At 64.7% G+C, this 55,225-nt stretch carries 55 protein-coding genes and 1 pseudogene; 22 read left to right on the top strand and 34 right to left on the bottom strand.

Annotated features, from left to right (window positions below):
• Positions 1–22 precede the first annotated feature (22 nt).
• The 3 genes from ACTJLD_RS38875 to ACTJLD_RS38865 are packed head-to-tail and all read right to left on the bottom strand — an operon-like array spanning position 23 to position 1,945.
• Positions 23–961, bottom strand: coding sequence for a GGDEF domain-containing protein (locus tag ACTJLD_RS38875; protein WP_060174097.1), 939 nt, complete (start codon positions 959–961; stop codon positions 23–25).
• The gene (locus tag ACTJLD_RS38870; protein ID WP_021161391.1) at positions 958–1,584 is read right to left on the bottom strand and encodes a chemotaxis protein CheC; all 627 of its coding nucleotides are present in this window, start codon (positions 1,582–1,584) and stop codon (positions 958–960) included. The genes ACTJLD_RS38875 and ACTJLD_RS38870 overlap by 4 nt, the downstream gene beginning before the upstream one ends.
• Complete coding sequence (locus ACTJLD_RS38865; RefSeq protein WP_021161390.1) at positions 1,577–1,945, bottom strand: response regulator; 369 nt, start codon at positions 1,943–1,945, stop codon at positions 1,577–1,579. The genes ACTJLD_RS38870 and ACTJLD_RS38865 overlap by 8 nt, the downstream gene beginning before the upstream one ends.
• Positions 1,946–2,426: 481 nt before the next feature.
• Between ACTJLD_RS38865 and ACTJLD_RS38860 the strand changes: the two genes are divergently transcribed.
• Positions 2,427–4,685, top strand: coding sequence for a hybrid sensor histidine kinase/response regulator (locus ACTJLD_RS38860; protein WP_059693255.1), 2,259 nt, complete (start codon positions 2,427–2,429; stop codon positions 4,683–4,685).
• A 45-nt stretch (positions 4,686–4,730) separates the two neighbouring features.
• On the opposite strand, the gene ACTJLD_RS38855 is transcribed toward ACTJLD_RS38860, so the two are convergent.
• Positions 4,731–5,285, bottom strand: coding sequence for an NADPH-dependent FMN reductase (locus ACTJLD_RS38855; protein WP_011353625.1), 555 nt, complete (start codon positions 5,283–5,285; stop codon positions 4,731–4,733).
• Positions 5,286–5,650: 365 nt separating this feature from the next.
• Here ACTJLD_RS38855 and ACTJLD_RS38850 point away from each other — a divergent pair, with 365 nt between their 5' ends.
• Positions 5,651–6,250, top strand: coding sequence for an RNA polymerase factor sigma-70 (locus ACTJLD_RS38850; RefSeq protein ID WP_027790201.1), 600 nt, complete (start codon positions 5,651–5,653; stop codon positions 6,248–6,250).
• On the top strand, positions 6,228–6,443 hold the full coding sequence (locus ACTJLD_RS38845) for a zf-HC2 domain-containing protein (RefSeq protein ID WP_059495285.1): 216 nt from the start codon (positions 6,228–6,230) through the stop codon (positions 6,441–6,443). The genes ACTJLD_RS38850 and ACTJLD_RS38845 overlap by 23 nt, the downstream gene beginning before the upstream one ends.
• Before the next feature lie 122 nt (positions 6,444–6,565).
• On the opposite strand, the gene arsC is transcribed toward ACTJLD_RS38845, so the two are convergent.
• Complete coding sequence (gene arsC / locus ACTJLD_RS38840; protein WP_059523093.1) at positions 6,566–6,925, bottom strand: arsenate reductase (glutaredoxin); 360 nt, start codon at positions 6,923–6,925, stop codon at positions 6,566–6,568.
• Between the two features lie 464 nt (positions 6,926–7,389).
• Here arsC and ACTJLD_RS38835 point away from each other — a divergent pair, with 464 nt between their 5' ends.
• The 3 genes from ACTJLD_RS38835 (at position 7,390) to ACTJLD_RS38825 (ending at position 9,720) form a co-directional block, all read left to right on the top strand.
• Positions 7,390–7,518, top strand: coding sequence for a hypothetical protein (locus ACTJLD_RS38835; RefSeq protein WP_279609057.1), 129 nt, complete (start codon positions 7,390–7,392; stop codon positions 7,516–7,518).
• 454 nt (positions 7,519–7,972) lie between these two features.
• Positions 7,973–8,635, top strand: coding sequence for a ParA family partition ATPase (parA, locus tag ACTJLD_RS38830; RefSeq protein WP_027790199.1), 663 nt, complete (start codon positions 7,973–7,975; stop codon positions 8,633–8,635).
• Between the two features lie 23 nt (positions 8,636–8,658).
• Positions 8,659–9,720, top strand: a complete 1,062-nt coding sequence (locus tag ACTJLD_RS38825; RefSeq protein WP_021163724.1) for a ParB/RepB/Spo0J family partition protein — start codon at positions 8,659–8,661, stop codon at positions 9,718–9,720.
• Between the two features lie 90 nt (positions 9,721–9,810).
• Here the strand turns inward: ACTJLD_RS38825 and ACTJLD_RS38820 are convergent, their stop codons facing one another.
• Positions 9,811–11,178 (bottom strand): replication initiation protein, encoded by a 1,368-nt coding sequence (locus ACTJLD_RS38820; RefSeq protein ID WP_021163723.1) that lies wholly within the window; start codon positions 11,176–11,178, stop codon positions 9,811–9,813.
• 1,822 nt (positions 11,179–13,000) lie between these two features.
• Here ACTJLD_RS38820 and ACTJLD_RS38815 point away from each other — a divergent pair.
• A complete protein-coding gene (locus ACTJLD_RS38815) occupies positions 13,001–14,182 on the top strand; it encodes a DNA-binding protein (RefSeq protein WP_060083907.1) in 1,182 nt (393 codons plus the stop codon).
• 136 nt (positions 14,183–14,318) lie between these two features.
• Here the strand turns inward: ACTJLD_RS38815 and ACTJLD_RS38810 are convergent, their stop codons facing one another.
• The 3 genes from ACTJLD_RS38810 to ACTJLD_RS38800 form a co-directional block, all read right to left on the bottom strand.
• Positions 14,319–15,344 carry a tyrosine-type recombinase/integrase gene (locus ACTJLD_RS38810; protein WP_060083908.1) on the bottom strand — a complete coding sequence of 342 codons (1,026 nt, stop codon included), beginning with the start codon at positions 15,342–15,344 and terminating at the stop codon, positions 14,319–14,321.
• Between the two features lie 109 nt (positions 15,345–15,453).
• Positions 15,454–15,831, bottom strand: coding sequence for a DUF2471 family protein (locus ACTJLD_RS38805; protein WP_021163720.1), 378 nt, complete (start codon positions 15,829–15,831; stop codon positions 15,454–15,456).
• 140 nt (positions 15,832–15,971) lie between these two features.
• Positions 15,972–16,583 carry a helix-turn-helix domain-containing protein gene (locus ACTJLD_RS38800; RefSeq protein ID WP_021163719.1) on the bottom strand — a complete coding sequence of 204 codons (612 nt, stop codon included), beginning with the start codon at positions 16,581–16,583 and terminating at the stop codon, positions 15,972–15,974.
• Between the two features lie 161 nt (positions 16,584–16,744).
• On the opposite strand from ACTJLD_RS38800, the gene ACTJLD_RS38795 reads away from it, so the two are divergent.
• Both ACTJLD_RS38795 and tdh read left to right on the top strand, forming a co-directional pair.
• Complete coding sequence (locus ACTJLD_RS38795; RefSeq protein WP_440661430.1) at positions 16,745–17,944, top strand: glycine C-acetyltransferase; 1,200 nt, start codon at positions 16,745–16,747, stop codon at positions 17,942–17,944.
• 13 nt (positions 17,945–17,957) lie between these two features.
• Positions 17,958–18,986 carry an L-threonine 3-dehydrogenase gene (tdh, locus tag ACTJLD_RS38790; protein WP_021163717.1) on the top strand — a complete coding sequence of 343 codons (1,029 nt, stop codon included), beginning with the start codon at positions 17,958–17,960 and terminating at the stop codon, positions 18,984–18,986.
• 397 nt (positions 18,987–19,383) lie between these two features.
• Here tdh and ACTJLD_RS38785 read toward each other — a convergent pair whose 3' ends face one another.
• Positions 19,384–19,800: a hypothetical protein gene (locus ACTJLD_RS38785; RefSeq protein WP_027790195.1), complete on the bottom strand. Its 417-nt coding sequence runs from the start codon at positions 19,798–19,800 to the stop codon at positions 19,384–19,386.
• The gene (locus tag ACTJLD_RS38780; protein ID WP_059693266.1) at positions 19,797–20,435 is read right to left on the bottom strand and encodes a GNAT family N-acetyltransferase; all 639 of its coding nucleotides are present in this window, start codon (positions 20,433–20,435) and stop codon (positions 19,797–19,799) included. Before ACTJLD_RS38780 ends, ACTJLD_RS38785 begins: the two co-directional genes overlap by 4 nt.
• A 183-nt stretch (positions 20,436–20,618) precedes the next feature.
• On the opposite strand from ACTJLD_RS38780, the gene ACTJLD_RS38775 reads away from it, so the two are divergent.
• Positions 20,619–21,224, top strand: a complete 606-nt coding sequence (locus ACTJLD_RS38775; RefSeq protein WP_059708685.1) for a TetR/AcrR family transcriptional regulator — start codon at positions 20,619–20,621, stop codon at positions 21,222–21,224.
• Between the two features lie 63 nt (positions 21,225–21,287).
• Positions 21,288–21,767 carry a nuclear transport factor 2 family protein gene (locus ACTJLD_RS38770; protein ID WP_440661427.1) on the top strand — a complete coding sequence of 160 codons (480 nt, stop codon included), beginning with the start codon at positions 21,288–21,290 and terminating at the stop codon, positions 21,765–21,767.
• A 497-nt stretch (positions 21,768–22,264) separates the two neighbouring features.
• Here ACTJLD_RS38770 and ACTJLD_RS38765 read toward each other — a convergent pair whose 3' ends face one another.
• Complete coding sequence (locus ACTJLD_RS38765; protein ID WP_440661425.1) at positions 22,265–23,350, bottom strand: tartrate dehydrogenase; 1,086 nt, start codon at positions 23,348–23,350, stop codon at positions 22,265–22,267.
• Positions 23,351–23,467: 117 nt separating this feature from the next.
• Here ACTJLD_RS38765 and ACTJLD_RS38760 point away from each other — a divergent pair, with 117 nt between their 5' ends.
• Complete coding sequence (locus ACTJLD_RS38760) at positions 23,468–24,391, top strand: LysR substrate-binding domain-containing protein (RefSeq protein WP_059688150.1); 924 nt, start codon at positions 23,468–23,470, stop codon at positions 24,389–24,391.
• A gap of 158 nt (positions 24,392–24,549) precedes the next feature.
• Here ACTJLD_RS38760 and argC read toward each other — a convergent pair whose 3' ends face one another.
• On the bottom strand, positions 24,550–25,497 hold the full coding sequence (argC, locus tag ACTJLD_RS38755; RefSeq protein ID WP_060359459.1) for an N-acetyl-gamma-glutamyl-phosphate reductase: 948 nt from the start codon (positions 25,495–25,497) through the stop codon (positions 24,550–24,552).
• A gap of 120 nt (positions 25,498–25,617) precedes the next feature.
• Between argC and ACTJLD_RS38750 the strand changes: the two genes are divergently transcribed.
• Positions 25,618–26,502, top strand: a complete 885-nt coding sequence (locus ACTJLD_RS38750) for a LysR family transcriptional regulator (RefSeq protein WP_059693277.1) — start codon at positions 25,618–25,620, stop codon at positions 26,500–26,502.
• A gap of 75 nt (positions 26,503–26,577) precedes the next feature.
• On the opposite strand, the gene ACTJLD_RS38745 is transcribed toward ACTJLD_RS38750, so the two are convergent.
• Genes ACTJLD_RS38745 through ACTJLD_RS38730 form a run of 4 tightly spaced genes read right to left on the bottom strand, consistent with a single transcriptional unit; the run spans position 26,578 to position 29,895 of the window.
• Positions 26,578–27,042: a hypothetical protein gene (locus tag ACTJLD_RS38745; protein ID WP_060073287.1), complete on the bottom strand. Its 465-nt coding sequence runs from the start codon at positions 27,040–27,042 to the stop codon at positions 26,578–26,580.
• A 60-nt stretch (positions 27,043–27,102) separates the two neighbouring features.
• On the bottom strand, positions 27,103–28,320 hold the full coding sequence (locus ACTJLD_RS38740; RefSeq protein ID WP_027790186.1) for a patatin-like phospholipase family protein: 1,218 nt from the start codon (positions 28,318–28,320) through the stop codon (positions 27,103–27,105).
• Positions 28,317–29,102, bottom strand: a complete 786-nt coding sequence (locus tag ACTJLD_RS38735) for a 3-hydroxybutyrate dehydrogenase (protein WP_048021178.1) — start codon at positions 29,100–29,102, stop codon at positions 28,317–28,319. The genes ACTJLD_RS38740 and ACTJLD_RS38735 overlap by 4 nt, the downstream gene beginning before the upstream one ends.
• A 52-nt stretch (positions 29,103–29,154) precedes the next feature.
• Positions 29,155–29,895 (bottom strand): acetoacetate decarboxylase, encoded by a 741-nt coding sequence (locus ACTJLD_RS38730; RefSeq protein WP_021157498.1) that lies wholly within the window; start codon positions 29,893–29,895, stop codon positions 29,155–29,157.
• Between the two features lie 443 nt (positions 29,896–30,338).
• Here ACTJLD_RS38730 and ACTJLD_RS38725 point away from each other — a divergent pair, with 443 nt between their 5' ends.
• Positions 30,339–30,920 carry an undecaprenyl-diphosphatase gene (locus tag ACTJLD_RS38725; protein WP_059684729.1) on the top strand — a complete coding sequence of 194 codons (582 nt, stop codon included), beginning with the start codon at positions 30,339–30,341 and terminating at the stop codon, positions 30,918–30,920.
• A 24-nt stretch (positions 30,921–30,944) separates the two neighbouring features.
• Here ACTJLD_RS38725 and ACTJLD_RS38720 read toward each other — a convergent pair whose 3' ends face one another.
• The 6 genes from ACTJLD_RS38720 to ACTJLD_RS38695 all read right to left on the bottom strand — a co-directional run bounded on the left by ACTJLD_RS38720 (position 30,945) and on the right by ACTJLD_RS38695 (position 36,786).
• A complete protein-coding gene (locus tag ACTJLD_RS38720; RefSeq protein WP_059699138.1) occupies positions 30,945–31,169 on the bottom strand; it encodes a hypothetical protein in 225 nt (74 codons plus the stop codon).
• A 167-nt stretch (positions 31,170–31,336) separates the two neighbouring features.
• A complete protein-coding gene (locus tag ACTJLD_RS38715; RefSeq protein WP_176115590.1) occupies positions 31,337–32,158 on the bottom strand; it encodes a siderophore-interacting protein in 822 nt (273 codons plus the stop codon).
• Positions 32,159–32,195: 37 nt separating this feature from the next.
• Positions 32,196–32,909: a PadR family transcriptional regulator gene (locus ACTJLD_RS38710; RefSeq protein ID WP_027790182.1), complete on the bottom strand. Its 714-nt coding sequence runs from the start codon at positions 32,907–32,909 to the stop codon at positions 32,196–32,198.
• Positions 32,910–33,740: 831 nt separating this feature from the next.
• Complete coding sequence (locus ACTJLD_RS38705; protein WP_226150706.1) at positions 33,741–34,949, bottom strand: alpha/beta fold hydrolase; 1,209 nt, start codon at positions 34,947–34,949, stop codon at positions 33,741–33,743.
• 70 nt (positions 34,950–35,019) lie between these two features.
• Positions 35,020–35,622 carry a permease gene (locus ACTJLD_RS38700; RefSeq protein ID WP_136470088.1) on the bottom strand — a complete coding sequence of 201 codons (603 nt, stop codon included), beginning with the start codon at positions 35,620–35,622 and terminating at the stop codon, positions 35,020–35,022.
• A 69-nt stretch (positions 35,623–35,691) separates the two neighbouring features.
• Positions 35,692–36,786 (bottom strand): NmrA family NAD(P)-binding protein, encoded by a 1,095-nt coding sequence (locus ACTJLD_RS38695; RefSeq protein WP_440661420.1) that lies wholly within the window; start codon positions 36,784–36,786, stop codon positions 35,692–35,694.
• A gap of 231 nt (positions 36,787–37,017) precedes the next feature.
• Here ACTJLD_RS38695 and ACTJLD_RS38690 point away from each other — a divergent pair, with 231 nt between their 5' ends.
• The 3 genes from ACTJLD_RS38690 to ACTJLD_RS38680 all read left to right on the top strand — a co-directional run bounded on the left by ACTJLD_RS38690 (position 37,018) and on the right by ACTJLD_RS38680 (position 40,021).
• Complete coding sequence (locus tag ACTJLD_RS38690; RefSeq protein WP_134255904.1) at positions 37,018–37,551, top strand: winged helix-turn-helix transcriptional regulator; 534 nt, start codon at positions 37,018–37,020, stop codon at positions 37,549–37,551.
• Positions 37,552–37,892: 341 nt separating this feature from the next.
• On the top strand, positions 37,893–39,188 hold the full coding sequence (locus tag ACTJLD_RS38685; protein WP_027790157.1) for an MFS transporter: 1,296 nt from the start codon (positions 37,893–37,895) through the stop codon (positions 39,186–39,188).
• 50 nt (positions 39,189–39,238) lie between these two features.
• Entirely contained in the window at positions 39,239–40,021 is a 783-nt protein-coding gene (locus ACTJLD_RS38680; RefSeq protein ID WP_060193189.1) for a substrate-binding domain-containing protein, read from the top strand.
• Positions 40,022–40,045: 24 nt separating this feature from the next.
• Here the strand turns inward: ACTJLD_RS38680 and dctA are convergent, their stop codons facing one another.
• The 11 genes and pseudogenes from dctA to ACTJLD_RS38625 form a co-directional block, all read right to left on the bottom strand.
• A complete protein-coding gene (gene dctA / locus ACTJLD_RS38675) occupies positions 40,046–41,374 on the bottom strand; it encodes a C4-dicarboxylate transporter DctA (protein ID WP_060175051.1) in 1,329 nt (442 codons plus the stop codon).
• Between the two features lie 33 nt (positions 41,375–41,407).
• Positions 41,408–42,331: a LysR family transcriptional regulator gene (locus tag ACTJLD_RS38670; RefSeq protein WP_060083134.1), complete on the bottom strand. Its 924-nt coding sequence runs from the start codon at positions 42,329–42,331 to the stop codon at positions 41,408–41,410.
• A gap of 17 nt (positions 42,332–42,348) precedes the next feature.
• Positions 42,349–42,635: pseudogene (locus tag ACTJLD_RS38665) on the bottom strand (helix-turn-helix domain-containing protein); the annotation flags it as partial.
• Positions 42,636–42,687: 52 nt separating this feature from the next.
• A complete protein-coding gene (locus ACTJLD_RS38660) occupies positions 42,688–43,890 on the bottom strand; it encodes an MFS transporter (protein WP_440661453.1) in 1,203 nt (400 codons plus the stop codon).
• A gap of 144 nt (positions 43,891–44,034) precedes the next feature.
• Positions 44,035–45,462: an MFS transporter gene (locus ACTJLD_RS38655; protein WP_060193113.1), complete on the bottom strand. Its 1,428-nt coding sequence runs from the start codon at positions 45,460–45,462 to the stop codon at positions 44,035–44,037.
• Positions 45,463–45,668: 206 nt separating this feature from the next.
• The gene (aroQ, locus tag ACTJLD_RS38650; protein ID WP_027790151.1) at positions 45,669–46,112 is read right to left on the bottom strand and encodes a type II 3-dehydroquinate dehydratase; all 444 of its coding nucleotides are present in this window, start codon (positions 46,110–46,112) and stop codon (positions 45,669–45,671) included.
• 19 nt (positions 46,113–46,131) lie between these two features.
• A complete protein-coding gene (gene aroE / locus ACTJLD_RS38645; protein ID WP_059685017.1) occupies positions 46,132–46,965 on the bottom strand; it encodes a shikimate dehydrogenase in 834 nt (277 codons plus the stop codon).
• Complete coding sequence (locus ACTJLD_RS38640) at positions 46,965–48,185, bottom strand: CaiB/BaiF CoA transferase family protein (protein WP_021157527.1); 1,221 nt, start codon at positions 48,183–48,185, stop codon at positions 46,965–46,967. Before ACTJLD_RS38640 ends, aroE begins: the two co-directional genes overlap by 1 nt.
• Entirely contained in the window at positions 48,185–48,643 is a 459-nt protein-coding gene (locus ACTJLD_RS38635; RefSeq protein ID WP_021157528.1) for a MaoC family dehydratase, read from the bottom strand. The genes ACTJLD_RS38640 and ACTJLD_RS38635 overlap by 1 nt, the downstream gene beginning before the upstream one ends.
• Before the next feature lie 2 nt (positions 48,644–48,645).
• Entirely contained in the window at positions 48,646–49,038 is a 393-nt protein-coding gene (locus tag ACTJLD_RS38630; RefSeq protein ID WP_059553860.1) for a VOC family protein, read from the bottom strand.
• Positions 49,035–49,985 carry a ketopantoate reductase family protein gene (locus ACTJLD_RS38625; protein ID WP_440661415.1) on the bottom strand — a complete coding sequence of 317 codons (951 nt, stop codon included), beginning with the start codon at positions 49,983–49,985 and terminating at the stop codon, positions 49,035–49,037. Before ACTJLD_RS38625 ends, ACTJLD_RS38630 begins: the two co-directional genes overlap by 4 nt.
• Positions 49,986–50,117: 132 nt before the next feature.
• On the opposite strand from ACTJLD_RS38625, the gene ACTJLD_RS38620 reads away from it, so the two are divergent.
• The 5 genes from ACTJLD_RS38620 to ACTJLD_RS38600 all read left to right on the top strand — a co-directional run bounded on the left by ACTJLD_RS38620 (position 50,118) and on the right by ACTJLD_RS38600 (position 55,127).
• Positions 50,118–51,038 carry a LysR family transcriptional regulator gene (locus ACTJLD_RS38620; protein WP_059699158.1) on the top strand — a complete coding sequence of 307 codons (921 nt, stop codon included), beginning with the start codon at positions 50,118–50,120 and terminating at the stop codon, positions 51,036–51,038.
• Positions 51,039–51,265: 227 nt separating this feature from the next.
• Complete coding sequence (locus ACTJLD_RS38615; protein WP_059699160.1) at positions 51,266–51,946, top strand: hypothetical protein; 681 nt, start codon at positions 51,266–51,268, stop codon at positions 51,944–51,946.
• A gap of 31 nt (positions 51,947–51,977) precedes the next feature.
• Complete coding sequence (locus tag ACTJLD_RS38610; RefSeq protein WP_027790145.1) at positions 51,978–52,469, top strand: Lrp/AsnC family transcriptional regulator; 492 nt, start codon at positions 51,978–51,980, stop codon at positions 52,467–52,469.
• Between the two features lie 151 nt (positions 52,470–52,620).
• The gene (locus ACTJLD_RS38605) at positions 52,621–53,700 is read left to right on the top strand and encodes a homoserine dehydrogenase (protein ID WP_059699273.1); all 1,080 of its coding nucleotides are present in this window, start codon (positions 52,621–52,623) and stop codon (positions 53,698–53,700) included.
• Positions 53,697–55,127, top strand: a complete 1,431-nt coding sequence (locus tag ACTJLD_RS38600; protein ID WP_440661413.1) for an aldehyde dehydrogenase family protein — start codon at positions 53,697–53,699, stop codon at positions 55,125–55,127. Before ACTJLD_RS38605 ends, ACTJLD_RS38600 begins: the two co-directional genes overlap by 4 nt.
• The last annotated feature ends 98 nt before the right edge of the window (positions 55,128–55,225 follow it).

The raw sequence follows: 55,225 nt of genomic DNA, 5'->3' as shown, positions 1-55,225 counted from the left end.
CAGCAGGGCGGTGCGGGTGCGCCTACGCGTAGGCCACCGAGCGGTCCCGCCCGAGCCGCTTCGCGCGATAGAGCGCGGCGTCGGCCTCGTTGACGAGCACGTCGCAAGTCGTCGCGCCCGCCTTTGCACACGCGCCGCCGACACTCGCCGTCACCGGCACGCTGACGCCCTCGGCATCGACCGGCACGCTGCCGATCGCATCGCGCACCTTGTCGGCCACGAGCATCGCCTCGTCGAGATTCGTGCACGGCAGCAGCAGCGCGAATTCCTCGCCACCGAAGCGGCCGAACGTATCCTGCGCACGCACGATCGACGCGACGCGGCGCGCCGTCTCGCGCAGCACGGCGTCGCCGGCCGCATGCCCGAAACGGTCGTTGATCGTCTTGAAGTGGTCGAGGTCGAACAGCAGCACCGACATGTCGCCGCCGTAGCGCTGCCAGCGCGCGAATTCGTCGCCGAGCCGCGCCTCGAAGAAGCGCCGGTTCGCGATGCCGGTCAGGCCGTCTCGATTCGCGTGTTCGCGCAGCTTCGCGACCGCCTCCTCGCGCTCACGCTGCATCACGCTCACGTGCGTGACGTCCGAGATCGTCACGCACACGGCCTCGACGTCGCGGCCGCGCGTGAGCGGCATGAACGTGCAGTCCTGCTGCATGTAGTCGACGCCGCCCGTGATCGGCCGGTCGTGCTCGAAGCGGAACAGGTAGGGCCGCTGCTCCCACGAGCTGAACGCGAAGCTGCCGAGCTGGAACACGCTCTCGAGCTTGCGCGACAGCCACGCGCGCGGCAGGTCGGGAAAACAGTCGAACAGGTTGCGGCCGATCACGTCGGCGGCCGGGATACCGCTGTGGTCCTGCATGAAGCGATTCCACATCAGTACGGTCATCGCGCGGTCGAGCACGAACAGGCCGAAGCCCACCCGCTCGATCACGAGATCGCTCAGCGACGGGGTAGCGGCCGTCATAGCGCGGACAGCAACGCGTCGAGCGCGTCGCCCATCAGCCGGATCGAATCCTCGGCCATCAGCATCACGAAGTGAGCCCGGAACGCGTGGTCCTCGAGCCCGAAGTTCACCTCGAGCAGCAATGCCACGCTCCATGCCAGCTCGGTCGGCTGGAAGACGTCGTCGAACGACACGTTCGCGCCGAGCAGCCCCGGCGGAAAGAACACCGGCTTGCGCCCGAGCTCGTCGAGGATCGATGCGACGCAGGCGCCCATCAGCACGTTCGCGACGTCGAACACGACTTCGTCGGGTGTCGCCATCCCGCCGTACACGCCTTCGCCGAACGTGCGGTCGACGACCGACATGAGCCGCGCGATGCTCGCGGTACGGCACAGCACGATCGCCTCGCCCTTGATGTCGGAACGGAAGCCCTGGCGCACGGCGGTCACGTTGTCGTAGATGCCCGTCATCTCGCGCAGCGCATCGCCCGCGTCGGTCGCTTTCACGACCCGCACGCGCGGCACCGACAGTTCGATGAAGCGCCCGAGCAACAACGCGAGCCGTGCGGCGGCACGGCCCATTGCGAGGTTGGCGATCTCCTGCAACGCGTCGCGTTGCTCCGCCGTGAACACCGAGTCAGGCATACAACCCATACTCCTTGAGAATGGGCAGCAATGCCTCCGACGTCACGGGCTTGGCAACGAATGCGATCGCGCCCAATTCGCGCACGCGTGCTTGCGCCTGCGGCTGGATATCGGCGGATACCACGATCACGAACGTGTTCAGATCTTCGTGGCGCAGTGTCTCCAGCACCTGATATCCGCTCATGTCGGGCATCGTCAGGTCCAGAAACATTACGGAAGCTTTGCCGTCACGATACAGCGCCAAGGCCTCTCGACCATTCGCGGCATACGCGACATCGACGTCCCAGCCTCCCGGCAGCGCCTTTGTCAGAAGTTTGCGAGCGAGCAGCGAATCGTCGGCAATTACAATCGGCAAAGGCATGGGGCGATGCGGTATACGGAATGGTCTCTCTCGCGTTAACGACCGCGCGGCGCACTTCTTGAGGCGCCGATGCGTTCGGGCGCGGGCAGCCGCCTTGCAACCGCGCGCGGGCGCCGCAACGCGGGCGCGCGCGACGCGCCGCGCGGCGAATGCCGGCGGGCGCAGATATCTGTCATAGGGAAAGCAAGGCGCGATTCTCGGAGTAAACCGGAGGCGATGCAACTCGCCATATTCACCATTTCGGACAGAATCGGTCCGAACATGCGCCATTCCGAAAACAGCCGCGACCATTTTCGAGATAAGCACGCAAAATTTTTCCTTGTGTACGTTTGCGCTGCCGGATTCGTCGCGTTTTCAATCTGACGAATTCCCCCTGTCGAAATCGACAGGATTACTTGCGTCCGGGTGCATCCGGGGCCGTTCGGCGGGCCGTTGCAACTCGTTTATGATGGCAGGCACCTTCGCCTCACCCGCTTCCTCGATGACGTCCGACCGGCCCGCCGATTCCCACGCTCCCGCCTCCACGCCCGCCGACGACTGGCAGGACGACGGCAACTATGCGTCCGGTGCGCCCGAGCACGATTTCGCGGTGCGACGCGTGACGCTGATCGTGCTGCTCGTCGCGGCGATCGTGCTGCCCTGCATCTACGTCGTGGTGATGGCGTACAACGACCTGAAGACGCGCGAGGCCGCCGCGAGCGACGTGACGATGCGCACCGTGCGGGTTGCCGAGGAGCACGCGCTCAAGGTGTTCGACCTGAGCGAGACGCTCGATGCGCGCATCGTCGATCTCGTGCAGGACATGGACGATGCGACCGTGCGCAACAGGGAGTCCGACATCCACGAAGCGCTGAACACGATCGGCGGCGGCTATCCGCAGGTGGCGGCCGTGTCGATCTTCGGCGCGAGCGGGATGCTGCTCGCGAACAGCCTCTACTATCCGGCGCCCTATGCGTCGATCGCGAACCGCGACGATTTCGCCGGCATTCGCGACGGCAAGGTGATCGAACACATCTCGCGGCTGATGATGGGGCCGCTCAAGCTCGAGAACATTCCCGTGTTCAACACGGGCGTCGCGCGTCGCCATAGCGACGGTTCGTTCGCCGGAATGGTGTCGATCGCGCTGAAGTCGTCGTATTTCAACGCGTTCTACCGCGACCTGCTCGGCGGCGCCAGCACGCCGATGACGATGGCGCTCGCGCGCTCGGACGGCGCGGTGATCGCGTCGTATCCGCCGCCGCCGGCACTCGCGCACACCGACCGCGCCGTCACGTTCGGCGACGCACGCAACGATCCGCGCGCCGGTGTCGTGCGGGTGCGCCACGACGGCGCGAGCAGCGAGATCGTCGCGTATCGCCAGGTCGGCAGCTATCCCGTCTACGTGACGTGCTCGTATCGCACGTCGGCGATCTGGCGTGAATGGTACGAACACCTGAGCGTGCTGTTCCTCTCGATGTTCGCGCCGTCGGTCGCGCTGTGGTCGGTGATCTGGCTGTCGCTCAAGCGGCTGAAGGCGGAAGAGGAGGCGTGGGACCGCTGGCAGGCCGAAGCGTCGATGCGCCGTTCGATCGAATCGGCGTACCGGCAGTCGCGCAAGATGCAGGCGCTCGGCAATCTCGTCGGCAGCGTCGCGCACGATTTCAACAACCTGCTGATGATCATCTCGAGCAACGTGCAGATCGTGCGGCGGCGCGGGGTCCAGCATCTCGACAAGGAGCTCGGCGCGATCGAACGCGCGCTGAAGAACGGGCAGTCGCTCACGCGCCAGCTCCTCGGCGTCGCACGCAAGCAGCCGCTGCACAACGAGACGATCGACGTCGGGCAATGGGTCGGCACATGCCGCGAACTGCTGAAGACGTCGCTCGGTTCGAAATCGTCGCTGGTCGTCGCGATCGAGCCCGGTGTGTGGCCGATCCGCGTCGACGTCGCCGAGCTCGAACTCGCGGTGATCAACCTCGCGGTCAACGCGCGCGACGCGATGGCGGCCGGCGGCCGCTTCACGGTCGGCGCGCGCAACGTGACGCTGCGTCGCGAGGACGGCTTTCCGCTGACCGGCGATTTCGTGCAGATCTCACTCGACGATACGGGTTCGGGCATGGCACCCGACGTGCTCGCCCGCGCGTTCGAGCCGCTGTTCACGACGAAGGCCCAGGGGATGGGGACGGGGCTCGGCCTGCCGCAGGTATTCGCGTTCTGCGAACGCTCGGGTGGCCTCGCGACGATCGACAGCGCGGTCGGTGCCGGCACGTCGGTACGCCTCTACCTGCCGCGCGCGCGCGCCGAGGATGTCGTCGCACGGCCGCCGGCGGTCGCGCACGACGCGGGCACGGGCGCGCTCGCCGGCCTGCACGTGCTGCTCGTCGAGGACAACAGCGAAGTCGCGGCCGGCACCGAAGCGCTGCTGTCGCTGCTCGGGCACCGCGTGACCTACGCGCCCACCGCCGACGACGCGTTGCGCCTGATCGAAGGCGCGGCTGCGAACGACGCGTTCGACCTCGTGATTTCGGATATCCACATGCCGGGCAGCCTGAACGGCATCGACCTCGCCGAAGCGGTCGAGAAGCGGCCGGAGAAACTGCCCGTGATTCTCGTCACGGGTTACGCGGAGGAACTCGACCGCACGCGCACCGTCAACGTCCGCGTGCTGTCGAAGCCGTTCGACATCGCGCTGCTCGACGAGATCCTGCTGGGCATCCGCGAAGCGCGCGACGCACGGCACGCGCGACACGCCGGCACGTGACCCGCTACGTGCGGGCCGGCGCCGGCGGCATGAACGGGGCGACGCTCAGGCCGACTTCAGCAAGCGCACCCAGCCCGTGTAGCGATCGACGAAACCCTGCAGGAACTTGCGGGTGTCTTCGCTGACGATCTGGCCCTGATCGTCGATGCGTGCCGGATCGTGCTTGATGAACATCTCGGGCTGCCCGAGCGTCTTCACGTCGAGGTACGCGAGCACGTTGCGCAGGTGCTGCTGCGCGAGCGCGGTACCCGTCGCACCCGGCGACGTGCCGAGCACCGCACCCGGCTTGCCCGACCACGAATTGGAACCCCACGGACGCGAGCCCCAGTCGAGCGCATTCTTCAGCACGCCCGGAATCGAGCGGTTGTACTCGGGCGTGAAGAACAGCAGCGCATCGGCGGCTTCGATCGACTGCTTGAAGCGCTTCGCGACTTCCGGGAAATCCGCGTCGTAGTCCTGGCTGTACAGCGGCAGTTCGCCGATCTCGACGAACTCGAACGAGAAATCGGCGGGGGCGAGCGAGATCACGGCGTGCGCGAGCGCGCGGTTCCACGAAGCGCGACGCAGGCTGCCGACGACCACAGCGATGCGATAGGACATGACATTCTCCTTCCGGTGAGTGAGGAATCGGATCGATTGCTTCCGAACGAGCGACAAAGGTCTGTTTATAGGCAAGCCAGCCCGCGAACCGCCCCACGGGGCCGGCCGGCCGACTTTCCACAAGGTTTTCCACAGAAATTGTGGATAACTTGACCGTTATGATCTGACGTTACAAACTGCCCGCCGCGTGTCGAGGTCGACACGCGACACAGGGTTCGGCAAGCATAGCGCAGCGCGTCGACCGGTTTCGTGAATTCGTGACGGAACATGCATTGCAGGCGGGCACCGCGCCCAGTAAGCTGCTCGCACCGCGACGCGCCCGCTTGGTGGCGCACGCGATTGCCTCGAGACACCGCAACCCAGACATGCCGTCCGAATACGACGATCCCGCCTATCTCGCGCAACTGCGGCGCGACCTGCTGCGCTTCGCGCGACTCCAGCTCCGCGATGCCGACGCGGCCGAAGACGCCGTGCAGGAAGCGCTCGCCGCCGCGTGGTCGCACGCGGGCGATTTCGCCGGGCTGTCGGCCCACAAGACCTGGGTGTTCGGCATCCTGCGCAACAAGCTGATCGACGTGCTGCGCGCGCGGCAGCGCACGGTGAGCTTGTCGGCGCTCGATGCCGAGCTCGACGGCGAATCGGCGCTCGATCGCGAGCTGTTCAAGGAAAACGGGCACTGGGCCGCGCATGCGAAGCCGCGACCGTGGCCGCGACCGGAAACGCTGTTGCAGCAGCAGCAGTTCTGGACGCTGTTCCAGACCTGCCTCGACCACCTGCCGGAGCAGATCGGGCGCGTGTTCATGATGCGCGAATTCCTCGACGTCGAGATTACGGACATCTGCAGCGAATTGACGCTGACGACGAATCATTGCAGCGTGCTGCTGTATCGGGCGCGCACGCGCCTGCGAACCTGCCTCAGTGAAAAAGGACTGACGACCGAAGATGCTGCCGGGGAAATGTACTGACGTGACGCGACTGCTGTCGGATGCGCTGGACCGGCATCTGACCCTGCATGAGCGCCTGCAGGTGCGTGTACACCTGCCGACCTGCAGTGGCTGCAGGGCCTATCGCGGTCAGATCGCACTGCTGCGGACAGCCGCGAAAGCGGCGGCGGGGCGGGGGCCGGACGACGACGACGGGTCGTCCGGGGAAGGCTAGGGGCGGCTTGCTTGGTTGCGATCGCCCGGGTGGTGGTCGCATGGTGTCCGGCGATCGGATCGGCTTCGAATGCCGATGTTTGCAGCGGGCCGATGCAATCAGAAAAATACGGCGGGCAAGAATTATTCGAACAGCGCCTGCACCGATTCGGGCGGCCGGCCGATGGCGGCCTTGCCCCGATAAACGACGATGGGCCGCTGCAGCAGAATCGGATGAGCGGCAATCGCCGCGTAGGCTTGTGCGTCGGTTAGATCGGCGCGGGCCAGATTCAGCGTCTTGTACGGTTCCTCTCCGTCGCGCAGCATGTCTCGAACCGGGCGGCCAAGCTGCCGATGCAGTGCTTCCAGTTCCTCTACCGTCGGTGGCGTCTTCAGGTACTCGACGACATTCAGAGGCGCACCGGTGGTATTCAGCGACTCGATCAAAGCAAGCGTCTCGCGCGACTTCGAGCATCGGGGGTTGTGGTAGATCGTGATCATCATTCAAGCCTGGAGGGTAGAGCCCCGTATTGTAGCCAGTCTGCATCGGGTGTCCGGGCCGGGAGGTTGGCGCGGGATCGCGGGATTTCGAGTGGATTTGCTGCTTCGCGGAAGCAGATGGATGAGGTTGTGCGACGGACCATGAGAAGGGAGTGCTGTTCGGGATGCACTTCACGGCGTTGCGTTGATGTGTTTATGCGCATAAAGGTGAGCGGCTTTCTGTCACGGGATGACGGATCGAGGTGCCGCACGCCAGATCAATACGATGGGAGGTTCCGACCGGAAAGGAGGCGGGCGGGTGCGTCGTACGTCGGTTGGTTTATGCGCATAAAGTGGGCGGTTGCCGGGCGAGGCAGCGCTCGATTCGCGGCGTGGTAACAGTGGAAACGTCCTCACGTGGATGCGATTGCTACGTCGACATGCCCGCTGGTCAATCGCCGCGCACTGGATTCCGGAGCAGTCGGGGTGTGATCTTTCGCCGCTCGCCGCTCGCCATCGCCATCGCCATCGCCATCGCCATCGCCATCGCCATCGCCATCGCCATCGCCATCGCCATCGCCATCGCCATCGCCATCGGCCGCAGTTTATGCGCATAAACGAGACGCCCAAAGGCAGCGGGGTGTGCCGACGTACACGGCTTCAGTGGCATGCCTCAACGCGGTGTACCGGGCCAGGACATACCGCTCACACTCCACTCTCAGAGATGCCGCTCCCCCTGGTCACGCGATCGACAGCCTCGGTTTCAGCGGAGTTTATGCGCACAAACTCTCAGCCCCAACCGCCTCATCGAACGAAAGGACAGCGCACCACGATCCCGCGGCAACTCGCTATTCACACCGACGGCGCCACACTTGATGACTCAAGCCCCGCCTCGTTCATCGACGTTACAGACATCCGCTACACCATCCAATCGGGCCACTCGCCATCTCCGGTTCGTTTATGCGCATAAACCGATAGCCCGAATGGCCAATGCGTAGTTGTCGAACGACAATTTCATTGAAATTCAAATATCGTCCTGTAGAATTCCAACGACCAAAATAGGAGTGAAAATTGGCCGCGGAAATCATTGCAGTCACTCAACAAAAAGGTGGCGTCGGCAAAAGCACGATTGCCATGCACCTCGGTGCCGCGTTCCATGAAAAAGGGAAGCGCGTCCTCGTCATCGACGCAGACCGTCAAAACACGCTGGTTCACTGGTCGAGCGCATCCGGCGACAGCGAAAACGGCATCCCGTTTCCGGTCGTCAACCTTGCCGAAGCCGATGGCCAGATCCATCGCGAGATCAAGAAGTTCATCAACGACTACGACATCATCGTCGTGGACTGCCCGCCGTCGATCACCGAGAAAGTGTCGGGTGTCGTCCTGCTGGCCGCATCGATTGCCGTGATTCCGACGTCGTCGTCGCCGGCTGATTACTGGTCGAGCGTTGGGCTGGTCAAACTGATCCAGCAGGCGCAGGTCATGAACGAAGACCTCCGCGCAGTCTTCCTGCTGAACAAGACCGAAGAGAAGCGCATGCTGACCCGCGAGCTCAAGCGCGCGCTCGAGGAACTCGGCTTCCCGTTGCTGAAAACGCAGATCCCGACCCGGGAGGCGTACAAGCAGGCGATGGCGCTCGGTCAGACCGTGCTGCAGATGAACGATCGTGGCGGCAAGCTGGCCGCCACGGAAATTCGCGCATGCGCCGACGAAATCGTCGCCATGCTGCCCTGACTTTATGCGCACAAAGGAGTCACATGAAACCCTCCCAATTTGCCAAAGGATTCCAAGCGCGCCCGGATATCACGACGAGCGAGAAACGCACGGCGCTCGATCGACTCAATGCGATCGACGGCATCGTCAAGTCCGAGACCCCCACCCCGGCGCCGACCAAATCGGCGAAGAAAGACACCGCGCCGCAGCCCGCTCCCGAGCTCACGCTCGATCCGTCGATCGATGAATCGGCGCAATATCGTGCGTGGCGTCTAGAGAACCGCTATGCGCCCGGGCAGGTGATCGAGCTGTCGCTGAAGGCGATCAAGCATAGCCCGTTCAATCCGCGGCACTTCTATCTGAAATCGTCGATTGCCGAACTCGCGGTCAACCTCGCGAAGCAAGGGCAACAGCAGGCGATCCACGTGATTCCGGACTACGACAATCCGGGCACGTATTTCGTCAGCGATGGCGGCCGCCGCGTGCGGGCGCTGAAGGAAGCCAACAAGGAGTCGGTCAAGGCGATCGTGATCGACGTGCCGATCGGCATCCAGAGCTACAAGCTCGGCTACGATCTCAACGTCCAGCGCGATTCGCAGACGGTGTTCGACAACGCCGTCGTATGGCGCCGCTTCCTCGACGACAAGCATTTCCAGAGCCAGAAGGAACTCTCCGAGCACCTCGGCCTCGACGAATCGACGGTGGCCGTCGCCCTGTCGATCGGCAAACTGCCGGAAGCGATCATGCAGGAAATGGTCGCGCGCCCCGATCGCTTCGGTTCAAACATGGCGTATCAGGTCGGCCGCTATCACAATGCGCGCGGCACCGAGGCCACGCTGCGGCTGATCAACAAGATCGTGTCGGACGATCTCAGCACGCGCCAGGTGTCGGACATCGTCAAGGGCCGCGTCGCGGCGCAGGAAACGCCGAAGGCTGCCGGCCGTCAGCGCTATGCGCAGCGTCTCGAGATCAAGCTTGGCGGCAAGTCGGTCGGCGACCTGAAGTCGTATGGCGAAGATCGCATCGAACTGCGCCTGCGCGGCCTCCCGAAGGACAAGCGCGACGCGATCCTCGAGCAGCTCGAGCGGATGCTGTTGTCGGAGTGACGGAAACGGCCGGTTGGGCCTGGTGAAGATGCCGGGCCCGCCAACCGAGGGCGGGGCCGGCGGCGGCCCGTCAGCGGGCCTGAGCGGGCCTCAGGCGGCCCGCGACTGGTTCAGCGTGAACGACAGCAGGTCGCCGTCCGTCGGCTCGCCCCAGGTCTTCTGGGCCAGCCAGTCGAAAAAGGCCGTCTCGGCCAGCTTGGAATCGAGGCCGCGCTTGCGCCAGTCGTCGCGCAGATGGGTGCCCATCGTCGGCAGCGCCTCCGACTCGAACGACTCGCGCGCCACTTCGCGCTCGGCGTCGCCCTGCTCTTCGTACAGCACCTTCGCTTCCTTGCGGCGGAACGCAGCGAACTCGCTCAACAGGCGTGCCTTCAGGTCGTCCGGCTGGGCCGCCGCAATCTTCGCAGGCGGCGTGCCGGCAGGCAGTGCGTCGACCGATTCGACCGGCGGCGCATAACCCTTCTTCAGCGCATCCTTGAACAACGCCGGCGCGCTGCGCACCGGCGGCAGCGTCGTGCTGCGCATCCGCTGCTCGGTCATCTGCAGCGCGGCACGAATGCGGTTTTCCTCGCTGTCCGCATAGAGCGTCTGCGCTTCCTTCAGCGGGATCCCGATCTTCACCATCCGGTCGACCAGCGTGCTGTCGAACACGTTCGGATGTTCGTCGAGCGCGAGCATCGGCTGCTTGCGCTCGGTCACACGGAACTGGATCTCCGCGACCCGACGCCCTTCACGGTGTTCGATCAGCTCGACGAAGATGTTGGTGACCGCGTTGACTTCCGCGATCGCGGGACGCAGATAGTCGCGCTTGAAGTACTTGTACTCGCGCTTCGCTTCGTCGCCGGCTTCCGTGTCGGGCGTGCCCGACAGGATCGGCCGCCACCATTCCCACGGCTCACGCATCGTCAGGTGGCTCGGGTTCGTCAGGTAGCGCACGCAGATTTCGTACAGCGCGAGGCCGGCGCTGCTGCGCAGCTGGCTCTGGAACTGCAGGCTCAGGCGCGCGTACTGGACCGGGTCGAGCAGCTTTTTCTTGATCTTCGGCGCGAACGAGAATTCGACCCACACGCGGCGGGTCGCCGGATCCTCGAGAATTTCGGCGTCGGCGATCAGCGTCGAGATCCCCCACTTGCGTCCCGGCTTCTGGCTCGACGTCCCCGTGCTCCATTCGACCTGCACCGACACCATGCGGCGCAGGTGTTCCTTCACCAGCGCGGTGTCGTTCGAATCGAAGGCGGAGTTGGCGACGATGTCCGAAAGCAGCGCGCGATACGTATCGCCCGAGTCGTCGGCCTGCTGCGCCACGGCCAGCAGGACATTGAACAGCTTGCGAGTGAGGAGCGTGATCTTGCCGCTCTTCGGCTGAATTGCGATCGCCTCGACGGCCTTACGCAATTCGGCTGAACTGGCACTCACCACATCCACATCGGTTTTCTTGGCGCGCTTCGTCGTGGCCATACGTCGGGTCGGAGGAGAAGTTTTCCGGAAGGATAGCGTCTGCGGTGAAGTGCGTCCAGAACGACATGCTCACCATAGCGGGTGAAGTGCGCGCGTAAAACGGCACTCACCCCAGGCGCTCCCGAAAATCCTCACCGGTCCGGATTTGCAGCGTTCCGGACTCGTCCAGACGTGCTGCGGGATGCGCCGATTCACAGAATTTCACCTGTGCCCGGAACGTGCGAAATGCACTCCCGTATCGGCTCACCTTTCGATTTGTCGTAATTTTACGACTGCGCTGCCGTGAGTTCGGCACAGGGTTGCGATCCCACCTCATCGCACTTCCCGATACGACCCGTTCAGGCCTGTATGCATGTACAGGCGCGACTCTCCGGGCGATCGTGATCGGGTTCGCCACCCCGGAATACGCCCGCCAAACCGGCCCGCGGGACCCGAACGAACCTGCTGTGTCGGCCCGGGCGCGCATTGTACAGCGCACAAACCGTATCGGGTCCCGAAAAAACTCACCTTGAGCACAGCATGTTCATTCATCTGACTGCCGACGAATGCCCGGCACGCGCGGGATCCGCCATCAGAGCCTCCCGAAAACGCTCACCTTACCGAAAAATCGCTGTGCCACTTCTGGCACGGAAATGGCTCCCGAAAAACCTCACCGTAACCGACGCGGTATCAAAAACCTCAATGCCTTCCGATACTTATGCACAGAAGGCATTTGGCTGTGCACCGCCGACATCCCCCGAAAAGCCTCACCTTTCGACGAAAATCCTTCATACGACAACGGTATGTCGCCCCCCGAAAAATCTCACCTGTGCCAAAAAGAGGCACAGCAAAAACGAGATTTCTTCCAGTCCTGGCGGGCTTTTCGGCCAATTCGGCCGTCCACGGATCCCGAAAACGCTCACCTTTGACCATTTTTCGGGCAAATTCCATTCCCGGAAAGGCTCACCTGTGGCCCGAATCACAGTCTGTGATCCATGCCCCGAAAAAGCTCACCTCAGCGGGATCCGGGCAGGAAAACCCGGATTCCCCTCCCGAAAAACCTCACCTTTAGTGCATCACAGGCCCACGAGAGCACTTTTGCTGTGCAAAATGGCGTCCCTTTCCCGGAAATCCTCACACCAAACGCCCGCGGAGTCCCGTGAAACCTCACCTTTCACAGAAACTGCCTAAAAGATGGGCAGAATCGGGGCGCAAAGAAGGTCCCGCAAATTCTCACCTATGTCTGCACAGGCAGAAAACTGTGCAGTCAGGCACAGCGCGGGTTCTGTGGCTGTGAGGCCCCGAAAAACCTCACCTTTGGGAAATCTCGTGTTTCACTGTGATCCCGAATCCGCTCACGACCTTTCCCGCAACGGCTCACGCAGCTCCCTGAACCCCATCACTTCAGCTCCCGCAGAAGATCACCTTGGCTCCCGTAAAACTTCACCTTGTCGGCCGGAAAGCCTTGCAGCATAAGGCTGTGCCGTGGCGTTAACGTTTTTAACTAAGGGTTCAAGGGTGTTTACTTCTAATACTCTCAAGACATCCGCTGCAGAGTTTTCCACAGACACCCCAACCCCTGAACACCGACAGGCAACCGGAGCCGTTGTCATGTGAAACAAATGCCGAAATTCGGGATCGACAGAAAAACGCTTGCACGACAAGGACTTGGCTAACTTTCTTCGCTTTGTTTCACGGAATTCTGGACCACAGTCGCCCAGATCGGCTCACAGATCCGATTTCTGTGCAAAGCGACGCAAATTCACAACGTTGAGCCGAAACAAGTATCGATAAGTACGTATTTCGTTATGATTGCCACACTTCAATGTCTGTGAGCACAGCGATGACCCTGGACGAAATACGCCAAACCATTCGGGACGAACTGGAATCGCTGCGTGCAAGAGGTGCGCGACGGCAGGAATTGTCGCTGCATGCATGCAAGCGGTTGTTCTTCGATCTTGGCATCCGGCCGTCGGCTGCCAACGTCCGCGATCTCACCCAGACCGGCAGCGCCAGCGATATCCCGAAAGACATCGACCATTTCTGGGAGCGCATCCGTTCCGCCTCCAAGGTCAGGCTCGACGGTGCCGCAATTCCGAAAGCCGTCGAGGAAAAAGCCGGCGCATTGCTCGGGGCACTCTATGAAGAAGCGTTGAAAGCCGCGCGAGACAGCCTCGATGGCGATCGCGAACAGGTCCGCGCCGGCGTGGCCGACGCCGAACAGCGGTTGCGCGACGCAATCGTCCGCCAGGAGACGCTCGAAGGCGCGCTCGCACGTGGCGAAGCGAAAAACGAGCAATTGCAGGCGCGCGTGACCGAACTCGAAGTCCAGCTTGCATCGCAAACGACGCACGGTTCGGCAAGCGAAGCGACGTTACTCACCACAGTCGCTCGACTGGAGAAGGAGCTGGCTGCGGCGGCCGGCCGTATCGAAGCCGAGCAGGCGCAGAACGCCACGCTGCGCGACCGCATCGATGCGCTTCAAGCCGAACTGCAGCAGCGCACCGAGCACTACGCGCAGCAAATCAAGGACGCGGTGGCCGAAGCCGAACGCCGCGTCAAACCGATGCTGGTCGAGTTGGATTCGTTGCGCAGCACGGCGTCGACCTACCAGAACGGCTTACGCGACGTTCAGCGCAAGGAATTCGATTTCCTGCAGCAATTGAGTGCGGCCAAGGCGCGTGCAGACCGGCTCGAAGAACAGTTGCGCAGCCAGGGAGATGAACTGGAACGCGCGACGCGCGATGTGAGTTTGCTGCGCGCGAGCCGCGGAATGAATCCGGAAATCGCCGCGCTGATCCGCCGCCTGGCTGATGCCGGGCAACTGGATGCGGAGGCGTTTGCCGCGATCGGCACCTCACTGGATCAAGAGACTCCGGTACCGGCCCATTGTCCGCATTGCGACGGTGAGCCCGAGCTGTCACACGGAAAAGAGGGTTTTGAAGTGGCCTGCCCCGAGTGCGAACACGCTTCGGGCGCATGGCCATCCCGATTGGAAGCCGTCGCCCGCTTTGTGCGCACGTGACGCAATGGGCGGCGGCACTGCACAGGTGAGACGATCCGGGGAGCTTGAGGTGAGGTTTTTCGGGAGCGATTGAACGGTGAGGCTGTGCCGCACAAGGCTGCTCACGGATCGCTTGGCGTGAGCAGCTGTTTGAGGATCAGTGAGTTTCGTCGATGCCCGACGCGTCACCGTCGGCATTGTTGTCGGCCAGACCGTCGCGCCAGTTCTTCCATGCGCGATGCAGTCGGTTCGACGAGATCGGTCGCATGAAGCCCAGCCATTTGCCGACTCGTTCGGGCGGCACGTCGTGTTCGAACAGTTCGGCCGCGTAGGTATTACGCAGGGTTTGCGGGCTGGCGCGTGCGGTGCGTGACGACGTGAGCCCGGCGGATTCGACGATCGCGTCGATGGCGCGCAGCATCGTCGCCTTGTGCATCGGCCGCCCGGCATGGGATGCGGGGAACACGAGCTCACCGGGAATCTCCTGGCGCTTGCGTTCGGTGAGCCAGGCTTCGAGCAGGGCGATCGCGAACGACGCTAGATGGGTTTCGCGCGCGAAATCAGGGTGCGTCGACTCGATCTGCAGCGAGGTTCCAGCCGTATTGATGCAACTAATCGTAAGTGCACGAGCTTCGCCGGTTTTAATGCCGGCGCCGAGAAACGCGGCAACGAGCGCGCGGTCGCGCCGCTCTTTCCAGTACGCGGAACCGGATACGCCGATCGGCGAAAACAGGTACGTGAGCAACGTCGCGCGCTCGGCCGGCGTGAGGAAACCGGTAGGTTCGTTGTCGCGAGCCTTGCGCCAGTTCGCTTCGCCATCCTGAGCAATGAACCGGGCCGGGTTGGTCGACGCGTATTCGGTGCGCCGGATATGGTCGAGCACGCGCTCGATCAGCCGCAGATAGCGCATCCGCTGGGTTTTCCGGATCGGGAGTTCGCCGACGAAATTCGCGATGGTTGCCGTATCGACCGTCGCCAGATTCTTCTGGTGCGTACGCAGCCACGTGAGAAACGCGCCCCATTGCGCGCGATAGACGTCGGCCGATGAGCGACGATAGTCCTGCATGGCGAGCCATGCATCGAATGCAGCTTCGGGAGAGAGGATCCAGTCGGACGCGCCGCGGTCGAACAGATCCATTTCTTCCGGGCGTGCCGGTATGTCGGGAGAGGCGGGAAGAGACATGTGATTTATTCCGTTAGTTGCGTGTATGGTAGCCCTTTCCGCAACGTCTCGGGCATCAAGAGGCAAGGGGCAGGACAAGGCCGCCACGCGTGGCGGCCTGGGCGGGCAGTCAGTCGCCCCACGCCTTGGACGGGCGGTGAGCCCGCTCGCGAGGCGCGGTGTCGTTCGAGGTTGACGCGGCTTCGTATGCCAGAACCGCGAACGAAAATACGGCGGGTAGCGCGTTCGAGCGCCCGAAGTCGATCGGATCGTCCGTTTCGGGAAACGTCATGTCCGACGGCCGTTCGAACAATTGACGCATGCCGGCCTCGTGCCGGCTGGCAAAGCCGAGATCGGCAAGCGCCTCGGCTTCGATCGCATGCAGCAGGCGCCACGTCAGCGGGACGCGCTGGCGGATATAACGCCCGGCGATATGGCGAACGATCAGCTCGAGGTCGTGCGCGGCAGCCTTGAAGCTGAGCGCGGCCAAATCTTGTTCTTCTGTCATTGCAGGCTCCTGTCGACCGGGCAGGCGCCTCGGTGCGCCGGCTCCAGCCCATGCATGGCGGAATGTCCGTATACTGTACAAACATACAGTATTTTCCGCAACTGGCCTGCAATCGGCCTTTCGGCCGGCTATCCGCGCCGTCAGCGGTGTATCACGATCAGCAGTGCCCGCGCCTCGGCCTTGCCGGGATTGCGGATCGCGTGCGGCTCGTCGGCCGGGTAGCGCGCTGTGTCGCCTACCTTCAGGCGCCGGCTTGCCGCCGCGGCTTCGATTTCCATCGCGCCCTGCAGCACGGTGAGGTGCTCGCGCGTGCCGGGCTCGTGGGCGTTCGATATCAGTGCGCCGCCGCCCGGCAGCGTCAGCTCGTACCACTCGAACTTGCCCGCGAGGTCGATCGGGCCCCACACGCGCAACTGGTATCGGCCGTCATGGCCGGCGAGTGTCGGAATGTCGTGCGGGCCGTCGACGCGGATAGTCTCGGGCGCCTTCGGTTGCGAGAACAGCTCGTCGAGCGTGATGCCGAGTGCGTTCGTCAGCCGCCACGCCACGGCGATCGTCGGGTTGGCCTTGTCGCGTTCGATCTCGGAGAGCATCGATTTCGATACGCCGGCTGCGCGCGACAGGTCGTCGAGTGTCAGCTTGCGTTCGTTGCGCAGCCGCTGGATCTGCTCGCCGACACGCGGCGGCGTGGCGGCCGGCGGTTGCGGTGCGGCGCTGGCAGGCGTGCGCCGCGAACCGGAGGAACTTGCCATTTGGATTCCGTTCGCTTAGAGTTGTTCGGTATTTCGAATTCTAGTTCGGAATATCGGATAAATGCGGTCAACCGAACGACCGACTATAACAGTAGCAGGCCGTTGCGCCGCCGCCACGAGTGGCGCGTTGCGGAATGCGAAACCCTGTCAGGAGCTTTGCGATGCGTGATGCCTTTCTCGCCCAGGTGCGCGGGACGCTGGACCAGATCCGCGCAGACGGTTTTTACAAGACCGAGCGCGAGATCGCGAGTCCCCAGGCGGCAGCCGTGCGGCTCGCCGGCGGTGCCGGCGTGCTCAATTTCTGCGCGAACAACTACCTGGGCCTGGCGAACGATCCGCGCCTGATCGACGCGGCGAAGGCCGGCCTCGACCAGGACGGCTTCGGCATGGCATCGGTGCGCTTCATCTGCGGCACGCAAACCGTGCACAAGCAACTGGAAAGCGCGCTGGCCGCCTTTCTCGGCACCGAGGACAGCATCCTCTATTCGAGCTGCTTCGATGCGAACGGCGGGCTGTTCGAGACGCTGCTCGACGAGAACGACGCGGTGATCAGCGACGAGCTGAACCACGCGAGCATCATCGACGGCATCCGCCTCTGCAAGGCAAAGCGTTTCCGCTACAAGAACAACGACCTGTCCGATCTCGAGGCGAAGCTGAAGGAAGCCGATGCAGCGGGCGCGCGCCACAAGCTGATCGCGACCGACGGCGTGTTCTCGATGGACGGCATCATCGCCGACCTGAAAGGCATCTGCGATCTCGCCGATCGCTACGGCGCGCTCGTGATGGTCGACGATTCGCATGCGGTCGGCTTCATCGGCACGCACGGCCGCGGCACGCCCGAGCACTGCGGCGTCGAAGGCCGCGTCGACATCATCACGGGTACGCTCGGCAAGGCGCTCGGCGGCGCATCGGGCGGCTATGTCGCCGCGCGTCGCGAAGTCGTCGAGCTGCTGCGCCAGCGCTCGCGCCCGTATCTCTTCTCGAACACGCTTACGCCGAGCATCGCCGCGGCATCGCTGAAGGTGCTGGAACTGCTCGGCAGCGACGAAGGCGGGAAACTGCGCGAGCGCGTGCGCGAGAACGGCGCGCGGTTTCGCAAGCAGATGACCGAAGCCGGTTTCACGCTCGTGCCGGGTGCGCATCCGATCATCCCGGTGATGCTCGGCGATGCGCAGCTCGCGACGAACATGGCCGACAAGCTGCTCGGTGAAGGCGTCTACGTGATCGGTTTCTCGTTCCCCGTCGTGCCGCGCGGCCGCGCCCGCATCCGCACGCAGATGAGCGCCGCGCATACGCCTGAACAGATCGACCAGACGGTCGCCGCGTTCGTGCGCGTCGGCAAGTCGCTCGGCGTGATCTGACGGAGGCGCGACCATGAAAGCACTGGCAAAGCTCGAACGCGGCCCCGGCCTCACGCTCACGCGCGTGAAGCGTCCCGAAGTCGGCCACAACGACGTGCTGATCAAGATCCGCCGCACGGCGATCTGCGGCACCGACATCCATATCTGGAAGTGGGACGACTGGGCGCAGAAGACGATTCCCGTACCGATGCACGTCGGTCACGAATATGTCGGCGAGATCGTCGAGATGGGGCAGGAAGTGCGCGGCTTCGCGATCGGCGATCGCGTGTCCGGCGAAGGCCACATCACGTGCGGCTTCTGCCGCAACTGTCGCGCGGGGCGCCGGCATCTGTGCCGCAACACGGTCGGCGTCGGCGTGAACCGCGAAGGCGCGTTCGCCGAGTATCTGGCGATTCCGGCATTCAACGCGTTCAAGATCCCGCCCGAGATCTCCGACGATCTCGCGTCGATCTTCGATCCGTTCGGCAACGCGACGCATACGGCGCTGTCGTTCAACCTCGTCGGCGAAGACGTGCTGATCACCGGCGCGGGCCCGATCGGCATCATGGCTGTAGCGATCGCGAAGCACGTCGGCGCGCGCAACGTCGTCATCACCGACATCAACGACTACCGGCTGGAACTCGCGCGCAAGATGGGCGCGACGCGTGCAGTCAACGTCGCGCGCGAGTCGTTGCGCGACGTGATGACCGACCTGCACATGACCGAAGGCTTCGACGTCGGCCTCGAAATGTCGGGTGTGCCGAGCGCGTTTACGAGCATGCTCGAGGCGATGAACCACGGCGGCAAGGTCGCGCTGCTCGGCATTCCGCCCGCGCAGACGGCGATCGACTGGAACCAGGTGATCTTCAAGGGGCTCGAGATCAAGGGCATCTACGGCCGCGAGATGTTCGAGACCTGGTACAAGATGGTCGCGATGCTGCAAAGCGGCCTCGACCTGTCGCCGATCATCACGCATCGCTTCGCGGCCGACGATTACGAGAAAGGCTTTGCCGCGATGCTGTCCGGCGAGAGCGGCAAGGTGATTCTCGACTGGACGGCCTGAGTGCCGCGGGGCAGTGCTGCGTGTTCGCCGCCTGCCCCGCTTTCGTTTACGTCTGCGTTTCCGAGGCCGAAACGCACGAATCCGGGCTCAAGGTGAGATTATTCGGGAGCTGTGTTGGCGCGCCGAATCGCGACACGATTGCGCATCGGTGAACTGCAATCGCACGTTCACTTCACCTGACGGAAGCTGCCTCGCTTTCCGCCCTCACGCCGTCTGGCACCTGCTCTCCCCCCTCCAGATACTTCCCTGCTTGCCTTGCCGCGCGATCGCTCGTCATGCAAGCGCATGCGATGTCGTGCCGAACCGTGGCGTCAACCGTGAGCCCGCGCACGTCGTTGCGACTCACTCATGCGTGAAACCATTCGATATCGATCGACGTCGATCGGTGCGCCGACGGCTACTTGATCCGTTCACCGTTCAACCCGCGCGGATCGAGCTGAAGACTCAACACGACGAGCCAGCGTTTCGGACACTGCGGTGCAACGTCGACCGGGCCGCCGTGCACTCCGGGCGCGGTGACGAACCCGTGTTGCGCCGCGTATTGATACGCGCGCAACGCATCCGCTTGCAGCCAGAAGCTGACCAGCGCGCACGTCACGAAACGGAACAGCAGCACCGCTGCGGCATCCGGCGCAAAACCGGCCACGACCAGCAGGCTGTCGAACACGAATGCCAGCACGTGCGCGACCGCGATCGTGACGATCGTCAGCTTCAACACGCCACGCAGCCGCAGTGCAGCGCGCACGCGTGCCTGCCGGACGGCGAGCCGGGTGCGATCGTCGCCGCCTTCGCGCTTCGGCATGTCGTGTTTCACGACGCGGCACCGACAGGTCGTGCAATGTCGATCTGCGTCGTATCACCGGCAACGATGCGACCGCTCGTGACGCAGACCGATTTGCACAGGATCGTGCTGTCGTAGTTGTGCCCCGGAAAGCGCATCACGTCGACCGGTTGAAATCCTTCGCGACGATAGAAATCGATGAGCCGGACCGCCGCGTAAGGTGCGTCGAGCGCCAGGTGCGTCGCGCCGCGCGCGGCGGCCCGCCGTTGCGCGAATGCGAGCAGCGATCGGCCGATGCCGCGGTCCTGCCAGACGGGATCGACGGCCAGCTGGCCGAGCGTCGCGACGTGCCGGCTGCGGTACGGATCGCAGCGGGAATCGGGATCGTGCGAACGCATCGTCATCGTCGCGACCAGGTGCGCGTTGCCGAGCGCAACGAAGCACTCGCCGGTGAGTACGCGTTCGCGTGTCGCCGAGGCCGGCTGATCGACGCACGGGCAGTTGAAGCCCAGTGCGCCGAGCGGTGCGAAGGCGCGATGCAGCAGCGCGGTCAACGTGTCGTACGAATCGTTGCGCGGGTCGAAGCGCCGCACGACGACGCGGCCGTCGAGCCGCTTGGCATAAGCCGCATAGGCGCGCGCGGGGCGCGCGGATTCCGGTCGCTGCATGATGTCCTTTCGCCCAGACAGGGTGACCGAAGTGTAGTGAGCGTCGCGCGTCCGCTTCAAGAAAAAATGTCGTAAACGCGGCGGACTTGCATCGCGCGGCCAGGTTGCGATTCAGCCCTCCCACCAGCAGGGCTTTTTCATCCGGGTGTTGACGGTGGAGAACGATCGTTCTACCGTAAACCCATGAACACACATCACGACCCTTCCGGCGAACCGGGCGTTCGCGACCGGCTGCTCGATGCAGCCGAAGCGCTGATCTACTCGGGCGGCATCCATGCAACCGGTGTCGATGCGATCGTCAAGCGATCCGGCGCGGCGCGAAAGAGCTTTTATTCGCATTTCGAATCGAAAGAGGCGCTGGTGCTGGCCGCGCTCGAACGTCGCGACGAGCGCTGGATGCGCTGGTTCGTCGACGCGACGCTGGCGCGCGGCAAGGCACCGCGCGTTCAGTTGCTCGGCATGTTCGACGTGCTGCGCGACTGGTTCGGGCAACCCGACTTTCACGGCTGCGCGTTCCTCAACGCATCGGGCGAGATTCCCGATGCCGACGATCCGGTGCGCGTCGTCGCACGCGCGCACAAGGCACGCTTGCTGGCGTTCGTGCGTGAGCGGTTCGATGCGTATGCCGATGAAACCGGCATCGAGCGCCGTGGGCTCGCGCGCATCGCGCGTCAGTGGCTCGTGCTGATCGACGGCGCAATCGGCGTGGCGCTCGTCAGTGGTGATGCAAACGCCGCGCGCGATGCGCGCGCGACGGCCGAACTGCTGCTCGACGCGGTATCACGATAGTCGAAGCAGCGAATCCGAACCGGCCGCGGTCGTCCGTGGCCAGAACCTGAACAGGAGCAACCCATGTCCGTTTCCCTCGAAGTTCGTCCGCCCGTTCCGCCCTTCACGCTCGAAACGGCGCGCCAGAAAGTGCGCGCCGCCGAGGACGCGTGGAACACGCGCGACCCGCAGCGCGTGTCGCTCGCCTATACGCCGCAAAGCCGATGGCGCAATCGCGCGGAATTCGTGACCGGCCGCGACGAGATCGTCGGGCTGCTGCAGCGCAAGTGGGCGCGCGAGCTCGACTACCGGCTGATCAAGGAGCTGTGGGCAGTCGACGGCAATCGCATCGCGGTGCGCTTTGCGTACGAATGGCATGACGATGCCGGCAACTGGTTCCGTTCGTACGGCAACGAAAACTGGGAGTTCGACGAAAACGGGCTGATGGCGCATCGTCACGCGAGTATCAACGACCTGCCGATTCGCGAGCAGGATCGTCTCTATCACTGGCCGCTCGGTCGTCGTCCGGACGATCATCCCGGGCTGTCCGATCTCGGCCTGTGACGCGCGTGTCGACTCGACGGACCGACGAACGCATCACCGGGCTTCAACGGTGAGGAAATTCGGGAGTCGATGCGCTGAAGGTGAGGTTTTTCGGGACGAGGGGAAATGTCGCGTCGGACTGTGTGTTTCGAGCCGTTCGACGCGGCATCGTCCCGGGCAAAGCGGACATGCCATGCACGTCGCGATCTCGTGATGCGCGTATCGGTATGCAACGGTGTGCTTCACCACGTGATGCATCTCACCGATCGATCGGGGCCGGTAGCGGTTTGACGATCGGTGTGCACGCGTGTGGCGTGCAACTCACCGATCGTATCGACGTCGACGACGGATGGCGCGTGCAGTGCGCGTTGCGGTGCGACGTTGCTCACCGCTCGACTTCACCAGGCAGGCGCAGGAATTCGCACACGTGCGCAAACGCATGGCGTGCAACTCACCGCATATCGATTCGTGCAGCCTTTGCCCGGCGCGTGTGATTGCGATTGCGCCGGGCCTGATCGTCAGCCCGCGATGCGCGCGGCGATCGCCTCGCCCACTTCCTGTGTCCTCGCGTTGCCGCCGAGATCGCGCGTATGCGGCCCCGTGCGCAGCACGTCCTCGATCGCGGCGACGATCGCATCGTGCGCTTCGCGTTCGCGGCCTGCGCCGTTGCCGAGGAAGTCGAGCATCAGGGCCGCCGACCAGATCATCGCGACCGGGTTCGCGATGTATTGCCCCGTGATGTCGGGCGCGGAGCCGTGCACGGGTTCGAACAGCGACGGAAACGTGCGGTCGGGGTTCAGGTTCGCGGACGGCGCGATGCCGATCGTGCCCGTACACGCGGGCCCGAGATCCGACAGGATGTCGCCGAACAGGTTCGACGCGACGACGACGTCGAAGCGGCCCGGCTGCAGCACGAAACGCGCGCACAGGATGTCGATGTGCTGCTTGTCGACGGCGATGTCGGGATAGCGTTCGGCCATCTCGGCCGTGCGCGCGTCCCACCACGGCATGCTGATCGCGATGCCGTTGCTCTTCGTCGCGACGGTGAGGCGCTTCGCGCGCCGCTGCGCGAGTTCGAACGCGAATTTCAGCACGCGCTCGGTGCCGTGACGCGTGAAGATCGCCTGCTGCATCACGATCTCGCGATCGGTGCCTTCGAACATCGTGCCGCCGACCGACGAATACTCGCCCTCGGTGTTCTCGCGCACGATCATGAAGTCGATGTCGCCCGCGCGGCGGCCGGCGAGCGGCGACGGCACGCCGTCGAACAGGCGCGCGGGCCGCAGGTTGATGTACTGGTCGAATTCGCGGCGGAATTTCAGCAGCGAGCCCCACAGCGAAACGTGATCGGGTACCGTCGCGGGCCAGCCGACCGCGCCGAACAGGATTGCGTCCATGCCCGAGAGCTGTGCCTTCCAGTCGTCCGGCATCATCTTGCCGTGCTGTGCGTAGTAGTCGCAGCTCGCCCAGTCGATCTGGACGAAGTCGAAGCGGATGCCGAAGCGCGCGGTCACGGCGTCGAGTGCGCGCAGGCCCTCGGGCATCACTTCACGGCCGATGCCGTCGCCGGGGATCACGGCAATTCTGTAGGTCCTGTCGGTCATGCAAAGCTCCTTGGCTGGTGGGCTGGCCGCGGGGAGAGGTAGCGGCGCGTCACGTCATTCTATTTATTTCCATCTGGATTAAAATCGCGCGAAAGGTTAATCGACTTTCCACGAATCGTGAACAAATCGCCGAATCTCGACGACCTGCGCGTGTTCAGCCTGGTCGTCCGCCTGACCAGCTTCAGCGCGGCCGCCGAGCAGCTCGCGGTGTCGCCGGCCTATGTCAGCAAGCGCATCGCGTTGCTCGAGGCGCAGCTCGGCACGCGCCTGCTGCATCGCTCGACGCGCCGCGTGACGGTCACGGAAGCAGGCGAGCGCGTGTTCGCGCGCGCCGAGAAGATTCTTGACGACGTCGATCATCTCGTCGAGGACGTGTCGACCACGCGCACGGTGCCGCGCGGCACGCTGCGCATTTCGAGCAGCTTCGGCTTCGGCCGGCACGTCGTCGCGCCGGCGCTGCTCGACTTCTCGGCACGCTATCCGCAACTGAACGTGCGGCTCGATCTGTTCGACCGGCTCGTCGACGTCGCGGGCGAAGGCTACGACCTCGACGTGCGCATCGGCGACGAGATCGCCGATCACCTGATCGCGCGCCGCCTTGCCGCGAACTACCGCGTGTTGTGTGCGTCGCCCGACTATCTCGCCCGGCGCGGTACACCGCGCTCGCTCGCGGATCTTGCATCGCACGACTGTCTTGCCATCAAGGAGCGCGATCACCCGTTCGGCGTGTGGCGGCTGAACGTGCGCGGTGAAACGGCCACGGTGAAGGTTGGCGGCGCGCTGTCGACGAACCATGGCGAGGTCGCCGTGCAATGGGCGCTGGCCGGGCGCGGCATCGTGCTGCGTTCGATCTGGGAAGCCGCGCCGCTGATCGAACGCGGTGCACTGTGTCGCGTGCTGCCGGACGCAATCCAGCCCGCGAACATCTGGGCCGTGTATCCGGAGCGCGTCGCGGCGTCGGCGAAAGTGCGCGTGTGCGTGGATTTTCTGATGGAGACGCTGGCCGGTTTGAATGCCGCGGCGGGTGACGATACGGCCTGAAACCGGCTAAAGGTGAGCTTTTACGGGGGCATGTGCGCAGCATCGGCAGGCCCCGTTTCCGGCTCGCAACCGCGTCGCGAGCCGGTCGCGTCGAACGGGTATCAACACATCGCGGTCGCGAGGTGCCCGGCCTGCCGACGCTGGTGCCCGCACACGGCTTACGCCGCTTTTGCCGCGCCTGCCGCCCCGAGCATCAGGTCGAGATTCTGCACGGCTGCGCCGGATGCGCCTTTGCCGAGATTGTCGAACACGGCGGACAGCAGCACCTGGCCGTGCTCGGCATTGACGAACACGCCGAGCCGCATGTCATTGGTGCCGTTCAGCGCTTGCGGATCGAGATGCGTGATCGCATGCGTGTCCGCGAGCGGCGTGACGTCGACGTGGCGCGACTCGGCGTAATGGTGCGCGAGACATGCATGCAGTTGCTCACCGGTCACACCGGCAGGGAGCAGCCGCAACTCGATCGGCACGGTGAGCACGATGCCTTGCCGATAGGCACCGTAAGCCGGCACGAACAACGGACGGTTCGCCAGACCGGCATGCAGCTGGATCTCGGGCGGATGCTTGTGCGCGAGGGCGAGGCCGTAGACCTGGAGCGGTTTCGCGCGTGAAGCGTCGTCCGACTCGAATGCGTCGACGGCCGCTCGCCCGCCACCCGAGTATCCGGACACGGCATGGATGCTCACCGGGTAGTCGCGCGGCAGCAGCCCGGCCTGTAGCAGCGGCCGCAGCAGCCCGACCGCGCCGGTCGGGTAGCAGCCCGGATTGGTGACACGCCGTGCGTGTGCAATTGCCCGTGCCTGCCCGTCGGCCATCTCGGGAAAGCCGTAGACCCATTCCGGCTGCGTGCGATGGGCCGAACTCGCGTCGATCACGCGTACCGCCGGATTCCGGATGAAGCCGACCGCTTCGCGTGCGGCCGCGTCGGGCAGGCACAGGATCGCGATGTCGGCCGCGTTGATCGCTTCGGCGCGCCGCACGGGATCCTTGCGCTCGGCCTCCGGCAGCGCGACGAGCCGCAGGTCGGTGCGTCCGCGCAGGCGCTCGTGGATCTGCAATCCGGTCGTCCCTTGATCGCCGTCGATGTAGACAGTGGGCTGGCTCATGGTGGTCGCGTTCCTTCGGTTCGGTCGTCGGGAAAGCCGTATCGTCCACCGAGCGCCTAGAATAGGAAAAGTTGAATTTACTGACCATCAGATTCAGTTTTCTTGAACGAGAGGTGGAGAATGCGGGAGATCAGCCTGGACCGCCTGCGCACGCTGGTCGCCATCGCGGACCAAGGGTCCTTTGTCGCCGCGGCGCAACTGCTTCACCTCGCGCCGCCGACCGTCAGCCTTCACATTGCCGAACTGGAGAACCGCATCGGCGCGCCGTTGCTGTCCCGCACGCGTGGAAACGTGCGGCCGTCGCCTATCGGTGAAGTGCTGGTGGAGCGTGCGCGCCGCCTGCTGGCCGAGGTCGAATCCACGCTGGACGATGTGCAGCGACAGGTGCAGGGGTTGACCGGACGCGTACGCCTCGGCGCATCGACCGGGGCGATCGCGCACCTGCTGCCGCAGGCGGTGGCCCGCTTGCGCGAGCAGCATCCGGATATCGATGTCCAGATCGCGGTGCTCACGTCGCACGACACGCTGGCGCGCATCGCACAGGGCACGCTCGATGTCGGGCTGGTGGCGCTGCCGCAGACGGCGGTCGCGGGGCTGTCGATCCGCGCGTGGCGGCGCGATCCGGTGATGGCGTTTCTGCCGGCGGACTGGCCGCTTCCGGCGCGCGTGACGCCCGGCTATCTGGCCGCCCGCCCGCTGATTCTCAACGATGCGACCACCCGCCTGTCACGGCTGACGACGGAATGGTTCGCGCTCGGCGGCCACCGGCCGGAGCCGCGGATCGAACTCAACTACAACGATGCGATCAAGAGCCTGGTCGCCGCAGGTTACGGCGCGACGCTGCTGCCGCACGAGGCGGGCGCCCCGCTACCCGATGCGCGCATCGTCATGCGGGCGTTGCGCCCGGCGTTGTGGCGTGAATTGGGTATCGCCCATCGGGCGGGGCCGGTCGAGCGGGCGACACAGCATGTACTCGATGCGTTGTGGGCGCTCGGCGCGCGATAGCGCACCGGCATGCGGGCCAGGCGGCGCGGCGGTTCATGCGTGCATGCCGTGCCCGTGCATTCACGGCATGCCGTCTCAAAGTCGGTTGTCCTTCGCGAGCGTCAGCACGCGCGCCCAGCGTTGCGCGTCGCGCTTGTCCATCATCGGCAGCTTCCATTCGCTGCGCACGCCATCGCGCACGTGCACGACGAGGTGCCAGCGGCCGCCGATCGGCGCGGCCTGGCAGCCGTCGAGCTGCGACAGCGTATAGCGGCCGTCCGCGCCGTCGTGCGACAGCCACAGCAGCCCCTGCGTCGCGGACACGCGCAGCTCGCCCCACGCGCGGTGCACGACGTGGGTCCAGCCTTCTTCCTTCGTATTCGGTGCGATGTCGCGGTGGCGCTTGATCCACCAGGCGACCAGCGCGATCAGGATCGCGGCGGCGAGCACGGCGGCCGCGATCGCGACCGGCTGGCCGAACTGCGCGGCGATGACGTGAAACAGGTGAACCGCGCCCCATCCGGCAGCGATGAGCGCGAACAGTGCAATGAAGATCGGCATGTCTGATCGGAGAAGAGGACGGACCGGCGCATGCAACGCGCCGATCCGTCGCGCACGGCATTACCGTTTGCGGTGAATGTCGTGCGTCACGAAGCCCGCGTCGTTGTTGGGCAGCGCGAGGCCGTCCTTGACTGCGAGCGTCTTGCGGATGTCGTCGAGACCCGCGGACCAGTGGTCACGCATCGTCGACAGACCGAACTGATAGTCCTTGTAGTGATGCTCGTACGCCTTCTGCTGGTAGATCAGGTGCTGGATGTTGTACTTCTTGCTGGACGACATCGCATCGGCCTCGACGCACCAGGGATCCGCCTTGCGCTGCTCTTCCGGCACCTGCTCGAGCACGTGGCGCAGCACGTTGCGGTAGCGCTGTTCGCGCTGCAGCGTGTCGGTCACGAAGCGCGTGCGGCTCGAGTACTGCACGTCCTTCGTGCGCTCGGCGACGTCGGCCATCGTGCGCGGCAGCGGCCCGCGCGCGCTCCACAGGTCGACCTGGAACGCGAGCGTGTCGCGGCGCGGCCGTGCGCGGAGCACTTCCATCAGCGGCGTGTTCGACACGACACCGCCGTCCCAGTAGTACTCGCCGTCGATCTCGACCGGCGGGAACGCGGGCGGCAGCGCGCCGGACGCCATGAAATGCTCGGGTGCCAGACGGATGCGCGAGTTGTCGAAGTACACGAAGTTGCCGGTGCCGACGTTGACCGCGCCGACCGACACGCGCGTTTCGCCCGAATTGATCCGGTCGAAATCGCACAGCTTCAGCAGCGTCGCGCGCAATTGCGACGTGTCGTACCAGCTGATCTTCTCCGGATGATCCGACACGCCCGGCAGCGGCGGCGGAAAGCGCGGCACGAAGAAGCCCTGCTGGCCCTGCATCATCGCGCTCGCGGCCTGCGACGCGGTGAAGAACGTACGAACCTGGTCGATGCTGTTGAACAGCGCGAACTCGAATGCGGCCGGAACCGTCGGGAAGAACGCCGGCTTGCAGATCGTTTCCCAGAACTCGCGCAGCCGCTCGACGCGATGCTCGGGCGCATTGCCCGCGATCAGCGCGGTGTTGAGCGCGCCGATCGAGATGCCCGCGATCCAGTCGAGCGGAATGCCCGCCTCGTGCAGCCCTTCGAACACGCCGGCCTGGTACGCGCCGAGCGCGCCGCCGCCTTGCAGCACGAGCGCGATCGTTTCGTACGGCAGCGTGCGCGCGGCGGCCGGTGCGCCGGCCTCGTGATGCAGGTCCGCCGCATCGACGGCCTGCTTTTCGGTGCGGGCGTGCGGCTTCATTGCATGAACCAGCCGTGGCTGACGATGAACGACTGGCCCGTGAGCGCGGCGCTCGGGAACGCCGACAGGAACAGCACCGTCTGCGCGACGTCCTGCACCGTCGTGAACACGCCGTCGACCGTATTGCCGAGCATCACCTTCTTCACCACTTCCTCTTCGCTGATCCCGAGCTCCTTCGCCTGTTCCGGAATCTGCTTGTCGACCAGCGGCGTGCGCACGAAGCCCGGACACACGACGTGCGAGCGCACGTTGTGCTTCGCGCCTTCCTTCGCCAGCACGCGGGCCAGGCCGAGCAGCCCGTGCTTGGCCGTCACGTACGCCGACTTCAGCGGCGACGCTTCGTGCGAGTGCACCGAACCCATGTAGATCACGACACCGCCGCGATCGTCCTTGTACATGTGCTTGAGCGCGGCCTTGGTCGTCAGGAATGCGCCGTCGACGTGGATCGCCTGCATCTTCTTCCAGTCGGAGAACGAGTAGTTCTCGATCGGGTTGACGATCTGGATGCCCGCGTTCGACACGAGGATGTCGACCGAGCCGAACGTTTCGGCCACCTTGTCGATACCGCTGTTCACGGCTTCCTCGTTCGTCACGTCCATCGCGACGCCGATCGCCTTGCCGCCCGCCTTGACGATCTCGTCGGCAACGGCGTTCGCACCGTCCTGGTTCAGGTCGGCGATCGCGACGGCCGCGCCCGCTTTCGCGAGCTCGAGTGCGATTTCCTTGCCGATGCCGCTCGCGGCGCCCGTGACGACTGCGGTCTTGCCATTCAGGTTGCTCATGTTCGAATTCCCGTGGTGAAAGGTTTGACAGGGAGAAAGGACTGCGGACGTGTTACTGAGCCAGGTAATCGTAGACGACTTCGCCGAGGCCCAGTGTCAAATCCGCGACGATGTGCCGGGCTTCGACGATTTCGAGCACGGGCAGGTCGGCGACCGGCGCGAGCGCGTGCGGCGCCAGCTCGAGCGATGCGGGGCCCGTCCACGCGCCTTTCATCTTGATGTCCTGCATGTAGTAGCGGACCAGTTCGCAGACGCGCGCGGTGCCGTCGACGTGCGGGATGATCTTCAGCAGGAAATTGGGGCCGGCAAGACGCTTCGTCTGCTCGTCGATGTCGAGTTCCTTGTGCTTGTAGCCCATCGTGCCGGTCGCGACGCGCACCTTGCCGTAGTCGAGCGTGCCGAGGAGGTGGTCGGTGTTCACGTGCAGCGTGGGCGATGCGAGTTTCTTCGGGAAGCCCCACAGTTCGCGGCCGCCGGCGATCGGCGGGTGATCGTCGAGATACATCGCGAGCGTATAGCCGCCCGGCTGGCCGTTGTACTCGACGGGAATGACCTGGCCGCTTTCGGTGTAATCGCCGAAGCCGGTCGAATCGGCCATGCGGATGAATTCGTAATGCACGAGCGGCTCGGTGACCTGCAGCGGCTCGGGGACGATTTCGCGGAGACGGTCCGGATCGGTGCGATACGTGATGATCAGGAACTCACGATCGACGAAACGGTAAGGGCCCATCGGGAAGGCAGGGCTGGTCAACGGCATCGCAAACGCTTTCGATCGGACATCGCTGGGTTTCATGCGGACTCCTTGTTGTTGATCGCTTCGTGGATGAGTGCTCGTAAGCTCGTAATCCTATGCCTGTGCGTTGCCGTTGTGCGATGCCGCATCTGGAATTAATTGTTGCCGATTTCGTAGAATTCGACGCGTAAATATTGAGATGAATGATGCAAACGGCCTGGACGGCACCCGGCGTCCCGATGTTCGCATGCATCGATGACGTCACGATGTGAAAAAGGTGAGTCTTTACGGGACGGCAGGTGAGCCTTTCCGGGAGGCGGTCGCGCGGGAATGTGACAATTGTGTGAACTTGTGCTGCAGTGCAAGCTCTAAGTGCGTTCGCCGCGGCGGGCTTCGTCGCGTGCGTCCGCCCCATTAAGCATCGCTTAAGCGGGAGCGCCCTAGCATCGTTCGTATCAGGCCGGGCAACCGGCCGAGTTTTTACGCCTCACGCAACCGGATTCATGCAGACCCTCAATCTCACCCTTTTTTCCGCCATCAACGCCGGGGTTGCGCCGCAGCCGGGCGTTGCCCGCCTCGCCATCTTCGCCGCCGACTGGCTCGTCTATGCGCTGCCCGCGATGCTGCTGCTGACCTGGATCTTCGGCGCGCGCACGACGCGGCGCCAGGCGATCGAAGCCGGCGTCGGCGTGTGCGTGGCGATCGCGCTCGCGCAGGTCATCGGACATTTCTGGTTCTCCCCGCGTCCGTTCATGGCCGGCGTCGGCACGCAACTGATTCCGCATGCGCCGGACAGCTCGTTTCCGAGCGACCACATGACGTTCGCGTGGAGCATGGCAGTCGGGTTGATGCTCGGCGGCACGACCCGGCTCACCGGGTTCGCGATGGCCGTGTTGGCCGCGGCGATTGCATGGGGGCGTATCTATGCGGGCGTGCACTGGCCGTTCGACATGGCGGGCGGCGTGCTGGTCGGCACGGCCGGCGCGCTGGCCGCGCATCTGTACGGACAACGCGCGACCGCGCTGCTCGAACGGCTCGGCGATTCGGTGCATGCAGTCGTGATGGGGCGCCGACACGCGCCGTAAGCGGGGGGATCGGGCCGGACGCCGTCAGCCGGGTGTCCTGGCCGATTCAGCCGATGCGGATGGCCCGCCGCCCGCATCGTGCAGTTCGGACGTATCGGCCGGATGTTGCGCGGCGTCGCGGTCGAGCGCGCTTTCCTTCAGGATCGCGCACATCGCGACGAACAGCGCGAGTACCACCGCGGCAAGGCCGCAATAGCCGGCGATCTTCAGGTTGCGAAGGAAAGGCGAAGCGGGGCTTTCTTTTGTCATGACCGGACGCTCCTGGGCGGGCTGCGACGGCTGTCGCCCGACAGCGGCGTCGCACACACAGATATATACCAGTCGCGATAGCAGTGCCAAGCCCGCTGGTGCGCCGACGCGACGATTGTGTCATCCGCCGGTCAGCCGGGTACGCCTTTGACGGCTACCCGCATCCGTCAGTCTTCCAGGGTTTCGTGCACGGCCGCCGCGCCGCGCTTCCAGTAGGCCGCCGCGCGGATGCGCGATTTGTCGACGCCGCGCTCGCCGGTCAGGTGCTGGCGTACCGCGCGTATCGACAGCGCTTCGCCTGCCGCCCACACGTAGCCGTCGCCGGACGGCGGCAGCGGCAGGTCGCGCACGGCATTCAGCAGCACGTCGCCGTTCGCGGCGTCGGCTTCGGCGCGGAAGCGCCAGATTTCATGCACGTCGGCGCGCGTGTCGAACGCGATCTGCGCGGTGCGATCCGCGACTTCCATCACGACGGCCGCGCGCACACCGGCCGGCAATTCCTCGAGGCGCCGCGCGACCGCCGGCAGCGCCGTATCGTCGCCGATCAGCAGGTGCCAGTCGAAACCGGTCGGGACGACGAACGAACCGCGCGGGCCGCCGATACCGAGCCATTGGCCGACGCGTGCCTGTGCGGCCCACTGCGACGCAGGGCCCGGGTGGTTCAGCACGAATTCCAGATCGAGTTCGCGGGCGGCGCGGTCGAAGCGGCGCGGCGTGAAGTCGCGCGCGACCGGCCTCGGTTCGCCTTCCGGAAACTCCGGACCGTTCGCGCCGAGCGTCGGCATCGCAGGCCGTTCGGCGCCGGGCGGCGGGAAAAATACCTTCACGTGATCGTCGAACGACGCGGATTCGAAATCCGCGAGATCGGGGCCGCCGAGCGTGACGCGCAGCAGGTGCGGCGTCACGGCGTGCACGCGCAGGACCTGCAGCAAGCGGAACTTGAGGGTGTGGCGCACGCGGGTCACGGTGCGCTCGGATGTGTTCTGCATCAATCCGTTCTCCTGAGGTTTGACGGGACGGCGCGGATCACGCGCCGGTGCCGCCTTCGATTTCGGCCGTCGCACGGCGCAAGATGGCCGCGACGCGGCGCTGTTCATCCGGGCCGGCTGCGCTCTTGTGCAGCAACGCGCGCTTGAGTGCGAGGCGCGCCTCGACGAACTCCGGCAGCCAGCCTGCTTGCGTTTCGTCCTGCGTTTCGTTGCCCGCCGATTCCCCGGCGAACGCACGGCGCATGAATTCCATCTTGCGCGCGAGGTGCGTGAGGCGTGCGAACAGCGTATCGACCCGTTCGCGCTGGGCGTCGAGATGGGTGCGGCCGGCGTCGGTCAGTGCATAACGCTTGCGGTTGCCTTCCGCCTGCGACGCGACGAAGCCGACTTCTTCGAGATACGTGAGCGCCGGATACACCATGCCGGGGCTCGGGCTGTAGAAACCGTTCGAACGCGTGTCGAGCGCCTTGATCAGCTCGTAGCCGTGGCTCGGTTGCTCGGCGACGAGCGCAAGCAACAGTAACTGGAGATCGTCGGAGCTGAACTGGCGGCCGCGTGGCATGCCGTCGTCGCCGAAATCGCCAAAGCCGCCGCGTCCGCCACGGCCGCCGAACGGGCCGCCGCCACCGAACGGATCGTGGCCGCGGCGGTGGCGGCCGATCGCGTACCAGAGACCGGTGAACCAGTCAGGGCGGGCATGCGCACCATGACCGTCGCTTCGGGCATGGCCGCGGGAAGGGTTGTGTCGCATGATCGTGTCCTATATGTCGGAAAACATATCTAAAGATATATATCGAAAGATAGGCCGTCAAGGGGATTTATTGGGGGATGGATGGCGGTGACTGGCGAAAAGGTGACCACGCTTGTTGGAGCAACCGCCGAGCAGGAGGGGCGAAGATTGTGTTCCAGCGATGTAACAAATGGGGCACCAACTGGGCGGGCACTGTACGAGCGTTGCGCATCGAGCGCCGCAGGTGTGGCGCGGCTCGAAACTTGTGGTGTTTTCTGGGTAGCGAAAATTCAACGCTCTTGAATTTCAGTGACGGTTCGCCGATAACGCCGCACTCTTTGTCGAGTGCCTGCATGACGGCATATGCGATATCGATCGACTGCATCCGGATATGGGGCTGCCGCCCGGGCACCACGTGAACCAGGTACTCGCGCCCAGCGGATATGCGATCGAACCGCCCGACCTGATCGTCGGGCTTATGGGTTCGGTCGCTGCTGTGCCCGAAAATGTGCCGTCCCTCGATACCCAGGCCAACGAACCGATCCAGCGCTCGCTGGCCCAGTCGGGAGATCTGCTCAATTCATGCAAGCGGTGTAGCGGGAGTGCTCTGTCCTCGGCGATGAAGTCATCAAGACATTCGGGACGCAACGTTAGTTGCTTGCGGTCCTCACCTTCGACAAAACGCCCGATCGTCGCCTCTCATCGGAACGGATTGCTCCAGTCCAGGTGATCGAACGCGTTTCTACACAGTCTCGGCCAGTGGCTGCCACTGGCCGATCCTTCAATAGACCGCTCAATTGCCTCATCGAGATTCAGAAGAGGTCGCCGCGGCCCCATCTCTCGTAGAACACATCATGAGCCGGCTGAAACCGGAATCGGCCAGATATCGCCAAGACTCGCTTGCGAGGGTGCATCGCCCAGCCATTGCATGAATTCGCCCACATGCCGCGCCCAAAGATCGGGACGAGTCATCGTGAAATGGCCCGGCGATGACGGTGTGCCCTGCTGCACCAGATACCGGCCATGCTGAAGCGTCGGCACAAGTCGCTCGAGAACGCGCAGGGTGTCAGGGTTGAATTCGTCGTCGGAGAAATTCAGGGCAAACAGCTTGGCCCGAATCCTGGAAAGCCCAGGCTCGGGATCGTAGTCAAACGATGACTTGAGCGAATAAAGAATGTCGTTCGCGTCGACATGCTCCGCCTGGAAGCGCACGGTCGCAAGAAACTTGCTTGCCGCCGCGCCGTCCGGAATTTCCTGCTGTAGCGCGGGCGCACTGTCGATCATCATTCGCAACACCCCGAAGCCTTGGACCCAGCCGCGGGGCGTTTGCGTGTACTCCCCGCTCTTCCAGTCGGGATCGGAGCGGATCGCGTCGATCACCATGCGCCGCCACAGCAGATTGCGGCCCGAGACCGTAATCGGTAGCGAGACCACGGGCATGACGCCGTCCATCATGTCGGGATATGTTTCCGCCCATTGCCAGGCGTTCATGCCGCCCATCGACATGCCGAGAATCGCATGAAGATGCTCGATGCCCAAGGTTTCGGTCACCAGCTTGTGCTGGAGATCGACGATGTCGCCGTAATCGTAGTTTGGAAATTTCGCCCTTAACCCGTCACTCGGTTTGCTCGACTGGCCGTGGCCCACGTTGTCGGGAAAAATCAGGTAGTAGCGATTCGCGTCGAGCGGACGTCCGCGGTCGAACAGGGCTTTTGTGTAAGTCGGACTCAGCAGCGTTCGACTGTCCGCGCCGGTCCAGTGCAGGACCAGGACGGCGTTGTCAACGGCGCCATGGGCATTGCGATGCGGCGTGCCGAGCGTTGCATAGTGGATCCTCAGCCGGGGCAGCGTCTCGCCATCCCGGAACCGGTAGTTGTCGAACCAGGCATCGGCCTCGACGGCCGTCGGATTCGCGCGCTGGTCCCACGGCGCCGTCGCTTCGCCGGCGGAGGCGGCCGACGGGATACCGGGCTGCGCCGAGGCGGTGTCCTGAAACATGGGGCCGCACAGCAGCAAGCCGAACAGCACGCTGGCTGCGGCACGGGTACGACGAAAGTTCACGATGATTTCCTTATCCGATTGAAGAAGCGGTTTCGTACAGGGGGCACTAGCGCCGTTGCTTCGGCAAGCTTCACCGCACGTTCGAAAGGCTCGGGCGGCGGCGCAGCAGGTCGAACGCCATGATGTGGCTCGCTCCTGAAATTCCGACGCCGTAGAACGGGATCAATGCCATCGGCAGCGTCTGGATGCCGGACATGCGGGGATCGTTGAGCAGGAAGTAGGTCAATCCCGTACCGACCGCCACGACGAAATCTGCGAACCCGAACAGATGAAAGATCAGGTACCGGTTGCGCGTTTTCGGCAGCATGGTGACGCCGAACGCCATTAACCCCGCGATGAGGTCGCCCCAGCCGGCGTTCCTGACGAATGCTTCCGGCAGGAGATCGTGCGCCCCGTACCAGAAGAAGACCAGCGCGGCCGCAATCCGCCAGATATGAAACGCCGTCAGCGTTCTTAGCCCGATGGTCGCGATGTATGTGCGAAAGCTCCGGGACATCGAATAAACGGCGACTGGCGCCACGATACCGAGGGCAATGAGGCAGGCGAGCCCCAGCGGGTAGACCGCTCGATAAACCCCCGCTTCGGCCGCCGCGGCAACGGCTAATCCCCAGACGATCAGCACACCCAGCAAGCCCGTCCCGCCGTTCTTCCGGATCTCGACGATTTGATTCATTTCCGAATCCAATTAGGTTAACTAAGCATTGATCGAATTACCGGTATCGACTGGACGTGACGCCGTAGATTAAAGCGCGCCTTTTCTGCCGTCTTCGGACAGCTTCAGAAGCGGGACCGACTTGAGCAGGGTTTCCGGCTGCACCCGCTCCCAGAGACTTCCTTTGCCTTGCTGCCGGCCACGCTCGTCTTCGCGTCGAAGCCATTGCTCGACGGTCCGGATGCGGTTCGGATGGATTTCGTCGAGTAGCGCGTAGTCGCGGCGGATGACGCCGTGTTTCCAGATGTTCCAGAATCCTGTGAAGTTGTCGCGGAAACTCATCGTGCTCTTGTCATTCGGGTCCGCGTTGTATCCGGCGGGCGAGCTCGCCGCCATCTTGAGCGGGCCGTTCCAGTAAGTGTCCAGATCCGTGTCGATGTAGCGCGCAGGATGCCCCGTTACCCGTTCGAATGCCTCGGCCAGCTTCCCGTACTCGACGTGCTCAATGGCGACCTGGAGATCCATGCCGTTCGCGCGCTCCGGGTGATCGAACAGCCAGCGCGCGTAGTAGCCGCAATCCTCCAGTGCGACATGCGGCACCGCACCGTTGCCGAGCGGCACGCGCCAGGTGACGACTCCGTCCTCGACGAAGGGCATCATCGGCGTCATCGCCGAAATGGCCATCTCCATGTATGGCCCGGTGGTGAACACGGCCGCGCCCATGCGGTCCCGGTTCGTCTGGTTCTGGAACAGGATCCATTCGCCTACGCGGCCTTTGCCGTCGTAGTGGCCAGCACGAAAGCGCGAATCGTAGCCGGCCTGTTTGAGCGCGTAGTCGAGGTTGCCATACACGAAGAATTTGATGCCTTCTTCCAGCGCGATTTCGTAGCAACGCATCGCCCAGTAGATCTCCGTTTTCTCGCCGGTGTTGAACCCGTCCAGATTGACGTACGCACCGTCGCAGCCGCGAAAGCCTGCCCGCAGAACGGCTTCGTCGGCAAACGTGCCTTTCAGGATCGACACGTTGCCGAGTGCGAGCAGCGCCTTGGCGCGCCGGGAATCGGGATCTCGGCTCAACGCGCGAACGGAATACTTGCCGTCCGCGACGAGCGCGCTGATGACAGGCAGGCCCTGCGCGCCTGTACCACCGATGACGAAGATTCTGGAAGTGGCATGGGAAGGCATGATGGTTTCCTTGAGTTCGATGCTACGGACGCCCACCGACGATGCCGGTCAACAAGTGGGACACTCACTCTTATAATAAGAGTGAGTGTCCCACAAGACAAGAACTTTTCGGCATTTGAACCGGGAAGGCGACGGGCTCTTGGGTGGAAACGTCCTGTCGACGTTTGCGCGACTCTTATAATGAGACTCACCCTCGGCGACGATCGCCGGGGCTAATCTGGGAAACGGCTCATGCGCTCGAAGGGTTTTGACGGAATGGTGTGCCCGATTGCCGGCGTCATGGCGGCGATCGGTGACCGATGGGGCTTGCTGATACTTCGCGACCTTGTCTGCGGGCTCAGCCGGTACGACGAGTTTCGCCAGTCGTCCGGCATAACCAACGCGACGCTCAGCGACCGGCTCAAGCATCTGGAGGCCAACGGCCTCGTTGAGCGTAGGCGCTATCAGGTGAATCCGGAGCGATTTGAATATCTCCTGACTCACAAGGGCTGGCAGATCGCCCCGGTGATGCCGGTACTCGCCCAGATTGGGGACAGTCTGGAAGTTTCCGGAGCTTCGGCGCCTCCGATGAAGTTCGTGAATCGAAAGACGGGAGCCGAGGTGCGGTGGAGCTTTATCGATCAGGAGACGGGGGAGCAGACCAACGCGGCGGATTTGGAGATCCAGGAAGGTCCCGGCGCGGACGAGCTGGTCCGCTGGCGCCTGTCGCACGGTAACCGGCGTCGCCGAAAAGCAGATCCGCCAGGCGGACGATCGCCTGCTTGATGGTCGCCCGGGTTTCTCCGTCGAACTCCATCGGGTCCTTCTCGGACACCTCGTCAGGCAGCATGCTGCGCCGGCGATCGTGGGCGATCCTGGCGAGCAGCGCATCCTCGGCCCTCGCCGAGTGTTTCGCTTGATCAGCTCGACATCTCGTGATGCCCGACGACCTCGCCAGTTAGGCGTGCAGGCGCTGATCGAAACTGGCGAGGCCGTGTCGATTGATAACCTCCTTGCATCAATTCTTCCAAAAATCGCACTTATCGTTTGATCGACGTCGAGCGAACATTCCGGAAAACCACAATCGACCCGCCCCGCATATTTCCGGATTTTCAGGAGACACCTCGATGCACCCCTCGTCCAGCCTTCCGGCCGAACGTTCGAAGGCCGCCGCGATTTTTCGCGTCACGGCCGGCAATTTTCTCGAGCAGTTCGACTTCTTCCTGTTCGGCTTCTACGCCACGCAGATCGCCAATGTCTTCTTCCCTGCGCAAAGCGAGTTCGCTTCGTTGATGATGACCTTCGCCGTGTTCGGCGCCGGCTTCCTGATGCGGCCGCTGGGCGCAATCGTGCTGGGCGCGTACATCGACGAGGTAGGCCGCCGCAAGGGCCTGATCGTCACGCTGTCCATCATGGCGAGCGGCACCATCCTGATTGCGTTCGTGCCGGGCTACGCGTCGATCGGGCTGCTGGCGCCCGTGCTCGTACTGATCGGGCGGCTGCTGCAGGGCTTCTCCGCAGGCGCCGAGCTGGGCGGTGTATCGGTCTATCTCGCCGAGCTGGCAACGCCCGGCCGCAAGGGCTTCTTCACCAGCTGGCAATCGGCCAGCCAGCAGGTTGCGATCGTCATCGCGGCGGGCCTCGGCTTTGCGCTCAATCAGTGGCTGAGCGCATCGCAGATCGCCACCTGGGGATGGCGCGTGCCGTTCTTCGTCGGCTGCATGATCGTGCCGTTCATCTTCATGCTGCGCCGCAACCTGGAGGAAACCCAGGAATTCAAGGCGCGCAAGCATCGCCCGGGCATGAAGGAAGTGTTCGGCACGCTGGTTCAGAACTGGGGCGTCGTGGTCGCCGGCATGATGCTCGTCGCGATGACCACCACGAGCTTCTACCTGATCACCGTCTACGCGCCGACCTTCGGCAAGACGGTGCTGCATCTGAGCACCGCCGACAGCCTGCTCGTGACGCTCTGCGTCGGCGTGTCGAACTTCGTGTGGCTGCCGATCGGCGGTGCGCTGTCCGATCGGTTCGGCCGTCGGCCGCTGCTGGTCGGCATGACAATGCTCACCGTCCTGACCGCCTATCCGGCGCTGTCGTTCCTCGCTCACGCGCCGTCGTTCGCCAACATGCTGCTCGTCCTGCTCTGGCTCTCGTTCATGTACGGGATCTATAACGGTGCGATGGTCGTCGCGCTCACAGAAGTGATGCCGGTGCAGGTGCGTGTCGCGGGCTTCTCGCTCGCCTACAGCCTCGCGACGGCCGTGTTCGGCGGCTTCACGCCGGCTATCTCGACCGGGCTCATTCACATGACGGGCGACAAGGCCGCACCCGGCTACTGGATGAGCTTCGCCGCGGTGTGCGCGCTGCTTGCGACGTTCGCGCTCTACCGTCACCGCACGGCGACGCTCACGCCGGCGCATTGATAGCCCATCCGAAACTTCACCCCCACACACGAATTCGCATGACCACGACCATGAGAAATCAGCTCCTTAAATTTTGCGCGACCGCGCTCGTCGCCACCGCGGCGTTTGCGGCCAACGTGCAGGCGGCCGAGCTCCACGTGATGAGCTCGGGTGGCTTCACCGCCGCCTATAAACTGCTCGGCCCGCGGTTCGCGTCGACGACCGGCAATACGCTCGACACCGCGCTCGGCCCGTCGATGGGCAAGTCGCCCGAAGCGATTCCGAACCGGCTTGCGCGCGGCGAGCCCGCCGACGCCGTCATCATGGTCGGCTACGCGCTGGACGAACTGATCAAGCAAGGCAAGGTCATCCCGGGATCCCGCGTCGAGCTCGCCGATTCGCGCATCGGCATGGTCGTGCGCGACGGCGCGGCAAAACCCGACATCAGCACCACCGAAGGTCTCAAGCAGGTGCTGCTGCACGCGAAGTCGATCGCCTACTCGGACAGCGCGAGCGGCGTGTATATCGAACGCGAGTTGTTCAAGAAACTCGGCATCGAGGAGCAGGTGAAGTCCAAGGCGAAGATGATCCCGCGGATTCCGGTGGCTTCTGTCGTCGCGAACGGCGACTACGAAATCGGCTTCCAGCAGGTCAGCGAGTTGCTGCCCGTCCACGGTGCGACCTTCGTCGGCAAGATTCCCGAATCGCTGCAGTCCGTCACGCGCTTCGCTGCCGGCATCCCCGTCGGCGCGCAGCATCCGAAGGAAGCGAAGGCGCTGCTCGATTATCTGGCGTCGCCCGGCGTGCAGGCTGACGTGAAAACAACCGGACTGGATGCCGTCCCCGCGCATTGAGTCCGCCCCGCGGGAAGGCTTGTGTCACAAAGTCTTCCCGTTGCCGCCTGCATCCCCTGCGGTACTGCCTTCATCGGCCCCGTTCGGGGATGCCGGGCCGGCCATGGCGAGCCTCTGCGCAAGCCGTATGCGATCGCACGCACCTTCCCACAGCGAAACGAAGATCACCGCGCACGCATTGCTGATCACGCTGGTTAGCGCGCGTGCCTCGGACATGAAGCGATCGATGCCGACCAGCAGTGCGACGCCGGCGACGGGCAGGTCGGGCATGACGGCGAGTGTGGCGACCAGCGCCACCAGGCCGCTACCGGAAACACCGGCCGCCCCCTTTGACGTGAGCAGCATGATGGCGAGCATCACCGCGATCTGCGACGCGGAGAGCGGCACGTCGCACGCCTGGGCGATGAACAATGCCGCGAGCGTCAGATAGATCGCGGTACCGTCCAGATTGAAGGAATAGCCCGCCGGCAGCACGAGCCCCACGATGCCCTTGTCGCAGCCGAGTGCTTCCAGCTTGACGATCAGACGCGGCAGAACGGGCTCCGTGGACGACGTCGCGAGGACGATGAGCAATTCTTCGCGCATGTAGCGCAAGAGCCGCCACAGCGCAAAACCGTGCAGTCGCGCGAGCGGTGCGAGCACCAGCGCGACGAACAGCACGCAGGCCACGTAGAAGGACGCCATCAGCTTCGCGAGCGAGCCGACCGAACCGATGCCGAAACGGCCCACCGTGAACGCCATCGCGCCGAATGCGCCGAGCGGCGCGAGCCGCATGATCATCGCGAGCACGCGAAAGACGACCTGGGCGACACCGTCGATCAGCGCAAGAACGGGCCGGCCGGCCCGCGGGTGCGCATTCAGCGAGAAGCCGAACAACAGCGACAGCAGCAGCACCGGCAACACTTCGCCTTTGGCGAACGCGCCGAGCATCGTGTCCGGAATCACGCTCAGCCCGAACTCCACAAGGCCCCGCGGCTCCGCATGCTTCGCATACGGAGCGAGGATGCCTGCATCCAGGTGGCTGACGTCGACGTGCATGCCGGCGCCGGGCTGCAGCACATATGCGGTGACGAGTCCGAGCGCGAGCGCAGCGGCGGTCAATAGATAGAAGAGCGCCAGTGCCCGCACGATCGTGCGGCCGATCGCCTTCCCGTTCGCCAGCGACGTGATGCCCGAGACGATCGTGCAAAAGACGATCGGGGCGATGGTCATCTTGACCAGGCCGACGAACGCATCGCTGAGGGGCTTGAGCATCGCGCCCGCCGCGGGCCATGCGTGACCGATGCCCATGCCGAGCATCATCGCGAGCAGAACCTGCACGTAAAGCGATCCAAGCGGCCTGGCCAACCTCACTGTCCGGTCTTCCTTCGTGTCTCTCTGTCGTCGTTACGCCGATGCGCCACTGCTTGCGGTTCCGCCACGCTTCGCCTCGATGACCATCCGATGAAATGCCTCGGCGGCCGGTGTGAGCGGTCGTCCGCGCCGCTTCACGATTCCCACGCGTCGTTTGACGACCGGTTCGACGAGCGGCACGCTCGTGAGAATCGGGTGGTCATGCCCAGGCATCGCCATCGAGGGGACCGCGGCGACGCCGAGCCCCGCTTCGATCAATCCGAGCAGGGTCGTCACGTGGCGTGTCTCGCAGACGCTCGGCGCGCGCGGCGCGACGGCGGTCAGCGCCTGGTCGAGCAGCAGACGGTTGCCGGAAGTCTTGTCGACCGACACATAGTCGTGCTCGTAAAGCTCGTTCCAGGTCACGCGCTTCTTGCGTGCGAGCGGGTGGTCGCGGCGACAGGCGGCAACGAAGCGTTCCTGGAGCAGCACCTTGAACTCGATCTCAGCCTCCTGGCTGCCGATGAAGCTCACGCCGAAATCCGCCTCGCCGCTGATGACGGCCCCGAGCACCTCGTTGGCGCTTGCATCGAGCAGCTTCACCCTGATGCGCGGAAAGCGCTGATGATAGCGCGCGACGATGGCGGGAAGAAAGTAGTAGGCGACCGACGGCACGCATGCGATCGTCACATGGCCGAGGCGGCTCGATGAAACGTCGCGAATGCCGAGCAGGGCGGCATCGAGATCGTCGAGCAGTTGTTCGGCACTCTGCGCGAACACGCGACCGACCGTGGTGAGCGAGACGCTGCGCGTGGTGCGCTCGAACAGTCGTACGCCGAGCGCTTCCTCGAGCTTGTCGATACGACGGCTCAAGGCCGGCTGGGAGAGGTTGACTGCGTCGGCGGCCTTTCGGAAGCTCCCCGTTTCCACTACGGCGCGAAATGCCTGCAAGTCGGTTAAATCGAAGTTGATCCCCACAGGCAAATCTCCGCCACTCAGATGCGGTGCATTGTGCATGATTCTGCCGGCGCCATGCGCGTTGCGTTGCCTGAAACCGATGTCTTCGGGTTTGCCCGCCGTTGTTGCCCGAACCAGGCACGATAGTCCCGCGGCGATGCGCCGACGCATTTGCAAACGCACGCTGTAACGCGTCCACGCTTGCGGATCCCGATCGTTCGGCTATCCGTTCGAGCGGCCAGTCGGCCCGCTCCAGCCGTGCCTTCGCACGCCCGACCCGCGCAGCCGGCACGTAACGGGCCGGTGAGAGCCCGGTCTCTTTGACGCGTGTGATCCTTGCGCTGCGACAGATCGCCGGATCGTGGAAATCGAGGAGATTACCTGGCGACCAAGGTCGCGTGGATGACTTTTGGCAGCCACGCATACGCAATCGTCACCAGCGTCACGCCAACGACGAGCATCGGCACAACCATTGGCCACGCGCCCGACTGGTAACGCGGATCGGCGAATCCCGCTGCCGTCTGTCCTACGCTGAACGCGAAGAACATCATGATGAAGCCGGACCAGGATACGGCGCGGCCTGCAAGGTGAGGCAGGCCGCTGACCGCCCCTGCCTGCCCGCACGGCTGATGGATTCCGTGGCCGAGGCAATACACGCCATGCCCGACGAGCAGCGGCCAGATGCTGCCGGGAAGCAGCGCGCACCCCAATGCCTGGATCACCGCGCCGCAGAGGCTCAGCGTTGCGCCTTGCCGCACCGTTCGCAACATGCTCTGACGGCGCAGCAGCACGCGGCAGCCGAACGTGCTCAGGACATAGACGAGCGTACCGCCCGCCGGTATCCAGCCATAACGCTGGGGCGAGATGCCGAGCTGCCCGATGTAGATGGCCGGAGACAGCAGCAGAAAGCAGAACATGCCGGTGTACGTCGACGCGGCCAGCAGCGTCCATACCCTGAACGGGGCATTGCCGAGTATCTCGCGCACCTCCCGGTTCGAGTTCCGGCTCGGCGCGCTTCGCGCGAAGCTCTCCTCGAAGCCGTACCAGCACATGACGAGCAACCCGAGCGCATACACGCTCATCCCGGCGAGCACCCATCGCCATCCGGCTTGCTGTGCGACATACGCACCGAGGATCGGGGCGAGGAACGCCATCATCCCCATCCCCATGAAACCGCGCGCCATCACGTACGGGCCGTCGCCAGCCGAATACCGGTCGCGCACTGTCGCACGGGCGCATACCAGTATCGCGGCCATGGCCAGCCCCTGCATCGCGCGAGCGGCCACCAGCATCGCCGCGGTTGAGGCCAGCGCAGCGGCCAGTGCGGACAGCGCATAGAGCGCAAGGCCGGTCAGCAGGACGGGGCGGCGGCCGAACCGGTCGGAAAGGCTGCCCATCGGCAATTGCCCGACACCGAATATCAGCGCGAAAACCGTGAGGCTGACACTGGCGGAGCCCAGCGTGGCGGCGATTTCGGGCAGCGCCGGCAGGTAACTGTCGGTCGCCACCGGCTGGGCCGCCAGCAGAAGCGGCAACATGAGCGCGAAGTTCAGGCGAGCGGGTCGCGTGGAGTCCGGCATGGCGGTTTTCGACACGGTATCGGGCATCGAGCTTCGAGTAAGGGCTGCGGTTACGCAAGGTTGCTCGTCCGGCGAGGGCGGCCGCGGCGAGCTGACATGGCCGGGCGGAAGGGGCGCCGAACCCGACGCCCCGCCGAACGCCGGCTAGCTGCCGACGGATCCGGGCACGGGTTCGCGCACGACGCGATCGTGCGACAGCGCCTCGGCGCGCAGCAGGTCGTATTCTGCCTTGCCGACCGGTTGCGCGTTCGCTCGCCCCAGGTCGTTCAAATGGACACGACTGGTCTCGCGTGCGCTCCAGGCCGCGAGCGACGCGATCACGGTGATGCCGAACGCGATCGCACCGACGATCAGCCAGACGTGATGGGCGCCGGGCGGCGCGACCGCGGTGAACAGCGCGGGCAGCATCGCCGTGGCCGCGGTACCGAGGTTCTGCGCGATGGCCATCGCCGAGACGCGCGTGCGGGTCGGGAAGAGTTCCGGGTAGAAGGCGGGAAATACCGCGTTGTAGCCCTGGTACACCACGCCCCACATCAGCATCGACATCACGAATGCGAGCGGCACGTTCCGGATGCTGATCGCATACAGGTACGCGAACGCGAGCAGCCCGGCGGCCAGCGAGCCGACGATGATCGGCGGCCGGCGGCCGACGCGGTCGGACAGGTTGCCGACGAACGGAATCACGATCATCGCAACGATATTGCCCATCACCGTGATCCAGAGATAGACATCCTTCTGGAATCCGATTCCATATGCAGGCTGGACCGCATAGGCCGCGCCGAAGATCGTGGCGACGACCGGAATCACGTTCATCATCGACATGCAGGCGACGCGCAGCATGTCGGGAAAGTGGTGCCTGAAAGCGTCGGCGACCGGCGAGCCGGCTTGCGACCGGTTGCGTACCGCTTCGTCGAAGGCCGGCGACTCGTCGACCTCGCGGCGAATGATCAGGCCAGCCACGATGACCAGCGCACTCAGCAGGAACGGAATGCGCCAGCCCCAGCTATCGAATTGCGCGGACGGCATGTAGTAGGCGAGCGGCAGGAACACGGCGGCGGCCAGCACTTGCCCGGCCTGCACGCCCTGCAGCGTGAAGCTGACGAAGTAGCCGCGCCGGCCGAACGGCGCGTGTTCCAGGATCATCGAGCTCGCGCCGGTGATCTCGCCGGCCACGGCGAAACCCTGCAGCAGGCGAAGCGTCACCAGCAGTGCGGGCGCTATCAGCCCGGCTTGCTGATAGGTCGGCAGGAGGCCGACGCCGACGGTCGAGATGCCCATCAGGAACATGCAGAACAGCAGGACGGTTTTTCGTCCGCGCGTGTCGCCGAGGTGGCCCAGCACGAACGCGCCGATCGGGCGGGACACGTAGCCGACGCCGTAAGTGGCCAGCGACGCGATGATGGCCGTCGTGGGGCTCCCGTGCGGAAAGAATATCTGCGGGAAGATCAGTGCCGATGCCGTGGCGTAGATGAAGAAATCGTAGTATTCGAGCACCGATCCGATCCAGCCGCTGATCGCGGCTTTTCTCGATTGGTGCCTGCCCCTGGGCTCGTCTCGCAAGGTCGTGGTCATCGTCGTCTCCGGATATTGATATGTATGCCGGGCAAGGCGGGTGATGCGGGGAGTCGTCACTGCCCGATGTGTCGACTCCGTCGTGCGACCTGACCGCGGCCCGTCGATACGGCACGCGGCGAGCACGCGCGATGCGCAACGCCGCGCCCTGGCGACGGCTGCGCATGCGCGTCGGTCCCGCATCGGCAGCCGATGCGGGAATCGGCTTATTCGTCGCCGAGTGCCGAAACCGCGGCCCTCAGCGCCAGCAGATAACTTTGGACACCGAAACCGCAAATCTGCCCGCTGACGATCTCGGCCAGGACGGAGTGATGCCGGAACGGCTCGCGTGCATGAATGTTGGACATGTGCAGTTCGACGATCGGGCACGTGAGGATCGCAAGGGCATCGCGAATGCCGTAGCTGTAATGCGTCCATGCGCCCGCGTTGATCAGCACCGCGTCCTGGCGTTCCTCGAAAGCGCGATGAATGCGCTCGCACATCGCGCCTTCGTGGTTCGTCTGGAACGATTCCACCTGCACACCCAGTTCCGTCGCCAGCCCTTGCAGCCGCGCATCGATCTGCGCGAGCGTGATCGTCCCGTACTGCGCCGGATCGCGCTTGCCGAACATGTTGTGATTGATGCCGTGCAGCATCAGGATCTTCTTCATGCGAATCTCCGTTGCGTGTTCAATCAAAGGGCACGGCCAGGCGATCGATCACCGCGCTGGTTTGGGGGCGTACGCCGCGCCACCACGCGAACGCTTCGGCCGCCTGCTCGACCAGCATGCCGACGCCATCCGCGATCCCGTGTACGCCTGCGTTTTTCGCGAGCCGGAGAAACGGCGTCAGACGCTTGCCGTATGCGAGTTCGTAGGCCGTGCCGGCCGGACTGAACACGCTCGGCGGAACCGGCGGCAGGTCGCCGGTCAGGCTCGCCGACGTGGCATTGACGACCAGGTCGAAACGCCCCATGCGCGCGAGGTCCGCGTAACCGCTGGCAACGAGCGGGCCGCGTCCGGCAACCTGCGCGGCCAGTGCGCGCGCCTTGTCGACGTCGCGATTCGCGATGACGAGTTCCGCCGGGCCGGCTTCGAGGAACGGCAGCAGCGCGCCGCGTGCCGCGCCGCCGGCACCGAGCACCAGGACACGCTTGCCGGCCATCGGCAGATTGAGGTTCGTTTCGATATCGCGCACCAGCCCGATGCCGTCGAAGTTGTCCGCCAGGATGCGGCCGCCGTCGAACTTGAGCGCGTTGGCCGCGCCCGCGAGTTGCGCACGCTCGCTGCGTTCGTCCGACATCGCGAACGCGTCGAGCTTGAACGGCGCGGTGACGTTGATGCCTTTGCCGCCGCCGTCGAAAAACGCGCGAACCGCGTCAGCGAAGGCGCCTGCCGGTTCGATCGGCCCCTCGATCGCCGTGTAGCTGAGGTCCTGCCGCGTCTCCTGCGCGAAGAGACCGTGAATCAACGGGGATTTCGTGTGTCCGATCGGATTGCCGATCACCGCGTATTGGTCGGTCATCATTGGCTCGCTTTTGAGTAGAGGACGCCGTCGGCCTGCATCGCGTCGATTTCGGCCGAATCGAACCCGAGGGAACGCGCGATCTCCGCGTTGTGCTGCCCGAGATCGGGCGCGACGTCGCGAATCGTCGTGTCGCAATCGGAAAACCGGAACGGCAGGTTGGGCAGGCGCAGCGTCCCGTAGCGCGGATGCTGTTGCTCGACGACCATGCCTCTGGCCTGGATCTGCGGATCGTTCAATACCTCGTCGATGCGCTGCACCTTCGCGCACGGAACGTCGATGCCGTCCAGCAGGTCCAGCACCGACGCGACGGAGCGCGCGGCCACCCACGGCTCGACCACCGACAGAATCTCCGCGCGGTGCGCGTTGCGCCCGGTGCTGTCGTGAAACCGCGTGTCGGCGCCGAAGCCCGCCGGGCCGCCATGCGTCGCGATCAGCTCGGCGAAGCGCTTCCACGCGTCGTCGACTTGCGCGGCGATCACGAGATCGCCGTCCGCGGCGCGAAACACGCCGTAGAGCGTCGAGGTCGGCATGTCGTGCCCGGTCTGCTCGGGCAGCACGCCCTGCAGCGTGTAGCACTGCACCGCATATTCGTGCATCGATACCAGCGTGTCGTACAGCGCCATGTCGACATGTTGCCCGCGGCCGCTCTTCACGCGCCCCAGCAGCGCGGCATTGATGGCCGCGACCGCATGGATGCCGGTGTACATGTCGCCGAGCGAGATGCGCAGCAGCGGCGGCCGCTCGCCCGGCGTGCCGACCATCTGCATGATCCCGCTCTTGGCTTCCGCGATCAGCCCGAAGCCCGCGCGATGCGCGTCGGGGCCGGTATGCCCGTACGCCGAAATCGAGCAGTAGACGAGGCCCGGATTGCGCGCCGACAATTCGGCATAACCGAGCCCGAGCTTGTCCAGCGCGCCCGGCCGATAGTTCTCGATGAACACGTCGGCCGAGTCGCACAGTCGCTGCATGAACGCCTTGCCGCGCGCGTCCTTCATGTTGACGCTCACGCCGCGCTTGCCCATGTTGAGCTGCAGGAAGTAGCCGCTTTGCTGGTCGTCGAGCACGGTCGCGTGCTGCCGTCCGGCGTCACCCGACCCGGGCCGTTCGACCTTGATGACCTCGGCGCCGAGCGCCGCGAGACAGCGCCCGACATACGGCCCGGCAAGAAAGTGGCTGTAGTCGACGACGCGAATGCCTTCGAGTGGGCGAGCCTGCATTACAGTGCCTCCGGGCGGCGCGGCACCATCAGGCGATGCTCGCCGCGTTGAACGACCTGACCGTCCTGATTGATCAGCTCCGACGGCAGCACGACGATGCCCCAGTCCGGGCGGCTCTTGCTGGCCCGCATCGAGCCGACGCGGAACTTCACGTGCAGCACGTCGCCGACCTTGATCGGCAGCAGGAAATCCCAGGTCCAGCCGAGCGACATGCCCGGCAGAAAGCGATAGTCGCTCTGCGTCTTCAGGCCGTCGGCAATGGACAGGCCGAACAGCCCGTGCGCGACGAGGCACCCGAAATGGCTCGCGTTCGCGTATTCCTCGTCCACGTGGACGGGCGTATGGTCGCCGGTGAGGTCGGCGTACGCGAGAATGCGCTCCTTGGTCACGATGTAGTTCGGGCTCGTGCACGTGTCACCCTCGCGGGCGTCGTCCCAGTATTTTTCGACGATCGTCATGGTCACGCCTCCGCGCGCGGGTTGATTGCCAGCGCCTGTGCGACGCAGGAAGCCGGCCGGGCCTGGATCAGTTCGACGGCGAGCCCGTCGGGCAGGCGAAGCCAGTTGCGCCCCTGCGGCATTTCCGTCACGCCGAATCGTTGGGCCGCGGCCAGCGCGGCCTCCAGGTCTTCGCACATCACGCCGAGATGGGCGAGCCGGCCCTCCGGGCCTTCGTATTCCGGCGCGTGGATGAACTGCAGGCCGCCGAGCGTCCAGTACTGCCGCGGCGCGTCGAGCGTGCCGTCCACTTCGCGCAGGGTCATGCCGAGCACATCCTCGAAGAAACGGATGTGCCAGCGGATGTCCTTCACCCAGATCGCAACGTGTTCGAGATAGGCTTTCTTGGCATTCATGCGGCCGCCTCCTGCCGTTGGCGGTCGGCCATCGCGCGTTCCAGCCCCTTGATGCAGGCGACGAGCGTTGCATTCACCGGGGTCGGCACGCCGTAGCGCTGGCCCCAGCGCACGACCGAGCCGTTGATGAAGTCGATCTCGGTGATCGAGCCCTTCTCCAGGCTTTGCAGCATCGACGTCTTGAAGGTCGCGGGCAGCCCCTCGGCGGCCAGCGTCCATGCCTGTTCGGGATCGATCATCGACAGCTTCACGCCCGCAGCCTGCGCCGCCGCGATCGCCTCGGCCACGGCCGCGAGCGACGTCGCCTTCAGCAGCGGCTCGTCGTAAAGCTGCCCGTAGGTGAGGCCGGTCAGGCCCGTCAGCGCGCCCGTCGCGACGTTCACCAGCAGCTTGTCCCACATCGTGCCGACGATGTTGTCGCTGATCGTCGTGGCGAGGCCGGCGGCATTGAACGCCGCGGCGATCGCCTCGACACGCGGTGTGATGCGGCCGTCGAGTTCGCCGATGTAGGTGTATTTGCCGATCACGCCGGATTCGATATGACCCGCGCCGCGCAGCACGCCGCCGACGTAGGTCTTGCCCGCGAGGACGCGCTCGCGGCCGACGACGTCGATCAGGATGTCCTCGTGTCCGAGGCCATTCTGCAGCGACAGCACGGCGGTATCCGGCCCCACCAGCGATTGGGCGCCGCGGATGGCCGCATCGGTGTGGAACGACTTGACCAGCACCACCACCAGGTCAGCCACGCCGACATCGGCAGCCCGGGTCGTCGCGTGGACGCGCACGTGGCGGGTGCCGCCGGCGTCGTCGACGCGCAGGCCGTCGCGGGTCATCGCATCGACGTGTGCGGGCGAGCGGTCGATCAGCCAGGTCTCATGGCCGCCTTGGGTGAGGGTGGCGCCGATCGCGCAGCCCAGTGCGCCGGCGCCCAGAATTGCTATTTTCAATGGATTCTCCTTTGTCGACCAGAGTTGGCGCTTTGGCGCCTTACTCTGGTCCCATGCAAAGCTGACGTATGGCATCACGATAGGCGTCGCCGCTCATGCCGCCAATGCAATGGATACAATGGCGTCATTGCCATGGACAATAACGCCGCGATGCCCGCCGACCTGCCCGACCTGAAGCTGCTTCAGCTTTTCGATCTCCTGTACGACGTGCGCAGCGTCACGCGCGTAGCCGAGCAACTGGGCCAGAGCCAGCCGACGGTCAGCATCTGGCTCGGGCACTTGCGGGAACACCTGCACGATCCGCTTTTCATCCGGACGCCCGGCGGCATGGCGCCGACACCGCAAGCCGACGCGCTGATCGGGCCATGCCGGGAAATTCTCGAATCCCTGCGGCGCTTCACCGCGTGGGAGATCGCGTTCGATCCGGCGACGGCCCAGCGACGGTTTCGCATCTGCATGACCGACGCGAGCCACATCACGCTGCTTCCGCGGCTGCTCGCCCATGTCCGGGCGCAGGCGCCCGGCGTCCGGCTGGAAGCCGCACGGATCGACGGCAATACGGAGCGCGCGCTCGAATCCGGCGAAGCCGACCTCGCGATCGGCTATGTGCCGTGGCTAGGCGGCGGCATTTATCAGCAGAAGCTGTACGACCAGGACTGGGTATGCCTGGCCAACCGGCATCACCCGAGAATTCGCGGTCGCCTCGGGGCGAAGCAGTATCGTTCCGAAGGACATGTCGCCATTACGGCGGGAACCGGCGCGCAACTCCTCGAGCAGGCGCTGCGGCAGGCGCGCATCGAGCGCGACGTCGTGCTGGAGCTGCCGGGTTTTCTGGGCCTGGGGGCGATCGTCCAGACGACCGACCTGATTACGACGCTACCTCGTCATATCGGCCAGACACTGGCTCAGGCGAGCGATCTGGCGGTTCATGCATGCCCGATCCCGGTCGACGGGTTTGCGGTACGGCAGCATTGGCATGCGCGATATCACCATGAGGCGGGCAATCGATGGCTGCGTGGTGTCGTGATTCGATTGTTCGGTGCATCGGATTGACCTGCGGGTTTGGCGTTCGCGACGGATGCCAGGCTGGCCGGTGTTTGGTGGGATGTAAAACGTCAAGAAAGCCGTGCTTTTCGACGTTTTGCGTCGATGTTCGACGCGGTTGAGATTTTTTTGGTCGCACCGAGGCGATATGATTTCTCCAGCCCCAACATCGTCGGCCAATCCATGACGCGCGCCAGCATTGCTGCGACGCGGCCCCGCAAGCACGAGAGAGTTGTATGCCGGACACGCCAATCGTCATCGTCGAACACGCCCGCAGGCGAACCGCCCAAGTCCGGTCCGGCGACGTTCCCGCCGCCTTGCAGGATGGTCCCAAGTGGGTGTGTCGTATCGTCACGGATCACGCACAGAGATCCTGCGAAGGGCACCGATCCGCTGCAAGCGCGGCTGAAATGCTCGGCCGACTGAAGCCTGCGAACGTCGCGTTGACGGATCCTGTCCCGAGCGCCGGCGGCTGGCTGGCACGCGCTTCGACCGACGGGGCGGGCCGGTGTCGAGCCTATGCGCATCTCGGTGCGAACCGGATCCTCGAGATGGTCGGCATGCCGGGCGTCGGCCCGTGGCTTGACGAGCACGATACCTGGTGGCCCGGCGCGTACGAGCTGCCGCTGCTCGAGCAGTTGTCCGCGGACGAGTCGCCTCTGCGCAACCTGCTTGGCGCCACTGCGCCCGCCCATCTGCTGATGAGCCTGACAGAAGTCGACGGCACCGCACTCGTGACCGAATCGGACGATGGCATCGAGCGCCCGTTCCGTATTCCTGCAGGTGTGGACACGATCCATTTCGAACCCGTATGCATCCGCGGGCCAGTCGCGCAGTGGCGCGAAACGCTCGTTACCGCGTTCGACCGTGTCCGGCATCTGGTCGGGCTCAGATCGGCCCGTCCTTTTTATCTCTGACGCAAGTACCCGTTCTCCGGCAGGCCACGCCATGACCGACGCACTCGACTCCTTCGACCGCAAGATCCTGAATATCGTCCAGCGCGATTGCACCGCGACGGCGGACGCCATTGCCGAACGGATCGGTCTGTCCACCTCGGCCGTGCAGAAGCGGCTGAAACGCATGCGCACCGAAAAGATCATTTCAGCGGAAATCGCGGTGGTCGATCGCGCGGCGGTCGGCAGGCCGATGACGTTCATTGCGGCAATCGAGATCGAACGCGAAAACTACGAGACGGTCGCCAGGTTCCGCGAGTGGTCGAAGGCGCACGACGAAATCCAGCAGATCTACTACGTGACCGGCTCCGTCGACCTGATCGCGATCATCACCGCACGCGACGTCGAGGCGTACGACCGGCTGTCCGCGCGGATCATGCAGAGCAACCCGATGATCCGCCGGATCAACACGAATGTCGTGCTGAGCGCGGTCAAGGTCGGGCTGTTCGTGCCGGTCGACAAGGATGACGAACCGCCGGCCACCTGACGCAATTGCTTCGCGCGGCAACGGGCGATCCGCCCGTTCCGCATGACAAACCGCAACGGATGACTACCTGATTCGGGCGAAACGACTAATTTGAAAATCGATTCGCACGACTAACCTGTATCACGTGGTCAATGAACAGGAGATGATCGAGATGGAACTCAAACTGGCACTGGTCGGTTTCGGCGGAGTCAATCAGGGACTGGTCGAACTGCTCAAAAAGAAGCGTGCAATGCTGGGGGCGGCGGGACTCGACGTATCGGTGACGATGGTCGCCGACCTGCGGCTCGGGATCGCGACGAATCCTCGCGGTATCGCGCTGGACGTCCTCGACGAAACCGCGCGGCGGGGCGTCGATGCGGAAGCGCTGCGCCGCGATCCGGGCACGCTGGTGTCGCCGGACGTCGGCCTCGGTGCGGTGCTGAAGGCCATCGCATCGGACCACGTGGATGTCGTCGTCGAGGCGACCTTCACTGATCCGAACACCGGCGAGCCTGCGCTGTCGCATTGCCGTACCGCGCTCGAATGCGGCAAGCACGTGATCACGACCAACAAGGGGCCGATCGCGCTCGCGCAGCCGGCACTGGCGCGGATCGCCGCGCAATCGGGTGCCTGTGTGATGTACGAAGGCACGGTGATGAGCGGCACGCCGGTGCTGCGGCAGCTCGCGACCTCGCTGCGCGGCTGCGACATCAACGGCTTTGCCGGCATCCTGAACGGCACGTCGAATTACGTCCTCGGTGAGGTCGAGGCCGGCGCGAGCTTCGATGCGGCGATCCGGGATGCGCAGCAGCGCGGCTATGCGGAGGCGAATCCGGCGGCCGACGTCAACGGTTCGGACGTACAGCTGAAAGTCGTCATTCTGGCGAACGCGCTGTGGAATGCCGGCCTCAAGCGTGGCGACGTGACGTGCCGCGGCATCGTGGAATTGACCGAGCACGACGTGCGCGCGGCGGCGGCGGAGCGCATGTCGTGGCGGTTGATCGGTTCTGCCGTCCGTCATCCGGACGGCACCGTGACCGCGAGCGTCGAACCGCGCAAGCTCCCGGCCGGCCATCCGCTGCTTGCCGCGAGCGGCGTGACGAATGCAATCACGTTCGACACCGACGTGCTCGGCGGCGTGACGATCAGCGGGCCGGGTGCCGGCCGTGAGGAAACGGCGTTCGCGATTCTCTCCGACCTGATCGAACTCGCGGACAGAATCGGCGCAACCTCGCACGAGGTGGCGGCATGAGCGCGCGCGATGCGGTGATGACCGACTGCACGGGAGCCGGCGTGGCCGATGTTCGGTCGCCCTATGACGGCTCGATCGTCGGCCAGGTTCGCCTGTCGCCTGCGGATGCGGCGCCGGTCCTCGTCGAGCGCGCGCTCGACGGCGCGCGCGCGGCCGCAACCATGCCACGCAGCCGGCGGGCCGACATCCTGTTTCGCGCGGCCGCGAGCGTGGAGGCACAAGCGGAGACATTCGCACGCACGATCGCGCTCGAAGCGGGCAAGCCGCTGCGGCAGGCCCGCAAGGAAGTCGCGCGCTGCGTGAACACGCTGCGCCTGTCGGGCGAGGAAGCGAAGCGACTGACCGGCGAGACGATCCCGTTCGACGGGTATCCCGGCTCCGAGGATCGCAGCGGCTACTACACGCTGGAGCCGCTGGGCGTGATTCTCGCGATCACGCCCTTCAACGACCCGCTGAACCTCGTTGCACACAAGCTCGGGCCGGCGCTCGCGACCGGCAATGCGGTCATCCTGAAGCCCTCGTTGCTCGCGCCGCTGTCGGCGCAAGCCCTCGTCGAGGTTCTGTGGGAAGCCGGGGCGCCGCGCGACACGCTGCAGATCGTGCACGGCGGCGCGGATATCGCGTCGGCCCTGGTGCGCGACCGGCGGATCCGGATGGTGACCTTTACCGGCGGCCCGCAGACCGGCGAAGCCATCACGCGCGATGCAGGACTCAAGAAGATCGCGATGGACCTGGGCGGAAATGCGCCGGTGATCGTCATGGCCGACTGCGACCTGAAGGATGCCGCCGAATCCTGCGTGTCGGGCGCGTTCTGGGCGGCGGGACAGAACTGCATCGGCACACAGCGGATCTTCGTCGCCGAGGCCGCCTACGAGCCGTTCGTCCGGTATTTCGTCGAGCTGACCGGCAGGATGGTCGTCGGCGACCCACTGGACGATGCGACCGACATGGGGCCGATGATCGGCGAGGAACAGGCGATCCGCGTCGAACGCTGGGTCGACGAAGCGGTCTCGTGCGGTGCGACGGTGCTGAGCGGTCATCGCCGACGCGGGGCGCTGTATGAACCGACGGTGCTCGCGGATGTGCCGCACGACGCGCGCGTATGGACCGACGAAGTGTTCGCGCCGGTCGTGACGATCGAGAAATTCACCGACCTGCAGCAGGCGCTCGATGCGGCCAACGCGTCGGAGAGCTGCCTGCATGCAGGCGTGTTCACCAGCCGGCTGGAGGTGGCGCTCGGCGCGGCCGAGCGACTGCAGGCGGGCGGCGTGATGATCAACGATTCGTCCGATTACCGCTTCGACGGCATGCCGTTCGGCGGATTCAAGCATGGGTCGCTGGGCCGCGAAGGCGTTCGGTTTGCGATGACGGAAATGACGCAGCCGAAGGTGGTCTGCTTCAGGCGCAACCGGCGGCTGTCGAGCTGATGCGCCGCGCCGGCACCTGGCGGCACGGGGCCGCGCGCCGGGCACAGGCTCCGAACGGGCGGCAAGTGCTGCGACTGTACCGCAAAAAACGAAAAAGG

Source organism: Burkholderia sp. 22088, from assembly GCF_052045915.1.
Taxonomy (GTDB): Bacteria; Pseudomonadota; Gammaproteobacteria; order Burkholderiales; family Burkholderiaceae; genus Burkholderia; species Burkholderia cepacia.
The sequence above is the reverse complement of the archived record's forward strand: the minus strand, read 5'-3'. Positions and strand labels throughout refer to the sequence as shown.

What these genes read in the sequence shown, in the direction of transcription:
- ACTJLD_RS38875 (WP_060174097.1), bottom strand. Translation starts at nt 961, where the DNA reads ATGACGGCCGCTACCCCGTCGCTGAGCGATCTCGTGATCGAGCGGGTG.
- ACTJLD_RS38870 (WP_021161391.1), bottom strand. Translation starts at nt 1,584, where the DNA reads ATGCCTGACTCGGTGTTCACGGCGGAGCAACGCGACGCGTTGCAGGAG.
- ACTJLD_RS38865 (WP_021161390.1), bottom strand. Translation starts at nt 1,945, where the DNA reads ATGCCTTTGCCGATTGTAATTGCCGACGATTCGCTGCTCGCTCGCAAA.
- ACTJLD_RS38860 (WP_059693255.1), top strand. Translation starts at nt 2,427, where the DNA reads ATGACGTCCGACCGGCCCGCCGATTCCCACGCTCCCGCCTCCACGCCC.
- ACTJLD_RS38855 (WP_011353625.1), bottom strand. Translation starts at nt 5,285, where the DNA reads ATGTCCTATCGCATCGCTGTGGTCGTCGGCAGCCTGCGTCGCGCTTCG.
- ACTJLD_RS38850 (WP_027790201.1), top strand. Translation starts at nt 5,651, where the DNA reads ATGCCGTCCGAATACGACGATCCCGCCTATCTCGCGCAACTGCGGCGC.
- ACTJLD_RS38845 (WP_059495285.1), top strand. Translation starts at nt 6,228, where the DNA reads ATGCTGCCGGGGAAATGTACTGACGTGACGCGACTGCTGTCGGATGCG.
- arsC (WP_059523093.1), bottom strand. Translation starts at nt 6,925, where the DNA reads ATGATGATCACGATCTACCACAACCCCCGATGCTCGAAGTCGCGCGAG.
- ACTJLD_RS38825 (WP_021163724.1), top strand. Translation starts at nt 8,659, where the DNA reads ATGAAACCCTCCCAATTTGCCAAAGGATTCCAAGCGCGCCCGGATATC.
- ACTJLD_RS38820 (WP_021163723.1), bottom strand. Translation starts at nt 11,178, where the DNA reads ATGGCCACGACGAAGCGCGCCAAGAAAACCGATGTGGATGTGGTGAGT.
- ACTJLD_RS38815 (WP_060083907.1), top strand. Translation starts at nt 13,001, where the DNA reads ATGACCCTGGACGAAATACGCCAAACCATTCGGGACGAACTGGAATCG.
- ACTJLD_RS38810 (WP_060083908.1), bottom strand. Translation starts at nt 15,344, where the DNA reads ATGTCTCTTCCCGCCTCTCCCGACATACCGGCACGCCCGGAAGAAATG.
- ACTJLD_RS38805 (WP_021163720.1), bottom strand. Translation starts at nt 15,831, where the DNA reads ATGACAGAAGAACAAGATTTGGCCGCGCTCAGCTTCAAGGCTGCCGCG.
- ACTJLD_RS38800 (WP_021163719.1), bottom strand. Translation starts at nt 16,583, where the DNA reads ATGGCAAGTTCCTCCGGTTCGCGGCGCACGCCTGCCAGCGCCGCACCG.
- ACTJLD_RS38795 (WP_440661430.1), top strand. Translation starts at nt 16,745, where the DNA reads ATGCGTGATGCCTTTCTCGCCCAGGTGCGCGGGACGCTGGACCAGATC.
- tdh (WP_021163717.1), top strand. Translation starts at nt 17,958, where the DNA reads ATGAAAGCACTGGCAAAGCTCGAACGCGGCCCCGGCCTCACGCTCACG.
- ACTJLD_RS38780 (WP_059693266.1), bottom strand. Translation starts at nt 20,435, where the DNA reads ATGCAGCGACCGGAATCCGCGCGCCCCGCGCGCGCCTATGCGGCTTAT.
- ACTJLD_RS38775 (WP_059708685.1), top strand. Translation starts at nt 20,619, where the DNA reads ATGAACACACATCACGACCCTTCCGGCGAACCGGGCGTTCGCGACCGG.
- ACTJLD_RS38770 (WP_440661427.1), top strand. Translation starts at nt 21,288, where the DNA reads ATGTCCGTTTCCCTCGAAGTTCGTCCGCCCGTTCCGCCCTTCACGCTC.
- ACTJLD_RS38765 (WP_440661425.1), bottom strand. Translation starts at nt 23,350, where the DNA reads ATGACCGACAGGACCTACAGAATTGCCGTGATCCCCGGCGACGGCATC.
- argC (WP_060359459.1), bottom strand. Translation starts at nt 25,497, where the DNA reads ATGAGCCAGCCCACTGTCTACATCGACGGCGATCAAGGGACGACCGGA.
- ACTJLD_RS38750 (WP_059693277.1), top strand. Translation starts at nt 25,618, where the DNA reads ATGCGGGAGATCAGCCTGGACCGCCTGCGCACGCTGGTCGCCATCGCG.
- ACTJLD_RS38745 (WP_060073287.1), bottom strand. Translation starts at nt 27,042, where the DNA reads ATGCCGATCTTCATTGCACTGTTCGCGCTCATCGCTGCCGGATGGGGC.
- ACTJLD_RS38740 (WP_027790186.1), bottom strand. Translation starts at nt 28,320, where the DNA reads ATGAAGCCGCACGCCCGCACCGAAAAGCAGGCCGTCGATGCGGCGGAC.
- ACTJLD_RS38735 (WP_048021178.1), bottom strand. Translation starts at nt 29,102, where the DNA reads ATGAGCAACCTGAATGGCAAGACCGCAGTCGTCACGGGCGCCGCGAGC.
- ACTJLD_RS38730 (WP_021157498.1), bottom strand. Translation starts at nt 29,895, where the DNA reads ATGAAACCCAGCGATGTCCGATCGAAAGCGTTTGCGATGCCGTTGACC.
- ACTJLD_RS38725 (WP_059684729.1), top strand. Translation starts at nt 30,339, where the DNA reads ATGCAGACCCTCAATCTCACCCTTTTTTCCGCCATCAACGCCGGGGTT.
- ACTJLD_RS38720 (WP_059699138.1), bottom strand. Translation starts at nt 31,169, where the DNA reads ATGACAAAAGAAAGCCCCGCTTCGCCTTTCCTTCGCAACCTGAAGATC.
- ACTJLD_RS38715 (WP_176115590.1), bottom strand. Translation starts at nt 32,158, where the DNA reads ATGCAGAACACATCCGAGCGCACCGTGACCCGCGTGCGCCACACCCTC.
- ACTJLD_RS38710 (WP_027790182.1), bottom strand. Translation starts at nt 32,909, where the DNA reads ATGCGACACAACCCTTCCCGCGGCCATGCCCGAAGCGACGGTCATGGT.
- ACTJLD_RS38700 (WP_136470088.1), bottom strand. Translation starts at nt 35,622, where the DNA reads ATGAATCAAATCGTCGAGATCCGGAAGAACGGCGGGACGGGCTTGCTG.
- ACTJLD_RS38695 (WP_440661420.1), bottom strand. Translation starts at nt 36,786, where the DNA reads ATGCCTTCCCATGCCACTTCCAGAATCTTCGTCATCGGTGGTACAGGC.
- ACTJLD_RS38690 (WP_134255904.1), top strand. Translation starts at nt 37,018, where the DNA reads ATGCGCTCGAAGGGTTTTGACGGAATGGTGTGCCCGATTGCCGGCGTC.
- ACTJLD_RS38685 (WP_027790157.1), top strand. Translation starts at nt 37,893, where the DNA reads ATGCACCCCTCGTCCAGCCTTCCGGCCGAACGTTCGAAGGCCGCCGCG.
- ACTJLD_RS38680 (WP_060193189.1), top strand. Translation starts at nt 39,239, where the DNA reads ATGAGAAATCAGCTCCTTAAATTTTGCGCGACCGCGCTCGTCGCCACC.
- ACTJLD_RS38660 (WP_440661453.1), bottom strand. Translation starts at nt 43,890, where the DNA reads ATGCCGGACTCCACGCGACCCGCTCGCCTGAACTTCGCGCTCATGTTG.
- ACTJLD_RS38655 (WP_060193113.1), bottom strand. Translation starts at nt 45,462, where the DNA reads ATGACCACGACCTTGCGAGACGAGCCCAGGGGCAGGCACCAATCGAGA.
- aroQ (WP_027790151.1), bottom strand. Translation starts at nt 46,112, where the DNA reads ATGAAGAAGATCCTGATGCTGCACGGCATCAATCACAACATGTTCGGC.
- aroE (WP_059685017.1), bottom strand. Translation starts at nt 46,965, where the DNA reads ATGACCGACCAATACGCGGTGATCGGCAATCCGATCGGACACACGAAA.
- ACTJLD_RS38640 (WP_021157527.1), bottom strand. Translation starts at nt 48,185, where the DNA reads ATGCAGGCTCGCCCACTCGAAGGCATTCGCGTCGTCGACTACAGCCAC.
- ACTJLD_RS38635 (WP_021157528.1), bottom strand. Translation starts at nt 48,643, where the DNA reads ATGACGATCGTCGAAAAATACTGGGACGACGCCCGCGAGGGTGACACG.
- ACTJLD_RS38630 (WP_059553860.1), bottom strand. Translation starts at nt 49,038, where the DNA reads ATGAATGCCAAGAAAGCCTATCTCGAACACGTTGCGATCTGGGTGAAG.
- ACTJLD_RS38620 (WP_059699158.1), top strand. Translation starts at nt 50,118, where the DNA reads ATGGACAATAACGCCGCGATGCCCGCCGACCTGCCCGACCTGAAGCTG.
- ACTJLD_RS38615 (WP_059699160.1), top strand. Translation starts at nt 51,266, where the DNA reads ATGCCGGACACGCCAATCGTCATCGTCGAACACGCCCGCAGGCGAACC.
- ACTJLD_RS38610 (WP_027790145.1), top strand. Translation starts at nt 51,978, where the DNA reads ATGACCGACGCACTCGACTCCTTCGACCGCAAGATCCTGAATATCGTC.
- ACTJLD_RS38605 (WP_059699273.1), top strand. Translation starts at nt 52,621, where the DNA reads ATGGAACTCAAACTGGCACTGGTCGGTTTCGGCGGAGTCAATCAGGGA.
- ACTJLD_RS38600 (WP_440661413.1), top strand. Translation starts at nt 53,697, where the DNA reads ATGAGCGCGCGCGATGCGGTGATGACCGACTGCACGGGAGCCGGCGTG.